Origin of the sequence: Myroides sp. C15-4 (genome assembly GCF_050522745.1) — a bacterium.
Classification (GTDB): Bacteria; Bacteroidota; Bacteroidia; order Flavobacteriales; family Flavobacteriaceae; genus Flavobacterium.
Window position 1 is genome coordinate 1 of record NZ_JBMVQX010000005.1, and the last position, 57,671, is coordinate 57,671.

At 37.5% G+C, this 57,671-nt stretch carries 52 protein-coding genes, 3 tRNA genes, 1 pseudogene and 1 riboswitch (1 of these 57 running past the window's edge); of the genes and pseudogenes, 29 read left to right on the forward strand and 27 right to left on the reverse strand.

Translation table 11 applies throughout. The features are described 5' to 3' along the window. Positions 1–483: pseudogene (locus ACPDHL_RS03420) on the reverse strand (IS1595-like element ISBbi1 family transposase); the annotation flags it as partial. 285 nt (positions 484–768) lie between these two features. On the opposite strand from ACPDHL_RS03420, the gene ACPDHL_RS03425 reads away from it, so the two are divergent. The 3 genes from ACPDHL_RS03425 to ACPDHL_RS03435 all read left to right on the forward strand — a co-directional run bounded on the left by ACPDHL_RS03425 (position 769) and on the right by ACPDHL_RS03435 (position 4,774). Continuing rightward, positions 769–1,746, forward strand: coding sequence for a hypothetical protein (locus ACPDHL_RS03425; protein WP_430531406.1), 978 nt, complete (start codon positions 769–771; stop codon positions 1,744–1,746). A 119-nt stretch (positions 1,747–1,865) separates the two neighbouring features. Beyond that, a complete protein-coding gene (locus ACPDHL_RS03430; RefSeq protein ID WP_430531407.1) occupies positions 1,866–3,617 on the forward strand; it encodes a hypothetical protein in 1,752 nt (583 codons plus the stop codon). A gap of 179 nt (positions 3,618–3,796) precedes the next feature. Beyond that, positions 3,797–4,774 (forward strand): hypothetical protein, encoded by a 978-nt coding sequence (locus tag ACPDHL_RS03435; protein WP_430531408.1) that lies wholly within the window; start codon positions 3,797–3,799, stop codon positions 4,772–4,774. Between the two features lie 158 nt (positions 4,775–4,932). On the opposite strand, the gene ACPDHL_RS03440 is transcribed toward ACPDHL_RS03435, so the two are convergent. The 4 genes from ACPDHL_RS03440 to ACPDHL_RS03455 form a co-directional block, all read right to left on the reverse strand. Then, positions 4,933–5,017 (reverse strand) — tRNA-Ser (locus tag ACPDHL_RS03440). Positions 5,018–5,025: 8 nt separating this feature from the next. Next, a complete protein-coding gene (locus ACPDHL_RS03445) occupies positions 5,026–6,054 on the reverse strand; it encodes an asparaginase (protein WP_430531409.1) in 1,029 nt (342 codons plus the stop codon). Next, positions 6,047–7,180: a 1-acyl-sn-glycerol-3-phosphate acyltransferase gene (locus tag ACPDHL_RS03450; RefSeq protein ID WP_430531410.1), complete on the reverse strand. Its 1,134-nt coding sequence runs from the start codon at positions 7,178–7,180 to the stop codon at positions 6,047–6,049. Before ACPDHL_RS03450 ends, ACPDHL_RS03445 begins: the two co-directional genes overlap by 8 nt. A gap of 53 nt (positions 7,181–7,233) precedes the next feature. Next, a complete protein-coding gene (locus ACPDHL_RS03455; RefSeq protein ID WP_430531411.1) occupies positions 7,234–8,004 on the reverse strand; it encodes a TatD family hydrolase in 771 nt (256 codons plus the stop codon). Between the two features lie 80 nt (positions 8,005–8,084). On the opposite strand from ACPDHL_RS03455, the gene ACPDHL_RS03460 reads away from it, so the two are divergent. Further along, the gene (locus tag ACPDHL_RS03460; protein ID WP_430531412.1) at positions 8,085–8,522 is read left to right on the forward strand and encodes a retropepsin-like aspartic protease; all 438 of its coding nucleotides are present in this window, start codon (positions 8,085–8,087) and stop codon (positions 8,520–8,522) included. Between the two features lie 2 nt (positions 8,523–8,524). Here ACPDHL_RS03460 and ACPDHL_RS03465 read toward each other — a convergent pair whose 3' ends face one another. After that, complete coding sequence (locus tag ACPDHL_RS03465) at positions 8,525–9,094, reverse strand: DUF3109 family protein (RefSeq protein WP_430531413.1); 570 nt, start codon at positions 9,092–9,094, stop codon at positions 8,525–8,527. Positions 9,095–9,464: 370 nt separating this feature from the next. Here ACPDHL_RS03465 and ACPDHL_RS03470 point away from each other — a divergent pair, with 370 nt between their 5' ends. The 3 genes from ACPDHL_RS03470 (at position 9,465) to ACPDHL_RS03480 (ending at position 10,893) form a co-directional block, all read left to right on the forward strand. Further along, on the forward strand, positions 9,465–9,659 hold the full coding sequence (locus tag ACPDHL_RS03470; RefSeq protein WP_430531414.1) for a hypothetical protein: 195 nt from the start codon (positions 9,465–9,467) through the stop codon (positions 9,657–9,659). 7 nt (positions 9,660–9,666) lie between these two features. Next, positions 9,667–10,281 (forward strand): FAD-dependent oxidoreductase, encoded by a 615-nt coding sequence (locus tag ACPDHL_RS03475; RefSeq protein ID WP_430531415.1) that lies wholly within the window; start codon positions 9,667–9,669, stop codon positions 10,279–10,281. A gap of 234 nt (positions 10,282–10,515) precedes the next feature. Further along, the gene (locus tag ACPDHL_RS03480) at positions 10,516–10,893 is read left to right on the forward strand and encodes a DUF805 domain-containing protein (protein WP_430531416.1); all 378 of its coding nucleotides are present in this window, start codon (positions 10,516–10,518) and stop codon (positions 10,891–10,893) included. A 77-nt stretch (positions 10,894–10,970) separates the two neighbouring features. Here the strand turns inward: ACPDHL_RS03480 and ACPDHL_RS03485 are convergent, their stop codons facing one another. From ACPDHL_RS03485 to ACPDHL_RS03500, 4 genes are read right to left on the reverse strand one after another with little or no spacing between them, the layout of a single operon-like run. Continuing rightward, a complete protein-coding gene (locus tag ACPDHL_RS03485; RefSeq protein WP_430531417.1) occupies positions 10,971–11,936 on the reverse strand; it encodes a PCMD domain-containing protein in 966 nt (321 codons plus the stop codon). A gap of 5 nt (positions 11,937–11,941) precedes the next feature. Further along, the gene (locus ACPDHL_RS03490; protein ID WP_430531418.1) at positions 11,942–13,663 is read right to left on the reverse strand and encodes a sulfatase-like hydrolase/transferase; all 1,722 of its coding nucleotides are present in this window, start codon (positions 13,661–13,663) and stop codon (positions 11,942–11,944) included. A 10-nt stretch (positions 13,664–13,673) separates the two neighbouring features. Beyond that, positions 13,674–14,822 carry a BamA/TamA family outer membrane protein gene (locus ACPDHL_RS03495; RefSeq protein WP_430531419.1) on the reverse strand — a complete coding sequence of 383 codons (1,149 nt, stop codon included), beginning with the start codon at positions 14,820–14,822 and terminating at the stop codon, positions 13,674–13,676. Between the two features lie 36 nt (positions 14,823–14,858). Continuing rightward, on the reverse strand, positions 14,859–16,049 hold the full coding sequence (locus tag ACPDHL_RS03500; RefSeq protein WP_430531420.1) for an aromatic amino acid transport family protein: 1,191 nt from the start codon (positions 16,047–16,049) through the stop codon (positions 14,859–14,861). 524 nt (positions 16,050–16,573) lie between these two features. Here ACPDHL_RS03500 and ACPDHL_RS03505 point away from each other — a divergent pair. The 5 genes from ACPDHL_RS03505 (at position 16,574) to ACPDHL_RS03525 (ending at position 22,545) form a co-directional block, all read left to right on the forward strand. Then, positions 16,574–16,930, forward strand: a complete 357-nt coding sequence (locus ACPDHL_RS03505) for a DUF2946 family protein (protein ID WP_430531421.1) — start codon at positions 16,574–16,576, stop codon at positions 16,928–16,930. A gap of 71 nt (positions 16,931–17,001) precedes the next feature. Then, positions 17,002–19,368: a TonB-dependent receptor gene (locus ACPDHL_RS03510; protein ID WP_430531422.1), complete on the forward strand. Its 2,367-nt coding sequence runs from the start codon at positions 17,002–17,004 to the stop codon at positions 19,366–19,368. Continuing rightward, positions 19,368–19,691, forward strand: a complete 324-nt coding sequence (locus ACPDHL_RS03515) for a hypothetical protein (protein ID WP_430531423.1) — start codon at positions 19,368–19,370, stop codon at positions 19,689–19,691. The genes ACPDHL_RS03510 and ACPDHL_RS03515 overlap by 1 nt, the downstream gene beginning before the upstream one ends. Before the next feature lie 67 nt (positions 19,692–19,758). Further along, a complete protein-coding gene (locus ACPDHL_RS03520; RefSeq protein ID WP_430531424.1) occupies positions 19,759–20,310 on the forward strand; it encodes a DUF4625 domain-containing protein in 552 nt (183 codons plus the stop codon). 129 nt (positions 20,311–20,439) lie between these two features. Further along, a complete protein-coding gene (locus ACPDHL_RS03525; protein WP_430531544.1) occupies positions 20,440–22,545 on the forward strand; it encodes a prolyl oligopeptidase family serine peptidase in 2,106 nt (701 codons plus the stop codon). A gap of 52 nt (positions 22,546–22,597) precedes the next feature. On the opposite strand, the gene ACPDHL_RS03530 is transcribed toward ACPDHL_RS03525, so the two are convergent. The 8 genes from ACPDHL_RS03530 to ACPDHL_RS03565 all read right to left on the reverse strand — a co-directional run bounded on the left by ACPDHL_RS03530 (position 22,598) and on the right by ACPDHL_RS03565 (position 29,294). Then, positions 22,598–23,206: a DUF1684 domain-containing protein gene (locus ACPDHL_RS03530; RefSeq protein ID WP_430531425.1), complete on the reverse strand. Its 609-nt coding sequence runs from the start codon at positions 23,204–23,206 to the stop codon at positions 22,598–22,600. Between the two features lie 92 nt (positions 23,207–23,298). Further along, the gene (locus ACPDHL_RS03535; RefSeq protein ID WP_430531426.1) at positions 23,299–23,772 is read right to left on the reverse strand and encodes a Dps family protein; all 474 of its coding nucleotides are present in this window, start codon (positions 23,770–23,772) and stop codon (positions 23,299–23,301) included. A 161-nt stretch (positions 23,773–23,933) separates the two neighbouring features. Next, positions 23,934–24,401, reverse strand: coding sequence for a hypothetical protein (locus ACPDHL_RS03540; RefSeq protein WP_430531427.1), 468 nt, complete (start codon positions 24,399–24,401; stop codon positions 23,934–23,936). A gap of 78 nt (positions 24,402–24,479) precedes the next feature. After that, the gene (gene mtgA / locus ACPDHL_RS03545; protein WP_430531428.1) at positions 24,480–25,175 is read right to left on the reverse strand and encodes a monofunctional biosynthetic peptidoglycan transglycosylase; all 696 of its coding nucleotides are present in this window, start codon (positions 25,173–25,175) and stop codon (positions 24,480–24,482) included. A gap of 120 nt (positions 25,176–25,295) precedes the next feature. Then, complete coding sequence (locus ACPDHL_RS03550; RefSeq protein ID WP_430531429.1) at positions 25,296–26,015, reverse strand: 3-ketoacyl-ACP reductase; 720 nt, start codon at positions 26,013–26,015, stop codon at positions 25,296–25,298. A 28-nt stretch (positions 26,016–26,043) separates the two neighbouring features. Beyond that, the gene (locus ACPDHL_RS03555; RefSeq protein ID WP_430531430.1) at positions 26,044–26,814 is read right to left on the reverse strand and encodes a DUF3050 domain-containing protein; all 771 of its coding nucleotides are present in this window, start codon (positions 26,812–26,814) and stop codon (positions 26,044–26,046) included. A 90-nt stretch (positions 26,815–26,904) separates the two neighbouring features. Beyond that, on the reverse strand, positions 26,905–28,083 hold the full coding sequence (locus ACPDHL_RS03560) for an acyl-CoA dehydrogenase family protein (protein WP_430531431.1): 1,179 nt from the start codon (positions 28,081–28,083) through the stop codon (positions 26,905–26,907). A 386-nt stretch (positions 28,084–28,469) separates the two neighbouring features. Continuing rightward, a complete protein-coding gene (locus ACPDHL_RS03565; protein ID WP_430531432.1) occupies positions 28,470–29,294 on the reverse strand; it encodes a DUF4349 domain-containing protein in 825 nt (274 codons plus the stop codon). Positions 29,295–29,493: 199 nt separating this feature from the next. Here ACPDHL_RS03565 and ACPDHL_RS03570 point away from each other — a divergent pair, with 199 nt between their 5' ends. After that, positions 29,494–30,612, forward strand: coding sequence for a TlpA family protein disulfide reductase (locus ACPDHL_RS03570; RefSeq protein WP_430531433.1), 1,119 nt, complete (start codon positions 29,494–29,496; stop codon positions 30,610–30,612). Between the two features lie 118 nt (positions 30,613–30,730). Here ACPDHL_RS03570 and ACPDHL_RS03575 read toward each other — a convergent pair whose 3' ends face one another. From ACPDHL_RS03575 to ACPDHL_RS03590, 4 genes are all read right to left on the reverse strand, one after another. Beyond that, on the reverse strand, positions 30,731–33,133 hold the full coding sequence (locus ACPDHL_RS03575) for an aspartate kinase (protein WP_430531434.1): 2,403 nt from the start codon (positions 33,131–33,133) through the stop codon (positions 30,731–30,733). A 12-nt stretch (positions 33,134–33,145) separates the two neighbouring features. Next, entirely contained in the window at positions 33,146–34,105 is a 960-nt protein-coding gene (locus tag ACPDHL_RS03580; protein WP_430531435.1) for an alpha/beta fold hydrolase, read from the reverse strand. A 37-nt stretch (positions 34,106–34,142) separates the two neighbouring features. Next, on the reverse strand, positions 34,143–35,420 hold the full coding sequence (locus ACPDHL_RS03585) for an O-acetylhomoserine aminocarboxypropyltransferase/cysteine synthase family protein (protein WP_430531436.1): 1,278 nt from the start codon (positions 35,418–35,420) through the stop codon (positions 34,143–34,145). A gap of 310 nt (positions 35,421–35,730) precedes the next feature. Beyond that, on the reverse strand, positions 35,731–36,438 hold the full coding sequence (locus tag ACPDHL_RS03590) for a tRNA1(Val) (adenine(37)-N6)-methyltransferase (RefSeq protein ID WP_430531437.1): 708 nt from the start codon (positions 36,436–36,438) through the stop codon (positions 35,731–35,733). A 475-nt stretch (positions 36,439–36,913) separates the two neighbouring features. Between ACPDHL_RS03590 and ACPDHL_RS03595 the strand changes: the two genes are divergently transcribed. Both ACPDHL_RS03595 and ACPDHL_RS03600 read left to right on the forward strand, forming a co-directional pair. Next, positions 36,914–37,378 (forward strand): hypothetical protein, encoded by a 465-nt coding sequence (locus ACPDHL_RS03595; RefSeq protein ID WP_430531438.1) that lies wholly within the window; start codon positions 36,914–36,916, stop codon positions 37,376–37,378. A 4-nt stretch (positions 37,379–37,382) separates the two neighbouring features. Further along, positions 37,383–37,583, forward strand: a complete 201-nt coding sequence (locus tag ACPDHL_RS03600) for a helix-turn-helix transcriptional regulator (RefSeq protein WP_430531439.1) — start codon at positions 37,383–37,385, stop codon at positions 37,581–37,583. A 203-nt stretch (positions 37,584–37,786) separates the two neighbouring features. Here ACPDHL_RS03600 and rimM read toward each other — a convergent pair whose 3' ends face one another. Together rimM and ACPDHL_RS03610 are read right to left on the reverse strand one after the other, a co-directional pair. Then, positions 37,787–38,317, reverse strand: coding sequence for a ribosome maturation factor RimM (gene rimM, locus ACPDHL_RS03605; RefSeq protein WP_430531440.1), 531 nt, complete (start codon positions 38,315–38,317; stop codon positions 37,787–37,789). Positions 38,318–38,329: 12 nt separating this feature from the next. After that, positions 38,330–38,854: a 30S ribosomal protein S16 gene (locus ACPDHL_RS03610; protein WP_430531545.1), complete on the reverse strand. Its 525-nt coding sequence runs from the start codon at positions 38,852–38,854 to the stop codon at positions 38,330–38,332. A gap of 480 nt (positions 38,855–39,334) precedes the next feature. On the opposite strand from ACPDHL_RS03610, the gene ACPDHL_RS03615 reads away from it, so the two are divergent. Together ACPDHL_RS03615 and dnaE are read left to right on the forward strand one after the other, a co-directional pair. Next, positions 39,335–39,931 (forward strand): DUF6252 family protein, encoded by a 597-nt coding sequence (locus ACPDHL_RS03615; protein WP_430531441.1) that lies wholly within the window; start codon positions 39,335–39,337, stop codon positions 39,929–39,931. A 117-nt stretch (positions 39,932–40,048) separates the two neighbouring features. Further along, positions 40,049–44,584 carry a DNA polymerase III subunit alpha gene (gene dnaE / locus ACPDHL_RS03620; protein ID WP_430531442.1) on the forward strand — a complete coding sequence of 1,512 codons (4,536 nt, stop codon included), beginning with the start codon at positions 40,049–40,051 and terminating at the stop codon, positions 44,582–44,584. 65 nt (positions 44,585–44,649) lie between these two features. Here the strand turns inward: dnaE and ACPDHL_RS03625 are convergent, their stop codons facing one another. After that, positions 44,650–45,150, reverse strand: coding sequence for a MepB family protein (locus tag ACPDHL_RS03625; protein WP_430531443.1), 501 nt, complete (start codon positions 45,148–45,150; stop codon positions 44,650–44,652). A gap of 254 nt (positions 45,151–45,404) precedes the next feature. Between ACPDHL_RS03625 and trxA the strand changes: the two genes are divergently transcribed. The 8 genes from trxA to ACPDHL_RS03665 all read left to right on the forward strand — a co-directional run bounded on the left by trxA (position 45,405) and on the right by ACPDHL_RS03665 (position 53,256). After that, positions 45,405–45,722 carry a thioredoxin gene (trxA, locus tag ACPDHL_RS03630; protein WP_430531444.1) on the forward strand — a complete coding sequence of 106 codons (318 nt, stop codon included), beginning with the start codon at positions 45,405–45,407 and terminating at the stop codon, positions 45,720–45,722. 387 nt (positions 45,723–46,109) lie between these two features. Further along, a tRNA-Asp gene (locus ACPDHL_RS03635) sits at positions 46,110–46,183 on the forward strand. Between the two features lie 114 nt (positions 46,184–46,297). Continuing rightward, a tRNA-Asp gene (locus tag ACPDHL_RS03640) sits at positions 46,298–46,374 on the forward strand. Between the two features lie 272 nt (positions 46,375–46,646). Further along, a riboswitch (cobalamin riboswitch) is annotated at positions 46,647–46,827 on the forward strand. Positions 46,828–46,929: 102 nt separating this feature from the next. Next, entirely contained in the window at positions 46,930–49,002 is a 2,073-nt protein-coding gene (locus ACPDHL_RS03645; protein WP_430531445.1) for a TonB-dependent receptor, read from the forward strand. Between the two features lie 4 nt (positions 49,003–49,006). Further along, on the forward strand, positions 49,007–50,194 hold the full coding sequence (locus tag ACPDHL_RS03650) for a YncE family protein (RefSeq protein WP_430531446.1): 1,188 nt from the start codon (positions 49,007–49,009) through the stop codon (positions 50,192–50,194). Beyond that, positions 50,191–51,126, forward strand: coding sequence for a PKD domain-containing protein (locus tag ACPDHL_RS03655; protein ID WP_430531447.1), 936 nt, complete (start codon positions 50,191–50,193; stop codon positions 51,124–51,126). Before ACPDHL_RS03650 ends, ACPDHL_RS03655 begins: the two co-directional genes overlap by 4 nt. 19 nt (positions 51,127–51,145) lie before the next feature. Then, the gene (locus ACPDHL_RS03660; protein WP_430531448.1) at positions 51,146–52,237 is read left to right on the forward strand and encodes a DUF4465 domain-containing protein; all 1,092 of its coding nucleotides are present in this window, start codon (positions 51,146–51,148) and stop codon (positions 52,235–52,237) included. A 146-nt stretch (positions 52,238–52,383) separates the two neighbouring features. Further along, on the forward strand, positions 52,384–53,256 hold the full coding sequence (locus ACPDHL_RS03665; RefSeq protein ID WP_430531449.1) for a DMT family transporter: 873 nt from the start codon (positions 52,384–52,386) through the stop codon (positions 53,254–53,256). Here the strand turns inward: ACPDHL_RS03665 and ACPDHL_RS03670 are convergent. Next, a complete protein-coding gene (locus ACPDHL_RS03670) occupies positions 53,248–53,754 on the reverse strand; it encodes a DUF456 domain-containing protein (RefSeq protein ID WP_430531450.1) in 507 nt (168 codons plus the stop codon). The two genes, ACPDHL_RS03665 and ACPDHL_RS03670, sit on opposite strands and share 9 nt — an antisense overlap. A 50-nt stretch (positions 53,755–53,804) precedes the next feature. Between ACPDHL_RS03670 and ACPDHL_RS03675 the strand changes: the two genes are divergently transcribed. After that, the gene (locus tag ACPDHL_RS03675; protein WP_430531451.1) at positions 53,805–54,284 is read left to right on the forward strand and encodes a hypothetical protein; all 480 of its coding nucleotides are present in this window, start codon (positions 53,805–53,807) and stop codon (positions 54,282–54,284) included. Between the two features lie 119 nt (positions 54,285–54,403). Here the strand turns inward: ACPDHL_RS03675 and ACPDHL_RS03680 are convergent, their stop codons facing one another. Continuing rightward, positions 54,404–55,342 (reverse strand): hypothetical protein, encoded by a 939-nt coding sequence (locus tag ACPDHL_RS03680; protein WP_430531546.1) that lies wholly within the window; start codon positions 55,340–55,342, stop codon positions 54,404–54,406. A 58-nt stretch (positions 55,343–55,400) separates the two neighbouring features. Between ACPDHL_RS03680 and ruvC the strand changes: the two genes are divergently transcribed. The 3 genes in view from ruvC to ACPDHL_RS03695 are tightly spaced (at most 4 nt apart) and all read left to right on the forward strand, a layout consistent with a single transcriptional unit that may run on beyond the window. After that, positions 55,401–55,955 carry a crossover junction endodeoxyribonuclease RuvC gene (gene ruvC / locus ACPDHL_RS03685; protein ID WP_430531547.1) on the forward strand — a complete coding sequence of 185 codons (555 nt, stop codon included), beginning with the start codon at positions 55,401–55,403 and terminating at the stop codon, positions 55,953–55,955. Beyond that, positions 55,955–57,088 (forward strand): radical SAM family heme chaperone HemW, encoded by a 1,134-nt coding sequence (gene hemW / locus ACPDHL_RS03690; RefSeq protein WP_430531452.1) that lies wholly within the window; start codon positions 55,955–55,957, stop codon positions 57,086–57,088. Before ruvC ends, hemW begins: the two co-directional genes overlap by 1 nt. 4 nt (positions 57,089–57,092) lie before the next feature. Beyond that, on the forward strand, positions 57,093–57,671 hold the 5' portion of the coding sequence (locus ACPDHL_RS03695; protein ID WP_430531453.1) for a cyclase family protein. The gene runs 192 nt beyond the window's last position; 579 of the gene's 771 nt are visible here — the first part of the coding sequence; it begins with the start codon at positions 57,093–57,095; its stop codon lies beyond the right edge, outside the window.

Sequence of the window (57,671 nt, forward strand, 5' to 3'; positions counted from 1 at the left end):
AACGTTCTGCTTTCCCTCGGCTCCCCGGCCACGTGTACCCTTGCCTCGCTCGATTTCCTTACTGGCCACCGAAAAGTAACCCTCATCCAGTTCTATCATCCCTTCCAGTGTATACCTTGCATCCCGGTTGCCCATCGCCCTGCGGAGTTTGTGTACCATCGCCCATACCGGTTCGTAACGCTTCAATCCTAATTGCTTCTGGAGTTCGTTGGTGGAGAATCCCTTTTTTGTGCAACTCATCAGGAACATCGTTTTGTACCACACCAGAAACGGCAGCTTGGAGCTCTCCATGATCGTACCGCTGCGCAACGAGGTGCGGAAACGGCAACCTTTGCATTCATAACTCCATTTACCCTGTAACCAATAATGGGAAGTGCCCCCGCATCGCTTGCAGACAACCCCTTCCTTATCACGCTGCTCCTTGAAATGCAAACGACAATCTTCCTCCGAACCGAAATGAGCCGTAAAACTGAATATGTTCATAATCCCTGCTTTTTGAGCGCTAATATACTAAAAATATTAGGTATGTTTGCGGAGAATCAGATAAAATAATGATAAAGCGTTAGCTTTTACTTGTCCCTTTAAAACCGCCAATTTTATTATTCCGACAAAAGTAAATAGTGATAACGCTCACGCTTTGGCGTGGGCTATTCCTATTTGTCGGATGAGTGCTTGGCGGTACTTTAAGGGCGTAGGCTTTAGTCCCACGCTTTTTTTGTTTAAGTATTTTGTGGGACATAAAATAAGAAATTAATTAAAAGACAATTTATGAAAACATTTAAGTACATTCTAGGCATTTTTTTTGCACTTGGAGGGATTGGTATGCTAGGTCAGTTTCAAGTTATATCAGGACTGTTGATATTCATTCTCGGAATTATATTACTCCCGCCTATTTCGGAGCAGTTGAATGATAAATTTAGTTTTTGGAAGAATAAAGGAATTAGATACATTGTGTATATCCTTTTATTTGGGATAGCAGGAATATTTAATATTCAGAATACTGTAAAGAAAAGTGAAAAAAAAGGAATTCATTCTGATAAAACTATCGTTGAGTATATTAAAAAAGATACATTAGATAAATCACTTAGAAATCTTCGAGAACTTGTTACTATAGGAGAATATTTTGGTATTAAAAATTCATCGTTTCGCAATATAAAAAAGCATATTACTCAGAGATATGATAGTATTGAAAATCAGGTTGTATTTGAATTTAACCCAAAGTTGGTTTTTGAGAATAAGGAAGAAAATTATTTGAAGAAAGATCAGAAAAAGGGGCTGTTAAAAGACTACAGGATAGAGTTTTTAGTAAATGATTTAGATGAGATTATAGCTAAGAAAACAATAATTACCTATTCTAAAGTTGGGAGTATAGAATATGAGAATGACGATGTCCCTTCATTAGATCATTTGGTTACTATGAAGGTAGTAGAAAGTCAAAAAGAATACATGACTATAAAACAAGAAGGAGAAAGGCAGGTAGAAGCTCGTAAAAAGAGAAAAGAAGAATTTGAGAGTAAATGTATTAGCTCATGGGATGGAGCTCATTCAGAGCTTCTAGTTTATGTTAAAAGACATATGAATGATAGAAAGAGTTTTGAACACGTTGAAACGAAATATACGCTTTATGATGATTATGTTCTCGTTATGATGAAATTCAGAGGTAAAAACGGTTTAGGTGCAATGGTGTTGAATCAAATAAGAGCTAAGGTTGGTTATAATTGTGAGGTTTTGGAGATTGTTGATTGATTTGAGATATAAATAATGCAGACTACTATGTCTGCATTATTTATATCTGATAAAATGTTAATTTTACTTCCTTTTATATAGATTACGAATTGTAAGATTTTTTTATTAAATAAGTAGACATGATTATACCAGTATGCCCTAATGATTTTTACGATAAATTAATGAATGATGAATTCTCTAAAGGAGGTGAATATGGAGTATATGCTCCATTATTTTTAGAGAAAAAAAAATTCACTTGGGAGACTAGGTCTATTCACAATGTTATTTTTAATGAATTAGTAACAATTCAAAATATTGATATCAAATTTGGGATACACTTTGTGAATTGTCAATTTAAAAAAGGGATTCATTTTATCAATGTTACAAATACTACTGAGAATTCTAGTTTATTAAATTTGGATGATAATGAAAGAGGAATTATTTTAAGTAACTGTGAATTGGATGAGGATGTGTTGGTTAATAGTTGTAATATTCGGCGAGGACTATTAATTCAATCAGAGTCTATATTGAAGAAAATAACTATTGAAAGTTCAAAAATTCAATATGATGGTTTAAAAATAGATAACTGCACTATTTCTATCATTGATATTGTTGATTGTGTTCTAAAATTAGATGTACGAAGCTCGACTATTGGTTTTCTAAGGGTTCAATCGAATGTAGGAAACGTTTCCATGGTTAATTCAAAATTTACAAATTGGACTAAATTTTGGAATATTGAATGCGCAGAAAGTATCACTTTAAATAATAATGTTTTTGAGGGAACATTTAGTATTGAAGGCAGTCGAATTAACAAAATTAATATACATGGAGATGAATTCTATCGTGAATCAAAATTAATAAATAATGATACTTCACTAAAAGAAACGAAAACCTATCTTAATCAACTCTATATCACTGATGCAAATTTTATAGAAGGTTTTGAATTTGATGGGAAAGGGTTATGTATCAATAAAATTAGTTTGCCTATTACATCTAGTTTTAAAGGGATTTTGAAATTCTATAATTGGAGTATTAAGGAAGCTTTTATCTCTGGGATTAATCAAAATCTGAATTTAATTTTTGATAAAATCAGTTTAAGACTTATCATTTTCGAAAGTTTTTCGAATTTTGGAATAGTTAGCTTTAATAGTTGTTGCGCGGATAATAAAATATTTAAGACTGATGAAGGACTACATAAAGAGAGTTCATTAATTGTATTTGACACTAGTTTTGGTAATACAAAATTTTATGAATTTGATTTTAATAGTTTTGATTTTATAAATATGCGAAATACATCTTTTGAAGGCATTGAAGTTTCAAATACTATATGGTTTTCAGATGATAAATTAAGAATAGCAGGCAAGTTTCCTGTAGATGCTGAAAATTTCAGGAGAAAAAGAGAATTATATCGCCAAATTAAACAAGCGTTAAGATCCAAAGGGAATCAAATAGAGAGTTTAGAATTTCAAGCTAGAGAAATGAGAGCTTATAGAGACGAATTAAGAGCGTCAAAAAAGTATTCCGTAGGAGATAAAGTAATAATGATTGTACAACAAACAAATAATTATGGTTTAAGTTGGTTGAAGGCTTTGAAATTGATTATTATTATAACATTTATTACTTATAGTTTCTGTTTGCCTCTTTTTTCAGTAAAGATGCATTATGATATAGATTCAGAATTTATTTCTTGTAAAGTGCTGTTAGGTGAATTTATAGATAACTTACCTACATTCATTCAAATGTTGAATCCTGCAAGAAGTTTTTCTAATACGTATGGAAATAATGTAAATAATCTGAATTTACTTCATTTTGTGGATTTATTACATAGAGTTGTCTTGGGAGTATTGATCTTTCAGTTAATTAGTTCTTTTAGAAGGCTTTCTAATAAATGAAAGAATTGTTAGTTAAATAGTAAATACTTATTTAAATAGCAGACTTTAATTTTTATTAAGATGCTATAAGTGCTTTTATAAGGATGTAAGGTGTAAAGCAAATCAAAATCTAAATTTTAATATGTTGCTTTTGAGATATAGAGTTATTCTTTTAGATTTGTTAAAAAGATACCTAACTAATGAATAAAATAATTGACTTTATAATTGATTCAATAAATGCTAGCAGAGAGCGTTTAAAAATGTCTATTGTTACTTTTTATATTGCACTTCTTGTTCTGTACCATTGGCGTGTTTTTGCTATACTCCTTTTTGGAGGAATTCCAATGGTAGATAAAATTGAGAAAATTGACCTTTTGTATAAAGACTATACGCTTTGGCATTATTTGCTAAACCCAATTTTCGTATTAATACTTGCTGTAAGTACTATGTTGTTATTTCCATGGATTACATTAAAAACAGATATTGTTGTAAATAAGATTTTGATAAAAAGAAAGAATGATAAGGAAGATGTTCTGATTAATGATAGAACAAAAGAAATTGCAAAAGCAGAACATGAGTATTTTTTACTTCAAATTTCTTCTGGATATAAGAGTACAACGGAATTTGTACAAGAAATAGGTCATCTTGAGACCGCTAATGAATCTTTGAAGAAGGAATTGGCTAATCAAAAAGAAGAATTTGAATCAGAGCTTAGAAAGGAACAAGAAAATAGCAGAAAGTCTATTGAAAATTTAAAACTAGGTTTTAAACAAGTGGAAGAAAATTTTGAATTGCAAATTGACGAATTAAAAAGACAAAATACTAGAGCAGTTCCTGATTTTATTTACTTCGATTTACCTGATAGTTATGAGATAAATGGAAATAAAATAAAGGAATTGTCTGATCAAATAAATTTAATTTTGTTACCGTTTACAGTAGAGGAGAGGGCAGAAATATTTAATGCTATATTAAGATTAAAGATTAGTAATTCAAATAATAAATCTGAAATTGATAAATATAGTTTTCATTTTCAGGGAAAAGAATGTACCGCTACTATATCTGATTTCTTTAGTCAGTTAAATGATTTAGGTGTCGTGGAATTATCAGTCTACTTGACTAATGAATTAAAAGGGACTATTAATGGTGATTTTATATCTAATGTATTTATAAAAATGTAATATGTTTTAAAGTTGATTAATAAACTCAAGAAAGATGTAGGGTTATTAATTTTAATAATTTAGTTTAGATAAAAAGATTAAGTGTCCCCTGCTATGTCCCCTGAAAAACAAAACCCTTTGTAATATATTGAATTACAAAGGGTTTTGTTTTTTAATTGCAGAGAGGAAGGGATTCGAACCCTCGATACGTTGCCGTATACACACTTTCCAGGCGTGCGCCTTCGACCACTCGGCCACCTCTCTTTGTATTCTTAGGCTTCCATTTCGCCGCAAATAGGCGTTTCAAAAGCGGTTTTAAAATCTTGTATATTCGGTTGAGCTAACAAATACATCAACTTGGTTATCGCTGCTTCTGTAGTGATATCTTTACCAGAAATAACGCCAATCTCTTTTAATGCTGTACTGGTTTCGTATTTTCCCATCATCACACTACCACTCGAACATTGAGTTACATTGATAATTTTTAATCCCTTTTGAGTAGCACAACGCAAGGTTTCTAAAAACCAAGGTTCTGTCGGTGCATTTCCTGAACCATACGTCTCCAAGATAATGCCCTCTAAGCTCGGAATGGCTAAAACAGCTTCCAGTACTTGTTGTTGTATTCCTGGAAATAAGCGTAAAATCATAACATTACGCGACATCTCCTTGTGAACCGAAAGCGGCAAAGATAAGGGTTTTTGCAATAATAACGAATGGTTAATGCGCAAATTTACACCTGATTCTGCTAAATGTGGAACATTCGGAGAGGTAAACGCATTAAATAGCTCTGCGCTGACCTTGGACGTGCGGTTTCCACGGTATAATTTGTATTCGAAGTACAAACACACTTCTTGAATGACAGGAATATTATTTTCTTGTAAAGCAGCAAGTTGGATGGCTGTAATTAAATTTTCTTTTGCATCAGTACGCAAATCGCCAATAGGCAATTGAGATCCTGTTAGGACCACAGGTTTATGTAGGTTCTCCAACATAAAACTCAAAGCGGAAGCTGAATACGACATTGTATCAGAGCCGTGTAGAATAACAAAACCATCAAAGTGATTGTAATTTTCCTCCACAATACTAGCCATTTGTACCCATAAATCGGGTTGCATGTCCGAAGAATCTATCGGCACATCAAAGGAATAGGTTTCGATAGCACAATCCAACAAATGTAGTTCTGGAATGCGTTCCACTAGCTGATCAAAATTAAACGCACGCAAAGCACCCGTTTTAAAATCTTTCACCATACCAATGGTTCCTCCTGTATAAATGAGTAAGATTGAAGGTTTGTTATTCATCTTGTAATTTCAATTTATTCGCTACTGGATTTGCATACATCGCCAAAAAGTTATCAACCACTTTTTGCTCCTGTTTGTTGACTCTTAGTTCCAAACGACGCTCAAATAATTGTTTTTCCTTTTCGCTATAGTGAGCAGCGAATTTATTGGTGTTGTTTAAAATATCGTAAGCGATATAATTCGTTGGCCACAAGTGATAATTGGTAATGATAGAGTGGTCAATAACCTGAGCTAACGCTTGTAGCTGTTTATTTGGTTTCTCTGCAATGGCTTTGATCTGGTCTAATTCGGTGTCAATCACATCGCCTATGTGGATGTGAATTCCTTTCTTCTGACCAATAATCCCACTGTATAAGTTGATGAAATCCTCATTTTTTTCCTTGATGTAGGTTTCATTGTTTGCAATAGCCAACAACTGAGGCATTTTTAACGCATCGGTTGGATCGTATTCATACGAAATTGATACTGGAACAATCTTCAATTGCTTGAAGTAATCCATCAAGTTTTCTTCGCCGGCATCCATACCGATCATTTTTAAAACTCCCGTGTTCGTGGCGTCATTTCCATCTTTGGTACGTCCTTCGCGTTGGGCAATCCAAACCGAACGATTTTCCTCCACAATTAAGCTATGGATGTACTCTGACATTAAACGAGAGCTCTCTAATAACTCGCGCGGTGTTAATTTTCTACGCACCAAAAAATTGCGATTTACTTTAGCTAAGGCTAATAGAAATGATTTCTGTACCAAGTTGTCCCCAATAGCAGAAGCCGTCATCGTTAAACCGTTATCTTTTAAGGTTACGTTCAATAATGACGTATCCATAATAATGTCACGGTGATTCGATATATATAAGTAAGCAGTATCTTTTTGTAATTTCTCAAAACCAGACGTGGATAGTCCATTTGAGCTTTTCTCTAAGATTCGACGAATAGAGTGGTAGGCAAATTCTTCTTGAAATTGCTGAATTGAGGTTACTTTACTCAAATCTTCCATCCATTCCTGTTCGGTTTTAGTAGGGAAAGTAAACCCCATTAACGCTTTAACCATAGGGTGCTTAGAGATTTTTTGTAAAACCTCATTGACCTCATGATCGTGGTAATGGCGTATTGAATCAAACTTAGACATTAGTGTTTTAAATATTTATGTAAACTTAAATGTTATGTTTCTATCTTTTGCAATTAAATGCCAAAAACAGCTTTTGAATTGGCTGTCGTTTGGTCAGCAATTGTTTGTAAAGGCAGTGCGTACAGTTCAGCTAGCTTTTCAGCAATGTTCAAAATATAAGCACTTTCATTCCTTTTGCCCCGAAAAGGGACTGGTGCAAGATACGGAGAATCAGTTTCTAATACGATATGCTCTAACGGTATTTTATGTAAAAACTGATCAATCTTTCCGTTTTTAAAGGTCGCTACTCCTCCGATTCCCAATTTCATGTTGTAACTTATCGCTTGTTGAGCTTGCTCCTCTGTACCCGTAAAGCAGTGAAAAATACCCCGGAGCATCTGTCCTTTCTCAAGCTCTAGCACTTCAAATACTTCATCAAAGGCATCTCTACAGTGAATATTAATGGGCAATTGATACTTCTTTGCCAGTTGAATTTGCTGTTGAAATGCTTCTTGCTGAATGGACAGTGTCGTCTTATCCCAATACAAATCTACTCCAATTTCTCCAACTGCATAGTACTTGCGTCGAGCTAATTCTCGTTCTACAAAAGCAAGTTCTTCTTTATATGTCTCTGGTTTGACATCTGTTGGATGCAACCCCATCATTAAAAAAATATGCGCAGGAAACGCCGCTTCCAAATCAAACATCGCCTGAGCATAGCTTGAATCAATAGCAGGTATAAAAAAACGCGTAACTCCATTTGATATTGCGCGATTTATTGTTTCTTTGCGATCCTCCGCAAATGCATCTGAGTAAAGATGGGTATGAGTGTCAGTAAAAATCATGCTTTGGTAATGTTCTACAAAGTAGTATCTTTCAAACTACAAAAGTACCTTATAAAAAGTATTAAAACTAAACTTAATTGATGGAAAACTATAAAGATTGGTTAAAAAAAGAACGCTATAAACAAATTCGCTTCAAGATAGCGCGAACCAACCACCTTTTTGTACGGGTAAAAGTAAATGGAATCTGGGGAGATTTTATTCTCGACACAGGTGCTTCAAATAGTTGTATCGACTTTCAATACACAACTTATTTTGGATTAATAACATCAGAATCAGAAACAAGAGCATCTGGAGCAGGAGCCAATGGGATGATGACACAGGTATCCTTTACCAATGAAATCCAAATGGGAAGATGGAAAAAAGGAGATTTTAACTTTGTTTTATTGGATTTGAGCCACGTGAATACCGCCTTAACAGAGTATAAAACAAAAAATGTACACGGTATTATTGGGTCTGATGTTTTTGGATTAGGCCAAGCAATTCTCGACTATGGACAACAGACCCTCTATTTAAAATAACCTTATTTCTTATAATATTCTTGAGCTACTAGTTCCAACTCTTCATACCAAGCTGGACCGTATTTGCGCGTCAACGGATCTTTTAAGAACTTATAAACAGGTACTTCTAATTCTTTACCTAAAGCACAAGCATCGCTACAAATGTGCCATTTGTGATAGTTTACCGCTGAAAATGAAGAGTATTCTTTAATGCGGATCGGATATAAGTGACAAGAGATCGGTTTTTTCCAATCTATTTTCTTTTCGATATACGCTTTTTCAATTCCACATAGCGCCATGCCATTGTCATAAATAACATATGCACATTCGCCTCCGTGAATCAAGGGCGTTTCGTATTCACCATCCTCTCCAATAATATACGTACCTTGTTGCTCAATAGCAGCAATACCCTCTGGACGTAAATAAGGTTTAACCGTTTCAAATATCTCATCTAAAATGGCCGTTTCTTCCTTCTCTACGGGAGCACCCGCATCTCCATCAATGCAACACTGCCCTTTACAAGCTGTGAGGTTGCATACAAATTCTTTTTCTAAAATATCCTCCGAAACCAAGGCCTGACCAATCTGAAACATGTTGATTTAATTTTGAGCCCACAAAATTACAAATCTTTCTCGGATGTTGACTTCTTCATTACGAGCAACTTCTATTTTATAATGATCCTAAATTGGTCGTATGCCCATTCTTTTGCTAAAACAGAAACGCAACGTTAAATGCCTAGAAAAAAAAATGAAAAGACAAGGTTAAAGAGGGGGATGTACGCGCTCTAAAAGACAGCAGCTGAATGGGACTAATTACGATACTTTTGAGCAAGAAATGCACATTTAGCGATTTTAGGAAGGCGTTTTCACCCTGTTAAAATATGTGGGGGTAATGTTAAAGCAGTCAGGGAGTGGTTTTTATTTTGTACTTTCGGACAATAGAATTAAAATCTTTTAAGAAATAATGAAAATATTCAGTTACATTATTATTGCATTTGTTGTTGCCTTAATTGTATTAAATATCACGATGCTTGATTTTAATAACTTATTTCAAGGGGACAGTTTAGTAGCTATAATTGGTATTGTAGCACTCTTGTGTGCGGTTTGTATTCTGTTGATTTACAGAACTTCAAAGTTGATTGACGATAAAACAAAATAGATCAAATATGTTGGTTTATGATGTTTTAATTATTGGCGGAGGTGTTTCTGGTGTTTCTTGTGCTCAAGTCTTAGGTAGTGCTGCAAAGAAGACTTTCATGGAAGGAAAGTCTATCGGAATTGTTATGCATCAAAAAGCAAGTATGCTGCAAGATGCAGTATTTAATAATGCTTTTGGAATTGAACCAGGAACGCTAGGAAGTGATTTACTTGCGCAAGCGAAAGAAAATTTGCGAATCTATTCCAATATAACCCAAATAGAAGGAGAGAAGGTAAGCAAAGTAAGCCGAAATCATGAAGGCTTGTTTACAGTCGAAACGAATAAATCAATCTATTTGGCACGTATGGTCGTTGTAGCAGTGAATTCAAGTGCTACTTTTGCCATCGAAGGGTTGATGGACTACGTGGAACCCCATAAAAAGTCAATCCCAACAAAGAATAGAATTCAATTGAAAAATATAGATCACTTTGTAGCCGAGGGGATTTATGTAGCAGGTACGCTAGCGGGACACCGCAGTCAACTTGCTATTGCAGCTGGAAGTGGTGCTGCTGTTGCAACAGACATCTTAACCTTGTGGAATGATGGCATTGAAACACACAGCCATGACAGTATTAGAAAATAATAATATTAGATCATTTTAGTGTAAAAAAGACATCCGTAGTGATGTCTTTTTTTGGTTTACAGTTAATCAGACTGAATGGTTAACGAGTCTGTAACTTTCCCTTCACCCTTCACCCATTTCCAATAACTCATCTCTATTTCCCTCCCTATTTATAGTGAACTTTGTTCTAATTTTGTGAATTTTTAAAGAAAGAACTTTACATTCGTTCTCTGAAAACATAAATACAAAGAAAAAATGGAATTGAATTTTACTACATTAAAAGAAAATTTTATCAACATTTTAAAAAATCACTATGCTGATTTTAATGGACGTGTAAGACGTAAAGAATATTGGTCTTTTACCTTGGTCAGCTTGATTATTTCTATCATTTTAGGAATTGTAGATAAAATCTTGGGTCCATTAGGTTTCATCGGATATATATATAGCTTAGCGGTATTAGTGCCTTCATTAGGACTTTTAGCTCGTCGTTTACACGATACAGGAAAAAGTGGCTGGTTAATCTTGATTGGATTAACAGGTATTGGTGGTTTAGTATTGCTTTACTTTGCTTGTTTGGATAGTACACCTGGTCAAAATGAATACGGTGCTGATCCAAAAGCAGGTGAAAGATAGGGATTAGTTAACGGTTAACAGTTTACAGTTAACGGTGAACCGAAACGGTGACCTGTAAGCTGTAAACTGTGAACCGTTTACTCATAAACTAGCCCAATATTATCCACCCACAATCGACTATTTTCATTTCCGATATAAGCACCTCCATTGCTTGAAGAGAATTGAACGATAAGATGGGTTACGGGATCATCGGCTGTTCCCCAACCTTCTTCTATTATTTCAGTCATTTGCCCTTTGCTATTGCGGGTATAATCCGTAAATTCTCCTGTGCGAAGTGCCATTTCTTTTTGGTAAACTGCTTGATTTCGAATATCGCCATAATTAATTTTGAGTTGGAACTTGTTCTTCCACTCTTTTTGTGTTTGGGTTAAATTGAGCCAAGCTGTTCCTATTCGTTTGGCGTGTACTTTCCCCTCTTTATCTTCCCAGCGATTTTGCAGTAAAATGCGAATCTCTGCCTTGTCGTTTTGATTGAGCACAGTACCTTTACCTACACCGTTAATTCGACTCGATTTGCCTCCTGTAATTACTTTGTAATCAAACTGTAGCGCTTTTGGTTTTTTGGTAAAAGGAATTCCAGTGACTAATTTACTTTGTGGGTTTTTAGTGTCTGTTATCGGTTCAATCATCTCGCCAAGAAAAATTGTTCCGCTGGCCAAAACGTTGATGTTCAAGATGCCTAACACTTTGACGCGCTCTACTTTTGTTTCCAAACGCGCAGCAAAACCACTGCCTCGTTTCTCAGGGAACACGGTTACACTTCCTTTTGTAATGCCGCTCACAACAGCTAAAACGGATGAAGTTGCCCAGGGGGAACGCGTGTTTTTATAAGGGGTATTGTCTTTTAAGGTATCCTTTGAATCATTGATAGAATAAAGGTATCTCATATTTCCTCCAATGAGAAGCGATTCTTTTATCTCTCTAACTTGCCATTGATTCATATTGCCAAAAGGCAATAATTCAAATCGCTCTTTTTGAGCCCATAGGCTGGTAGACAATAGCAAGCAAATCACAAAGGAAAATAGTTGTAAATAAGACTTCATATCGTTTAATTTTTTAGATTCAATTTTTTAATTTGTTCAAAGTCTTCCTCTTTCAAGTTCATTTTCTGATAAGGAACAGCCAAATCGTGATCGTTTAAATACAAGCGAGGCAAGACTGTAAACTGAGGATTGACAAGTGAATATTCAGGCTTGAAATGTGGCGTTTGTATCGCTGCCACATCGAGTAAGGTGTGAAAGATCACATGTGTACTGATGGGGTGTGTTTGTCGCGATTGAGCAAGTTGATACTGTTCAGGATGTGCGTCAATGAACGAATTCGAAAACCACATGAAGAACGGAATATGCAATTGGTAGTATGACGGTGTTGGGGAGGAATGCAAAAATAAACCGCGATCATCATCAAATAGATCTTCACCGTGATCTGAGGTGTATAACAGTATACTAGTCGCATCGATTTTCTTTAAGGCATCTAAGGTCGATGACAAGAAATAATCGGTATAGCGGATGCTGTTGTCATAGGTATTGACTAATTGTTCTTTTTGTCTGCGACTCACTGCGGTGAGGTTATCTGGGGTAAACTGTCTATACGCTTGTGGATAGCGCTCTTTGTAATTAAAATGTGAACCATAGCTGTGTAGGATAATAAATAAATTACCTGGTGTTTTTTCAATTAACTCCGTCATGAGGGGGATGAGCTCCTCATCTGGACGATTTACTGTTAAATGAGTTTTACTATCCGTTGTGCGAATGGTTTGGTAGATGTCCGCTTCCTTAGTGAAATATTCTATAAACGAATTATTCTCCGATTGATTCGAAAGACAGATGGTGGTAAATCCCCCTTCTTTAAATGCCTGTGCAATTCCTTTTCGGTAGTAAATATCTTGATAGTTCGCTGCATTGACATCGGATAGAATCATGGATACACTTTTGTGTGTAGTATTGGATTGGGTCAATACATCTTGGTATAAGACTAGATGCTCTTGTTGAGCTAAAAGCGGATTGGTCGGACGGTCATAGCCATAGAGTTGCCAATTGTGTGCTCGTCCTGTTTCTCCTACAACTAGGACTACAATTTCGCGTAAACTATCTGTTCTCGTACGCTTGGCTTCAAAGCTAAAGTTCTTAGACGTATGTGGATATGCTTTGACTTTTCCCCATTTTTTGATTGCGAAATTCAAGTTATAATAAGCATTGATAGGATAAACATCTACCGTAAAGGCAAAGGCCTCTCTATTTGTATTTTGAGACCCCATTGAGAGTAAAAATGAAGCGACAAAAAGCAGAATTCCACTGTTGAAGGCGCGATGTCTAACCACTTTAGGAAGGTATAATTTTCTTTTCCACTGAAGGATTGCCCATACGAGTGTGGGAATATACAACAAACACACAAAACCAATCGATGGGAGCAAGCTTCCCAATAATTCCGTGATCTCTGTCGTATTCGTTGTTGCCACATTTAAATACATATCCACGGCAATTACATCTTCACCAAAAAGGTAGAATAACACAATCTGAAAAGCGTGAATAAATAAAACGGGAAATAAAATAATTTGCGTTCGCCCTATGTTTTTAAATAGTGAAAATACAAGGAGGTACAAACTCAAAGGAAAAAGAAATACAGTAGCTCTTCCCAAAAAATTCAGGGGTTGAAAAAGGGTAAAGTAAAAAGTAGGAACCATATTTACTAGTAAGTAAATATAGAATAAGGCTACTGGATTATGGCTTAGTCTTTCTAAGAGACTTCTTTTTTGTGATGTTTCACGCATAGGCATGTACTTAGAATGCTTCGTTAATATTAAAATAAAAACCACTTTGACCTCGTGCAATTCCGTAGTCAAAGCGAATATTTACTCGATTTTTAAATTCCCATCGATAGCCAACCCCATAAGTAGGTAAGGTTTGGGACCAAGCGAAATGATCAAATTTGTCAAATACATTTCCCATACCACCCCAAAGGACTAATCCATGTCGATTGTATATTTTTTGACGTAATTCTACCTGAGTATTCAATTCTTTGCGATCGCGGTATTGTCCAGTGAGGTATCCTCGCATTTGTCGGGGGCCTCCAATTTGTGCCATCATATTCCAAGGTACATCTCCATTGTTGAAAATTCCGTTGAAATCAAAAGCTAATATCGTCTTAGGTGCTACTCGTTTATAGTATCGCGCAGTGGTTTCAATTTGGCTGAAGTGAATATTACTGCCTAGAGTACGTGAAAAAAAGGTTTGCTGGTACTGTAAAAAGAGCCCTTTTTCGGGATTGGGAATAAAATCGCGTGTATCATAGGAAAAGATTAAACCACCCCCTACCAAAGTAGTCGTTAAATTCTCGTCAGGCTGAAATTCTTCTTTTTCAAAACCACTACCACGGAGGTTTTTTGCTGCAAAAGTGACCCCTACGTATGCATCTTGAACGACCTCTGCAAGAAAATCAGCTTTTAGAGACAAGCGATATTCGTTGTATTTGGAATAATTACCCGCATCGCCCGCAGCATATCCAATGCCATAGTATTTACTAGGCATATAGGTAAATGACATGTCCGCATTGATTCTAAACTTATCATCAGGGAAGATGGTGTTGTTTTCCACGCCAATAGCAAAGAAACCACTCGTCGTGATATTGGTGTAGATGGAAACGTTAGAAGGTGACAATTCCAAGTTTTCACGATCTAAGCGATACAAGCCTGAAGCAACAAGTCCCAAACCCAATTTTGTATCAACCGAGTAGCTGGGGCCTCCAATAAAGGAAATATCAAATTCACTTTGTGATTTATCTTTTTTTGCTTCTTCAAAATAGTGAATGATCTGCTCAAGAAACGTCTTCTTTTCTAGTGTATCATTCGTTTGATTGAACTGTTCTTGCGCATAAGAAAACAAGGGGCCCAAAAAAACGAGTAGTAAGATTAGAGCATGTATATTTCTCATGATTGATGTGTCGTGTTTTTATTGTGTTTTGTTTTATTACCCTAGGGCTATTTTGATCTGCGCAAAAATGATGAGTGCTGCTAGAACAAAAATGAAAGCCATAAGAGAGCGTTGCCCTATGCTTATGTTTTTGTTGTGATAAGCCATGGCTTTGATGTATAAGTACTGCGGGATGAACAAAGCTAGTATAACTCCAGCAATTGCAGCATAACCTAGAGCAAGAATGAATCCCTCTGGGTAGAATAAGGCAAATAGCAAGGGAGGAATAAACGTTAATAAACCCGCTACACTCGTTATGATAGCTGGATTGTTTTTGACTTTGAAAACGTCTTTATAGTAATCAAAAAGACCAATACTAACCCCTAAGAATGATGTTCCTAAGCCTGTTGCAGCAAATAAGCTAAACAGCGTTTCTACATGAGCTGAATGAGACATCTCCCGAATACTCAAAATAAGTCCTTTTAAACCTGAGTTTTCTTGTAGTATTTGCATGAAACGCATCTGGTCCAAACTACCTAAAACGACAACTTGCCAAATGAGATACACGACTAGTGGCAGTAAACTACCAAGAACAAAGGCTCGTTTGAGGCGCTTTTTATCTCCGTCGAGGTATTGAACAATACTGGGAATGCTACCGTGAAAACCAAAAGAGGTGAAAATGGCGGGAATCGCAGTAAGGGTTATACCAACCGATAAAGGACTGTGCAGTAAATTCGCTTGTTTGACAAAAGGAAACAGCAAGAAAACCAACAAGACTAGAAAAATTAGTTTAGCCATAAAAATACCACGTGTCAACCAATCTACCCATTGAGTACCAATAACGACAATACCCCCAAATACAAGGGCAAAGAGTAAGATGGCAGCGTAGGTGTTAAAGTTGATGTCAAACAGCAGGTCGATATTTGTTTTGATAATGGTTCCCCCTCCAGAAATATAAGCCGCTGTTAAACCGTAAATTAAAAACATCAAGCTAAAACCTGCGAGCTTATTGATAAATGGACCTGCATATTTCTTTGTTAGGGTATTAAACCCAGCTGAAGGATCGTTATAGTCGTATAAGTCAACCATGAGTAAAGCGGTATAGCACATGGCAAACCAAATAACGCCTAGTAGTAAAGTGGTTCCCCAAAAACCAACACCCGCAGATGTGATGGGCATAGCAAGCATTCCACCTCCTATAGATGACCCTGCAATGATTAAAATACTACCTAGTAACTTACTCTTCATTCATTTAAATTTTAGACGAAACACAAAGATAAAGAAGCTTTATGTCTTATTGTTTTAATGTTAAGATAATTTTGTTTTGTAAAAAGGTATTAATTGTTAAATACACAATATTTACATAGCCTAAATGCAATCTTTTTGCAAATGAGTTTTTTATATTGCGTTTGAATATCTTGTATTTATTTGAGAATAATTTACGACTTTTTATTTTTATTCGCAGATCTAATATTTCTTTTGATTAGCCAAGGTGTTTTTTTTGATAAAATCGAAAGGGAGTGTGGCTGAGCCCTTGTTTGATCTATGTTAGCTTTAATTTAATAAATCGTTAGGAAATGGTGAAGTATTAGAGAAGTTGGGGAAACAAAGCGAAAAAATTAATTAAATTAGCTGTAGAAAACGCAATAGGCGCCTTTTGGTGTTGACTTTTTCAAAACCTAGGTTAAAGTAGAAAGAGCAATAAAAAAGGCATAAAAAAATTTCTAACTAAATAATCTGTACTATATTTGCCTGAGATGAGTAGAAAAAAAATGATAGCAAGGATATTGTTAGTGGTAGCTTTTTTGTTTACCACAGTATTTCAATTGTTCCATAGCTATCAACACATTTCTACGGCGATTGCTTATGAAAATGAGCATCGCACACACGCGCATTTCTCCGAAAGCCGTGGCGATTATGGCGGTGTTCAGCTAACCGAAGATCACAGTCATGCAGATCATTGTTTCGTCTGTGATAGTATTCCGACTTCCGGATTAGAGCCTATCCAAGTAGAGTGGCAATGTTTAACCTACCAAACCATCCAAGAAGTTCAAGAGGAAGTTGTTTTTCGATTTACTCCCCTTGCTCATGTTTATTATTCCCTTCGCGCACCGCCCGTGTTGGCTTAATTATCCAATTTTAGTTCGTTCACTTTGTTGAATAGGACTGTTATTTTATTAATTAAAACTTACACGATACAATGAGAAATCTATGTACATGGATGATGCTGTTGTGCTCTTTAGGTGTGCTTGCACAGTCGTATACTGTCAAGGGAAGAGTATCAGATTATCATGGAGAAGCCTTAATTGGCGCAACAATTACCTTAGGAGATCAAGCTTTTATGACCGATGTCAAAGGGCGATTCCAAACCAAATCCCTGGAAAAGGGAACCTATCAATTGACGGTTTCTTACTTGGGCTATGAAACATTACATATTCCCGTAAACCTAGTGGCAGATCAAGAATTGGATCTGCACCTAAAAGAAAGTACTACCGTACTAGAGCAAGTAGTGGTATCTAGTGAGGCTAAGCATACAGTTCAACATGTCGATAAAGTTTCTAACCAACAGCTCGTTGAGAAATTTGCAGGTTCATTGGCTAAAACACTCGAATCGGTTGCTGGTGTAAACTCCATGGATATTGGTGCAGGAGCTTCTAAACCTGTTATTCGCGGCTTGGGATTTAACCGTGTGGCCGTGGCCGAAAATGGCGCCAAACAAGAAGGACAACAATGGGGAGCAGATCACGGATTGGAAATCGATGCCTTGAGTACAGAAGAAGTAGAAGTAATAAAAGGAGTTGGGGCCATCGAATATGGAAGTGATGCTATTGGAGGAGTTATTAAAATCAACAACGAAAAAGTACCGCAAGTGCATTCTTTTGACGGAAAAGCTATCGTTTATGGTAAATCGGTTAATGATGCCATTGGCGCTTCGGTTCAAATTAAACAACGAAGTGATCGCTTTTTCTATAAGTTCAAAGCCACAGCACAGGATTACGCCGATTATCGCGTGCCAATCAAACAAATCGACTACCTCAATACAATCATTCCGATTGAAGGTGGACGCATGAAAAACACTGCTGGAAATAATATAGCGCTGTATGGACAAGTGGGCTATGTAGAAGAAAACTTTAAAAATATATTGAGTGTTAGCAATGTATATGATAAAAGTGGATTCTTTCCTGGAGCACATGGAATTCCTAATATTGCTGCCGTACAAGATGATGGGCATCACCGAAATGTAGAGCTGCCCAACCAATCGGTTAACCATTTTAAGGTGACTAATACCGCTACATGGGAGCTATCAGCGAACGATAAATTAAGTGTTTTACTCGCATTTCAAAATAATAAAAGACAAGAAAGTAGCCTCTTTCATTCCCATTTCTCCAATCAAACACCTCCAACAAAGAATCCAAATTTGGAGTTGGAATTCGTATTGAATACGTTTGATGCGGCTGTAAAATATGAGCATTTGTTTTCAAATGAACATAAACTAACAGTGGGGATTCAACAGAATTATCAAAACAATACGATTGGAGGATATGGGTTTTTGTTGCCAAAATTTAATAAATTAGGAGTAGGTGCTTTTGGGATGTACGAGTATTTCGTCAATGATCGCCTTACTTGGGAGGCGGGAATCCGCGCAGACTACGCCAGTGTTCACGTTAAACCTTTTTACGACCCAATCCTCTATGATTATTTGATCGATAGAGGGCAATCTGTCGAAACAGCAGCAAATTATGCACAGCGTAGTGATAAACAAGATCGTGATTTTAGTAGTTTCAACGCCATGATCGGAGCTAAATACGACTGGACACCTCATTTCAATATAGCGGCAACTGTTGGAACGAATTTTCGCTTTCCCACCGCGATTGAATTGGCGTCAAATGGGGTACACCACGGTGCTTTTCGCCATGAAAAAGGAAATCCAAACTTAGATCCTGAAAAGGGAATTGCCCTTGACTTGAGAGCGACAGTACAAACGGAAACGTTTAGTACGACCATCAGTCCTTATGCCTATTATTTTACCAACTATATTTTCTTAAAACCTACAGGTACCTTTTCAATCCTACCTGATAGTGGACAAATTTACGAATACACCCAATCCAAAGCGCTGATTACTGGATTTGAATGGAAAGCAGAAAAACGCTTTTGGGATCGCTTAACGGTTGAGGGAATCTTTGAATTTATTTACAATAAGCAGGTAGACAATGGTAAAAATGGAAATTATCCATTGCCATTTTCAACACCAGCCAATTTTTTTGGTCAGGTAAGCTATGCTTTTAATGACTGGAAAGTATTTAAAAATTCGGAAGTTTTTGTCAACGGTAAATGGTATGCAGAACAAGAGCGAATTGCACAAGGGGAAGATAGTACACCCAGTTCACAAAGCTACGGGTTTGGAATTTCTTCAACGATTCACTTAGGTAAAGTACAAGCAAAAACAAGTTTGACGGCAACCAATATTTTTGATGAAAAAATCTTAAATCACATGAGTTTCTATCGACCACTGGGAATTCCAGAACTAGGTAGATCCATTCAATTAATGATCCAAATACCGTTTTAATGAAACAAACTAACAGTTGTGTTAGTAAGTACTTTTTTTTAGTTGTTGTATTTTTTATTCCACTAACGAGTAACTTACTACACTATGTTATTATTGAACATGAATTTGGAGCGCGAAATCACGCATTAGAATGGATCGATGGGAGTAAAGTGCACTATTGTGACCAATACCTGTTTAAGATTCATCCCGCTATTGAAGTTCCTAGTTATACTATTGCTATTGTCCCCTTAGTAATAGACGAAATAGTTCTTGTAGAAACAAGAGCACGCATTGAACAACGAAGAAGTTGTTTTTATTTTAATCGCGGTCCACCGTGGGTGTAAAGTTCAAAAGGAAACAACAAAACAACAGAAACAACAACAATACACCATCATTTTAAAATTTAAAACAATGAGAAAATTACAATATATAGCAATAGCATCAATAGCGAGTGTATTCGCTTTTACTTCATGTTCGAGTGATAATAACACGGACACAGAAAAACCTGTAGTGGATTTAATTGCACCAAAAGAAGGAGCAAAATTAGAAGCAGGAAAAGATATTCACTTTGATATGGTGGTATCGGATAACGACGGATTAGCTTCTTATAATGTGGATATTCACAATAATTTCGATGGACATAACCATTCAGGAGGGGATAATCACACCCATGCAATTAAAACAGTAAACCCTACAGCCACAGAAGGAAAACCGTTTGCGTTTAATAAGACATGGAGCTTAGGTGGAGTGAAAAACGATAAGATTCACCACCATGAAATTATCATTGACGCCAATGCAAAACCGGGAAATTATCACTTTGTGGTAAAAGTATTGGATAAGTCAGGGAATCAAACGATGGAATTTAGAAATATTGAAATTGTACCTACAGGTGAAGGCGATGGAGGACATGATCACGACCACGATCACGACCATGACGGAGATGATCACGATCATGCACATTAATATTTACTTGTTAATTGGTTTATAATTGGATAAAAGCAAGGCTTCAGGCCTTGCTTTTGCATTATTTATTAATATATTTACTAGCAAAGAAATTTAAAAATAGAATTATTTATTATGAGAAAATCGTTAATGACTCTTCTTGTAGCAACTTTGATTATTTCATGTAAAAATGAAGGGGCAAAAGAACAGGTAGCGGATATCCAATATCCAGAAACGAAAAAAGGTGATGTAGTTGATACGTACTTTGAGGTTGAAGTAGCAGACCCTTACCGTTGGCTAGAAGACGACCGTTCTGAAGAAACTGCAGCTTGGGTAAAAGCACAGAATGAAGTAACGTATGGTTACTTAGCTCAAATTCCATTTAGAGATCAGCTGAAAAAACAAATGGAAGAAGCATGGAACTACGAAAAAATTGGCGCTCCATTTAAAGAAGGAAAATACACGTATTTTTTCAAAAATGATGGGTTACAAAATCAGTCGATTTTATACCGCAAAGATGAAGCAGGAAAAGAAGAAGTATTCTTAGATCCTAATAAATTCTCTACAGATGGTACAACATCACTAGGTAGTATTGATTTTTCTGAAGACGGAAGCAAAGCAGCTTATGCCATTTCAGAAGGAGGAAGTGATTGGAGAAAGGTGATTGTGATCGATACAGAAACGAAAGAAGTGATTGGCGATACCTTAGTAGATGTTAAATTTAGTGGTGTTTCTTGGTTTAAAAACGAAGGATTTTACTATTCAAGCTACGAGAAACCAGAAGGAAGCGAATTGTCTGCCAAAACAGATCAGCACAAATTATACTACCACAAGTTAGGTACAGCTCAAAAAGAGGATGCTTTAATCTTTGGTAAAGACCAGAAGAGAAGATATGTTGGTGGATATGTAACAGGAGACAACCAATATTTGGTTATTTCTGCGGCAAATTCAACTTATGGGAATGAGTTGTATATCAAAGACTTAACAAAGGTAAATAGTCCTATTGTAACCTTGGTGAACAACTTCGATAGCAGTAGTAGTGTATTAGATAGTAAAGACGGTAAATTGTTTATCGAAACCGATTTCAATGCACCGAATTCACGTCTAGTAACAGTTGATGCAACAAAACCACAACAAGCAAACTGGGTAGATTTCATCGCAGAAACAGAACATGTATTGTCACCAACAAAAGGGGGAGGATATATTTTTGCCAGCTATTTGAAAGATGCCGTTTCTATGGTGAAACAATACGATTATACAGGAAAAGAAATCAGAACAATCGAACTACCTGGTATCGGAACAGCAAGCGGATTTGGAGGTAAAAAAGAAGATACAACCCTGTATTACTCATTTACTAACTACATTACACCAGGAACAATCTATGCTTTAGATGTACAAGAGGGTACCTCTAAAGTTTACGAGCAGCCTAAAGTGAAGTTTGATTCTACGCAGTACGAGTCTAAACAAGTATTCTATACTTCGAAAGATGGAACAAAAGTACCAATGATCATTACGTACAAAAAAGGAATTGAATTAAACGGTAAAAATCCGACAATGCTATATGCTTATGGAGGATTCAACGTTAGTTTAACGCCTTCTTTCAGTATTGCTAATGCTATTTGGTTAGAAAATGGTGGAGTATATGCGGTACCTAACCTAAGAGGGGGTGGTGAGTATGGAAAAGCTTGGCACGTAGCGGGAACAAAAATGCAAAAACAAAATGTATTTGACGATTTCATTGCTGCTGCTCAATACTTAATTGACAATAAATACACCTCTTCTGATTTCTTAGCAATCAAAGGGGGATCAAACGGAGGATTATTAGTTGGAGCAACAATGACACAACGTCCTGATTTAATGAAGGTAGCTCTACCTGCTGTAGGTGTATTAGATATGTTGCGTTACCATACCTTTACAGCTGGCGCTGGATGGGCGTATGACTACGGAACAGCTGAAGATAGCAAAGAAATGTTCAACTACTTGAAAGGATATTCTCCTCTACACAATGTGAAAGAAGAATCTTATCCTGCTACAATGGTAACAACAGGAGATCACGATGACCGCGTTGTACCTGCACACAGCTTTAAATTTGCAGCTGAATTACAAGCACACAACAAAGGAAATAACCCGATGTTAATCCGCATTGAAACTAATGCAGGACATGGTGCTGGTAAATCAATTGCACAGCAAGTTCAAGAAAATGTTGATTTACAAGCTTTTACTTTATACAATATGGGTGTAAAGAAATTGAAGTAAATTATACCAATACAAATAAAAAAAAACCTCAATCGGAAGATTGAGGTTTTTTTTATTTGTATTTATAGTCCTTGATCCCTGCATTAATTTCGGCATTAATGTAATTCTGTTCTGGTGGAATAGGACAAGAAAATTTGGGATTATACACACAATATGGATTATAAGCCAAATTGAAATTCAAGATGATCGCCTCTCCTTCTGGAATCTCTAAATCAATATAACGACCTCCACCATAGGTGCTAACACCGGAGGTTAAATCTGTAAAAGGAAGGAATAAATGTTTTTCGTATTCTTTTTGATTGCGTAGGTTGATATCTTGAAACAGATCTAACTTTTGTTCTTTGCCATTCAATAGAAAAGTAGCTTCGCCATACTTGACATAGATGGGTTTGCGTTCAGTTGTTGTAGGCATCTCAAAGGGAACTTCGTCCGGCGTACGGGTAAATTGCGCTTCGATAATAAAACGTTCGTTCACAGGGAAGAAATCCAGCTCTTTGAAGTTCTTCAATGCATCGGGTACTAAGGGAGAGGTATCTTTGTTAGCAAATTCTTTATTTAAGGTCTTTTGAAATAAAAGCGCCTTTTCTGACTCTGTTTGGGGAGAGGACGTACAAGCATACTGCAATAAAGCTGCAGCCACAAGTATAATTAATCGTTTCATTATTTTTGGAATTGTTCTGGGTTGACCGTAAAAATAACAAAAAAGGTTTGCCTTTTAAAGACAAACCTCTATAATAAATAAGGAGTTGAATATTACTTAATATGTGCGCGTAACATCCAAGCTGCTTCTTCGTGTTTTTCTAATAAACTCGTCAAGAAATCAGCGGTACCTTGATCGTGCATTTCGTCAATGGGATCGATGTTTTCTCTTAAGAAAACAATAATTGCTTCGTGATCTTTACACAAGTCTTTAATCCAAGAAGCACTGTCATTGCCTTCATTGTCTCTAGACTCTGTTAATTGTGTCAAAGCAAGGTATTCTTTCAAGCTACTAGGAGCATAGTGACCTAGGTGACGAATTCGCTCTGCGATATCATCAACATCTACAATCGTTGCTTCATATTGGGATTGGAAAAATAAGTGCATGGAGTGGAAGTCTATTCCCTCTACGTTATAATGCGCTTTTCTTGTTTTGGTATACAGTACAAATTCATCTGCTAATAATCGAGAGAGTACATCCGTTACTTTTTGTCTTACATCGTCTTTTAGACCAATATTTGTTTTCATAGTGTTTAATTTTTAGTTGTTTACAAATTACGAAAAAAAGAAGAAAGAACCATGGATTAGTCTGGTAAATAAAAGATAAAATACTTCTTTTTTTGATAAATGACAGAAAAACTATTGATGTGTAAAAAAATAAAGGACCTGTTTCCAGGTCCTCATTTTAATTATTTTTTCAATTTATCTGCGGCATTTTCCAACCCTTTTTGAGTTTCTTTTGCTGCTTCTTTTACGCTTTCTTTTGCTTTTTCAGCTTTCTCTTTTGCTTCGTCTTTTAATTCATCCGCTTTGTCTTTTGCCTCATCTAAGGATTTTTGAGCGTCTTCTTTTAATTCATTCGCTTTTTCTTCCATGTGATTTACGGCATCTTCCGTTTTTTGTTTAGTTGTTTCCCAAGCTTTTTGAGCGTCATCTAGTGTTTTTCTAGCCGCTTCTTCTGCTGCTTTATCTCCACTTTTTATAGCCTCATCTAAAGCTTGTTTTGCTTGATCAAATTTAATCTCCGCTTCTGATTTCGCTTCATTTAGTTCAGTTGCTGGCGTAGTATCTGCCTCAGTAGGCTCCGCCTTGTTGTCTTTACATGATGTAGCGAAAAGTAATCCGCCAAGTGCTAATGTTAATACGAGTTTTTTCATAACAAATAATTTTAAGTTTGACTACAAGTTAGGAAAAATCTAGTTTAGATGAAAATATTTAACGAAAAAAGGAATATTTTATTTGTTTTTCTTCTTTAAATCTAGTGGGCCATAGCCTTTGATATACTTCGAAATGGTCTGTTTACGCTTGCTTACATAAGGACCAGATTGTACGGGATTGTAGCGTCTTGGACTGGGTAAAATAACAGCGAGTCCTGCAGCTTCCTGAACGGAAAGTTTAGCAGCACTTTTCTTATACCAATGTTGGGCTGCGGCTTCTGCACCATAGACGCCATTTCCCATTTCAATGCTGTTGAGGTAGACTTCTAAAATGCGTTCTTTGGACCACAGCAGCTCAATAAGCACCGTAAAGTAAGCCTCAAATCCCTTGCGGATATAACTTCGCCCAGGCCATAGAAAAACGTTTTTGGCTGTTTGTTGGGAGATGGTACTCCCCCCTTTGATGCGTTTGCCCTTTTCATTGTGCTTCATCGCCTTTTCGATCGCTTTGAAATCAAAGCCATTGTGGGATAAGAAATGCCCATCTTCGCTGACAATAACTGCTTTCTGTAAATTTGGACTGATTTGATCTATAGAAACCCAATCGTGTTTTAGTGTAAAGGGTTGACCTTCTTTCTTTTGCTCATATAGCCGAATAAACATCAAGGGAGTATAGGGAATCGGAACAAAACGAAAGAAAATAACAGAGAGAATGCTCAGTGCAAAGAACCACAAGACAAGCTTTAAGATAAAGCGTAAAAGTTTGCGAACCATAGATTTATACGATATAAAAACCGGTACAAATGTAGTAACATCTTATGAAATCTGATTCGCCACTGCAAAAAAAATGCAATAAAAAAAGCTACCCGTGCACGGTAGCTTTTTTTTTACTATTTATACCGGGTTTGTTGTCCAAAGCGAAGCTGTTTTCAACATCGCTCTACGCGGTAATTTAAGCGTTGCAACAACTAATTCTGCAAAGTCTTCGGGTTGTAAAATGTGATCGGGGTTTCCGTCTGTTAGCCCCAATTCAATTGACATATCAGAAGCAATTGTACTCGGTGTTAAGGTACACACACGGATATTGTTTTTGCGCACTTCTTTCATTAGGGATTCGGACAGGCCAATTACAGCAAATTTAGAAGCGGAATAAGCAGAAGTTGTAGGGTTTCCATTTAATCCAGCTGTAGAAGCTACGTTGAAAATATCACCTTCATTTTGCTTAATCAAATGCGGAAGTACCTCACGTGTTACATTGTACACGCCCATTACATTGGTTATTAAGATTTCTTCCCAACGCGCTGCAGGCATATCAGTGAATTTGCCAAATTCAGAAATACCCGCGTTGTTCACTAGTATATCAATACCGCCTAAGAAGGCGATAACTTTAGCAATTTCACGTTGAACTGCTTCTTTGTCTACTACATCAAACACAGCGTAGGTTGCTTTAACTCCCATAGCCGTAAGTTCTGTTACCGTTTGTTGGAGGCGTTCTTCATTTCTACCAGTGATTGCCACGTTTATTCCTTCTTTAGCAAAAGCAAAAGCAGTAGCTTTCCCTAGTCCTCTTCCTCCTCCTGTAATAATTGCGTTTTTTCCTTTTAATGGATTCATAGCGTCGTGTTTTTATAAATAGATTTAATTAATTTGTTTCAATGCTGCGTTCAATTGCATTCCACAAGCCATATCTTTTTTCAAGAGCGGCTTTAGAGATGCGAATAACATCCTGCCATTTTTGTTCATCTGAACCACATAGCTCGGTAATCATCTGCATGGCCATCGGTCCGTGCTCATCACCATCCAGCTCAATATGTCGCTCAAAGTAATAAATTAATTTCGACAAATCTGTTTCGGGAAAGTTAAGTTGAAATCCTTTTAAGATAGCAGTGAACATATCAGGGATCAAATCTTCACGACCAAAAGTAAAGGCTGCCGCTATTTCATGTGGTTTTCCTTGTGCAATTACATCAAAGGTAAACGTGAGAAATGCCTTGATATCTGGATCTACTGCTAGAGAAGCAATGGCTTGTTCGATGGTTTTTCCTTGCTGTAATTGGTCCAAAAAGGCTGTTATAATTCGGGTGTTCGCTTGCGCACCTTCCATGGCATCAAGGTACATCTCAAAATGACTCAAACGCTGTCCGTCTATTGCTAGATCGGATTCTTCTGCTAAGACAATTTCATTGATTAAATAGCGTGTTTGCGGATAAGGCGAAGCAAACCAAGGCGTTGTAGTACAGGTGAGTTTTTGCTGTAGCGCCTTGAGTAAAGACATAAAGTCCCATACAGCATAAACATGGCCTTCCATGAATTTTTGCAAATGGGCGATGGTCGTTATTTTTTGATATAAAGGATGCTCTAATAAAGCGTTGCGTTCAGGCGTAATGAGCTGATTAACGGATTGTATATTCATGGTGTTTATAAGATTTATACAAAAGTAAAAAAGCTTCTCGGTTAGGAGAAGCTCTTTATATAAAGTTTATCTATTTTGTTATAAGCTAGACTACTTGAATGCAGGGAAACCTGTAACATCCATACCTGTAATCAACAAGTGGATATCGTGTGTTCCTTCGTAAGTAACCACAGACTCAAGGTTCATCATGTGACGCATAATAGAATACTCGCCTGTGATCCCCATTCCACCTAACATTTGACGTGCATCACGAGCAATTTCTAATGCCATAGCTACGTTGTTGCGTTTTGCCATTGAAATCTGAGCAGTTGTTGCTCTTCCTTCGTTTCTCAATACACCTAAACGCCAAGTTAACATTTGTGCCTTTGTGATCTCTGTGATCATTTCAGCCAATTTCTTTTGTTGTAATTGAGTAGCTCCAATTGGTTTGTCAAATTGGATACGCTCTTTAGAGTAGCGCAATGCTGTATCATAACAATCCATTGCTGCTCCGATTGCTCCCCAAGCAATTCCATAACGCGCAGAATCTAAACATCCTAGTGGTGCACCTAATCCTGATTTGTTTGGTAATAAGTTTTCTTTTGGAACTTTTACATTGTCAAAAATAAGCTCTCCAGTTGAAGATGCTCTTAATGACCATTTATTATGTGTTTCTGGTGTAGAGAAACCTTCCATGCCTCTTTCAACGATTAAGCCGTGAATTCTACCTTCTTCGTTTTTTGCCCAAACTACTGCAATATCAGCAAATGGCGCATTCGAAATCCACATTTTTGCTCCATTTAATAGGTAATGATCCCCCATATCTTTGAAGTTGGTAATCATTCCTCCTGGGTTTGACCCATGGTCAGGCTCTGTTAAACCAAAACAACCGATCATTTCTCCAGTTGCTAATTTTGGTAAATATTTATTGCGTTGTTCTTCGTTACCGTATTTCCAAATTGGATACATGACTAAAGAAGACTGAACAGATGAAGTTGAACGTACACCTGAATCTCCTCTTTCAATCTCCTGCATAATTAAACCATAGGAAATTTGGTCTAATCCTGCTCCGCCGTATTCTGTTGGAATATAAGGACCAAATCCTCCAATTTCAGCTAATCCACTGATAATTTGTTTTGGGAATTCCGCTTTTTGAGCGTATTCTTCAATAATTGGAGATACCTCTCTTTTCACCCATGCTCTCGCTGCATCGCGAATCAATTTGTGCTCTTCTGTAAGCAAATCATCTAAAAGATAGTAATCTGGCGCCTGAAATAAATCTGGTTTCATAATATTCTTAAGTTTATCAGTTGTGACAACAAAAATAAGTAATATTTAGATATGTGCAATTTTTGGGCGTGAAAGTATATTTAAATTGCCGTTATTTTAGGTGTTAATAGAAAGATAGATCGAAATTAGAGGTTTAGCGAGTAATGGATAGAAGAGCCTGATCGGGATGAAATACGTATGTTTTCGACCACTCCATCTTGTAAATTACTGGTAGCGGTTGCTACTTTTTAGCAGATATTCCTCCTTCAAAAACCAGCAAGAGGAAAGTCAACGAGCTTGAGAATTCCCTTGAACTGACATTTATTGAGTTGGGATGTATAGGGCCAATTGTAATTCATGAGCCAATTAAAACAGTTAATCGGCTCATTTTTTTGTAATCTATTACTTTACAGTGATTCGTTTGTCTTTCTTTTTTTGCGTTTGATTCCTCTTCTAATCAAGAAAAATATACCTATACTAATGAGGATAAACGGCCAGATGTAGAAAAGCCCTAAGGTAAATGAAACTAAATTGTCCCATCCTGTTTTAAAAGCACCCGTAAAATCAGAACCAACCGAAGTGGTTGAAGGTTGTGTTTCGTAAAAAACGACAGTCAGTGTGCTGTACGCAATGCTACTTTTTAAATAGTTCAATCGCCCTTCATAAGATTCGATATCAGAACGCAGGATTTCGATTTCTTTTTCAATGGACAAGATTTCCTCTATTTTAGTAGCTTTACCCAAGAGCGCCTTATAGCGACTTTCCAGCTCTTTTTTTGTTTGGATACGCGATGCTACGTCTATAAATTCTTCCGTAACATCTAGGGCTTTGATGTCTTGTTGCTCTATGTTTTTGGCTGTGGTAGTAATATCTGTTAACAGGTTTTCAAAATGTGCTGCAGGAATACGCAAGGTTAGGGTATAAACGGAGCGATTTCCGTAGGATTCTGTATTGTCTTGAGATACATACCCTTGGTATTTTGCAATAACAGTAGTAAGTTGTTGACGCGTATCTTTTGCATTTTCAGTTTCAAAGCGAATACTTCCCTCTTTGATAATTTTGCGTTGTATAGCCTGTTGGTCCTCGAGGTTTTTAGCAGGAACAGGATTTGCCTCAGCATGCGCCAAACCTACCGTTGTATCAGCAGCTGAATGCTCATAGTTTTGGTTGCATGCCATAGCAGTAAAAAGAGAAAATCCCCCCAATGCGATAAGTAAAAATCTTTTTTTCATAGCTTCTTTTTTGTGCTTCAAGAACCTCCTTTGTGGATTGTTTTCTTCGGCCTTTAGAGTGATTAAAAATATTAAAAATGAATGAAAGTCAGTTCGTTTTTTTGTAGGAGATACAATTTTTCGTTTAACAAAAATTAAATTGCAGATAGTACAAAAAAGAGTAAATTGCACGACAACCAATGAAATACAGCAGTAAATAATGAAAAAAGCAAGCATTTTATTTTTAACAATCGCCTTTTCCACGCTGAGTTTGGCACAGGAAAAATTACATATTAAAGGAAAACTAAAAGGACTAACAGAAGAAGCTTCCTTGATACTAATAAGTGGAGAGCAACAAATAGAAGTACCCAAAAAAGGAGAAGAATTCGAAGTTGAAATGAAGCTATCAGAAGCGCCAGCGCCTGTGTATTTGGTAGTTAAAGAGGGGCAAGGAGTTAAAAATACACGTTTTTTTCTAGGACATGAAACGGTTGTGATTGAAGGATCTATGGATAATTTTTCTCAAGATATTCAAGCAGTGCCCTCGGAAAACGACAAACTTCGCTACGAGAATTATTTGGCCAGTAAAAGTTTGCGTTTTGAAATCACACAGTTACAACAAGATATGATGGAGCTTTTGCGTCGGGGAGAACAACAAGATCTCGTTTCTGCTTTTTATTATAGCGAGAAAGCGCCTGTAGGAAAAATAACAAAAGTTCTTCGAGAGGTAGATAAAATCGACTATGTATTTATAGAGCAACACATCAATACGGCTTATGGGCGTTCGATGCTTCAGTTTGTGATGAATCGATTTACAGATGAAGAATTACAACACCTATTTGACCTAGTGGATCCTCAGTATAAGGACACAAAAGAAGTGAAATATCTCGATGCCTTGATTCACTATAAAAAACTAGAAGTTGGTGATTCATTTTACGATTTTACCGCTTTGGATCAAGAGGGAAACACGGTTCATTTTCGCGATTTATTTCAAGGAAAACCAGTCTTGTTAGATTTCTCTACGATGAATTGTAGGACTTGTCAAGAAGTCGCTCCTCAAACTGCTCAATTGGCAGAAGAATTAAAAGATCAACTGACTTATGTTACCTATTATGTCGATAATAAAGAGGATATTATGGAGATGTACTATGAGTTAAAAAATAAGAAAGGACTGATGCTTTGGAATAAAGCAGGGCGTTTGGATATTGCCTATGCAAAATATAAAAACTATGGAACACCGAGTTATATTCTGTTCGATGCTCAAGGGATCGTAAGACAGGTTGAGTCTGGCTATGTCGAAGACTTTGAGCAAGAGGTCAAAGCTTGGTTAAAAAAATAAAAAATGTCCAGCAATTGCTGGACATTTTTCGTTGAAATTTAGAATAAACAACAACCAGGATAGACAAATAAAGCAAAGTCACACCTTGGTTAACTATAGAATAAGAATAATTATTTTTTTATTTATCGGCCAAGCGCAGTATATCACCAAACACGCCTCTTGCGGTTACGGATGCACCAGCGCCAGCGCCTTGAATAATAATGGGGTTTTCTCCATAACTCTCGGTATAGATCTCAAAAAGACTATCGGATCCTTGTAACTGTCCTAAAGCAGAATGGCTAGGTACAGCAATCAACTTGGTCTCTAATAGACCTTTATCTTGTTGTAAATCACCAGAGAGTTCGCCTACATAGCGCAATACTGTATGAGGTTGAAGTTCTTTTTTAAGGACTTCGAAGGGTGAGTCTAAGGACGTAAGGTTAGCAAGAAAGTCTGATGTATGTAAAGCTTGTAAGGCAGTTGGAACTAAATTTTGAATTTGGATTTCTTCAAATTCATTTTCTAAATCTAGTTCACGAGCGAGAATTAAAAGCTTTCTCCCTACATCATTGCCTGATAGATCTTCTCTTGGGTCAGGTTCTGTAAATCCTTTGGTAATAGCCTCTTGTAATACTGTACTAAAGGGTTTGTCTTGGACAGAATACTGATTGAAAATATAGCTTAAACTACCTGAAAAAACACCCTTTATTTTGGTAATGTTCTCCCCAGATAAATGCAAGAGTTTGATGGTGTCAATAAGTGGTAATCCAGCGCCAACATTTGTTTCATATAAATATTCTTTGTGGTTGTTTTTTAAGGTTGTACGTAGCTTTTGATAGAAATCATACGAAATTGTATTGGCAATTTTATTGGAGGATATTAGATCAAAACCACCTTCAACCAGGGGAATATAGTTTTGTATAAATCCCTCAGCAGCTGTGTTGTCTATGGCAATAAGATTTTCCAAGTGATGCTGTTCTGCAAAGGCAATTACATCTTGTATGGTGTACGAAACGCCGTGATCTTCGATTGTTTGACGCCAATCTGTCGTAATTTCACCTTCTGTAAGGTATACTTTTTTAGAATTACCGATGGCAAATAGGTGAAGCTCGATGTTTTTCTTTGCCGTAATAGTTGCCGCTGAAGCTAAGATTTGATCAATTAAGGTACCTCCAACCAACCCATGACCAAAGATGGCAAGATTGATTTTTTTGGCAATACCAAAGATCTGTCCATGAATGACGTTTACCGCTTTTTTGGCGTCCTCTTTGCGCACAACCAAGCTGACATTTTTGCCCGTAATCGTATTGTGAAAGAGAATAGGGGTTATTTTATTTTTGACTAAGGCTGCATAAGGTTTGTCAAAGGTACTGAGATCTTGTCCGATGATAGAAATAATGGCGATGTCGGGAACTAGTGCAATTTGATCGACATCTTTGGTGTAAAAATCGGGTTGAAATTCTTTTTTTAAGACTTCAATAGCCTGTGACGCATCTTTTGCATCTACTGTAAAACCCAATCCGCGTTCGGATGAACCTTGAGCAATCACCCCAATACTGATGCCTACATTAGCCAAGGCAGTAAAAATACGGGCATCCACGCCTACAATACCCAACAATCCACGTCCTTCGAGTTGGATTAAGGCTACATCAGACTGTACAGATAAGGATTTGATGCCCTGCTTACTCGGGGTAGAAGAGATCAACGTTCCCTTATTCGTTGGATTTAAGGTGTTTAAGATTCGCAGGGGAATCTTGTTTTCCACCAAAGGTAAAATGGTTTTGGCATGCAAAATAGAAGCACCAAAATGAGCGAGTTCATTGGCCTCATCAAAGTGAAGTTCCTCTATTTTTTGAGCGTTTTTTACCCAGTCGGGATTGGCTGTATAAATACCATCCACATGGGTGTAATTTTGCAATTCAGTAGCGCCCGTAAAATTGGCGAGTAAAGCGGCAGAATAATTACTGCCATTTCTACCCAATGTAGTTGTTTCTCCTCGTTCCGTTACACCGATAAAACCCGTCACCACAGCAAGAACTTCGGGATCTAAACTTTTAAAGTACAACGTTGTTTTGGCTTTGGAAACTTCCTCTTTTACTTGTGCCTGACCGAAAGACGTATCGGTAACAAAAAAATGACGACTGTCAATGGCTACCGCTGGAATGCCTTGCTGTGTTAAGTGATGGGTTAATACTTTACTCGATATTATTTCACCCTGTGCTAGTACGCTATCTTTGATTTTTAAGCTGTAGTCTTCCAAAAGGGATACGCCTTCATATACTTTTTGTAGTAAGGTAAATTCTTCTTCTAAATCAATTCCTACATGATACGATCTTTTCTGAAAGGCGAGAAAAGGTGTGAGATAATCTTCTTGGTTTTTAGCAAGATTTAGTAGAGATTCTAGCGTATCTGTTGTGTCGCCAATGGCAGAAACCACCACAGCAATTTTTCCTTGCGTAGCCTTGTCTTTGATGATGGAAATGACGTTGTCAAATGCTTGCCCTGATGCAAGTGATTTTCCTCCGAACTTTACTATTTTCATTGTATTGTTGATTTAGAATAGGGTTTGTATTCGGTCGTTTAATTGCTCATACTCTAGGAGAAAAGCATCGTGACCGTGTATAGATTGTATTTCTTTGTAGGTGATAGTCGCACCATATTGTGCTAGTTTTTCTACCGTTCGCACCTGTTCCTGTTGGGTAAACATATAGTCCGAATCAATGGCAATAACGGTGATTTGGATGGATGTTTGTCCAGCAAATGTTTGGAGCTGTTTTTCTGTTCGCTCTTGTCCAATCGTTTTTAAAAGATGGGTCATCAGTTGATACGCTTGAAGGTGAAAGCGATTCTTGAGCGATTCTCCGTGGTAATTCAACCAGCATTCAACAGCGTATTTTTCTTGTTCCCGTTGTCTGTTGAATTTTTGAACCATGGATGCGGGTGTGCGATACAATAACATCGCGTGTTTACGCGCATCTTCTAAGGGATGGCTCGAGTGAGCGAGAATGGTTTCTTGTACGTGTACTTGACCAATTAACCAATCCGAAGCCTGTATATTAGTGGCAATTGGAATTAAGTGGGTGATGGCCTTTGGACGTTGTATGGCCATGTCCCAAGCAATGCTTCCGCCCAAGCTTCCGCCAATAACAGCATACAATTGTTTGATTTGCAGTGCATCCAGTCCTTTCCAGAATAAGTCAGCAATGACTGCTGTAGTGAATACGCGATAATTTGACAGCAAATGAGCTGTAGATCCCTCGTATCCATTACCCGGAATATTAAAGGCAATAACGGTATAACGGTTTAAATCAATGACTTGTCCCGATCCAATAAGTGGTTTCCACCATCCGCGATCCCCTGCTACGGTGCTATTTCCTGTCAAGGCGTGATTAACCAAGACAATAGGAGCTTGATGCAAGGGTTGACCAAACACTTCATAACTCAGCCGTAGCGTTTGTTGGGTTTGGTCAGGTAGCTTATAGTCCAATAAAAAAAGGTAGTTCAAGTCGTTCATACAGTATGATTATCCCTTTTTTGAGGGGATAAAGGAATTAGTTTAATGTTTTAAATACGCGTGCTAAATCGTGTTTCAAATCTTCCAATGATTCGATTCCAACAGATAGACGCACCAAATCTGGCGTTACGCCCGTAGCTTTTTGCTCCTCTACTGTGAGTTGTTGATGGGTAGTAGATGCTGGGTGAATCACTAGCGATTTGGTATCACCAATATTAGCTACTAAAGAAAAAAGCTGGGTCTCATCCGCTACTTTTTTCGCTGCTTCGAACCCTTGTTTTAAGCCAAATGTAATGACACCACTCTGCCCTTCAGGAAGGTATTGCTTCGCTAAATTGTGATAAGGACTAGAAGCCAAACCAGGGTAATTGACCCAAGCTACAGCGTCTTGGGTTTCTAGCCATTGAGCTAACCCCAAGGCATTTTCGCTGTGTTTTTTCAGTCGAATAGGTAGCGTTTCTAACCCTTGAATAATTTGAAATGCATTGAATGGACTTAATGCGCCACCCAAATCGCGCAACCCTTCTAAGCGTATTTTTGCAATAAAAGCTGCTTTTCCCAAGGCTTCGTGGTAAATTAAACCGTGATAACCTGCAGCTGGTTCTGTAAATTCTGGGAATTTCCCACTGCTCCAATCAAAAGTTCCCGCATCGATAATCGCTCCACCCAATGCTGTTCCATTACCTGAAATGTATTTAGTCAAGGAGTGAATAACGATATCAGCACCGTGTTCAATTGGACGCAATAACGCTGGAGAAGGCACGGTGTTATCAACGATTAAAGGGATCTTATTCGCTTTAGTAATCCCAGCAAGTTGTTGTAAATCGATGAGGTCCAATTTGGGATTTCCCAAACTCTCTACAAAAATAGCTTTAGTATTTTGTTGTATGTTTTTGCTGAAGTTACTCAAATCAGAAGGGTCTACAAAAGTAGTGTGAATACCCAAACGCGGTAAGGTCACATTAAGTAGGTTGTACGTACCTCCGTATAAGCTGTTGGAAGCCACAAGATGGTCGCCCGCTTTTAATAGGGTTAAAAGGGTTGTACTAATAGCCGAAGCGCCTGATGCGGTTACTACGGCACCAATCCCCCCTTCTAATGCTGCGAGGCGTTGTTCTAAAATATCGTTGGTTGGATTGTTTAATCGCGTATAAATATAAGCGGGTATAGAGAGGTTAAACGCTCCTGCTGCGTGTGCTGCGTTTTCAAAAACATAAGAGGAGGTTTGGTAAATAGGAACAGCTCTAGATCCTGCGGTTTGTGTCACTTGATGCCCAGCGTGTAATGCTTGGGTTGAAAATTTAAAATTGCTCATAACTATAGATTTAATGGGTTGGAAAAAGACATAAAAAAAAGCCCCACCGACTGACCGGTGAGACTCCAACTAATTTATCCTGCTTTATATCAGATTAATTCGTTGACTTCCGGCCATAACAAGGAGCGAACATCATGGTGTTCGTTGTCATACACATCATCATTGAATTAGAATTGAAAATCATGGTTCTTTTTTTTATCTGTGAAAACCAAAACGAAAAATAGAAGTGAACTATCTTCATTTTGATTGTTTTGTTGTAGAGCAAATTTCTGCAAAATAATTCAAATGGCAGTTATAAAAACTTGAAATACTATAATTTTAGATAAAAATTCTGCAATAGGGTGGTGAATTCGGGGGTGTAACAGTGTCTTTTTTCTTCAATTGTCAGTTCATTTAGAGGAATTTTCTCTATGCGCTTTCTTGAAAATGCAAGTAAACTGCGTTTTATCTCACTGCTAGGCGTTCCTTTTACGCGCGTGACCTGCATAGGGTAGATATCAAACTCCGCAGCGAGGTACATGATGCGCTCTTCTTCTTTGGAAGGAATGATCAAACTAAATACGCCATCTTCAGCTAAAAAGTACTCCACTGCTTCGATGAGTAACTCAAAGGGAAGTGCTTCTTGAAAACGCGCTTGATCTCTTTTTTCATCCGGAGTATGGTAATCTTCGCTATAAAAAGGAGGATTGGAGACAATCAGGTCATAGGTTTCATCCATGCCATTTGCAAAATCCTCTAATCCTGCGTGATAGCAGAATAAACGATCCCCCCACGGACTATTCTCAAAGTTTTCGATGGCTTGTTCATGGGCATCGGCATCAATTTCTACCCCATCAATTTGTTCCGCATCGGTGCGTTGGGCAAGCATTAAGGCAATTAATCCTGTACCTGTACCAATATCTAATATTTTAGTTGGGTTGTGGTCTATGGGAGTCCAAGCACCTAAAAGTACACCATCCGTACCTACTTTCATGGCGCATTTGTCTTGGTGTATCGTGAATTGTTTGAATTGAAACATAAGAATACGTGTAATTTTGAAGGTCAAAAGTACAAAAAATACAAAGGTTGATGAGGTAATGTGAATACAGTATAGGTTATTTTTCGATAGAATCACGTGATTTCTATATAGGAATCCTTCGAGTCTTCTTCAAGTCTTCTTCGAGTCTTCTTCGACAAAAAGGCCTTTTTTCCTTGTAATCTCCTAGCATGGTCCAAGTATTGTCGAAGGAAGGTATACGGATACTAGAGAAACAGTAGTATGTAGCCTTTTATTTCGATAAAGAATAACAGGAGGAAAGAACTGAAACTTTGGGAAAGAAGCTGATTAGATGAGTTACTTTAATTTTATTTCAAGAATATCCCAAAGCGTTTACGACACGTATGATCCGAATGAATGCAATCTAAATGTAAAAAATACCGCCCTAAATGTAAAGTATTTCATACATAATGAAAAGTTTTTATTACATTTGAATTCACTTTATAATCAAAAAACGATGGAGACAAAATTTTTATTACCTCACGCTTGTAAGAAGTTTGGTTGGATCTTATTGATCCTGAGTACGCTTGTTTGGTTCTATTTACAACTAACGGGACAAGAGGAACTTCCTTTTTTAGAAACTTCGGTATTTAGTATAGCGGGAAGTTATTTTTTAACGGATAATACGGCTTTTTTCACTGTAATCAAGGCGAATATCACCACTACCTTGATTGGAAGTTTATTTTTAATTGGCGGGTTGGGCGTTGCTTTTTCAAAGGAAAAAATAGAAGATGAATTTATTGCTACATTGCGATTGGAATCGTTTCAATGGTCTTTTTTGATCAACTATATTTTGTTGTTCTTGGCCTTTGTCTTGATCTACGGTTTTGACTTTTTTTATGTCATGATCTACAATATGTTTACCATGTTGATTTTATTTATTTTCCGTTTTCACTATTTAGTAGTGCGCCATAAAAAATAATGCGATGAAGAATACGTTAAAGGTACAACGTGCCATTAAAAATATAACACAAGAAGAATTAGCCACTATTATTTCAGTTACTAGACAAACGATCAATGCCATGGAGAAGAATAAATACGTTCCTTCTACGGTGCTGGCGTTAAAGTTGGCGCGTTACTTTGAGGTAGCTGTGGAGGATTTATTTATGTTAGAGGAAACAGATTAGTCTAGCGCAAATTTGATGAGGTGATAAGAAGATGAGTGGGTGAGAAATCCTACCTCAAACAAATCGAAATTCGAAACGCAGTGTAGATTCATTGATTTTGGTGTTCGATGAATCTTCGATTTGTTTGTTCGAAAACCGCATAAAAAAACACCTTTAAAGAAAAAACGTTCTCTAAAGGTGTTTGATACTATTAACGATAAAAATTAATTACCTAAATACAAGTCCACTAAACCAGCGGGGATATTAAGTATTAATTTTTTGTTTTCTCGATCTACTTCTTCGATAAGTTGATCAATCATGGGCACTAAGATTTCTGTACCTTGGTGATCAATTTCGAATAGGGCTTGGTAATTGCTGTCGTTAATACGCACTAAAGTTCCAACAGAACCCAAGGTGATATCCACTACTTCAAAACCTTCCACTTCGTGATAATAGAACTTATTTCCTTCTAGTTTGGGCAATAAGTTCAGGGGCAAATACAATTCCGATCCAATGAGGCGATCTGCTTCTTCTTCCGAATTACAGTCTTCAAATTTGACTCTTAGGAAATCGTTTTTGTGCAAAAAAGCATCTTCAATAAAAAAAGGAACCAGTTGTCCGTTAAAGTCAACGAACACTGATTCCAAATTTTCGTATAACTCAGGTTCATCTGTGTCTAAATAGACCAAGAGTTCCCCCTTGAAGCTAAATTTTTTTGCGACTTTGCCTAAATAGAAACAATCTGTTTTACGCATATCGCCAAGAAATTATGCTTGAGTTTCTTCGTTGTTTTCTTCAGTTGCTTCTTCAGTTTCTACAGCAGGTGTAGACTCAGCAGCAGCTTTAGCTACGTTAGCAGCAGCGCGTTTAGCGTTAGCTTCTTTTTCAGCAGCGATTTTTTGTGCTTTATCAGCCGCTTTAGAAGATGTTAAACCATCTTTTTTCGCGTTGATTTTGTTTGCTTTCTCTTCTAACCAAGCTGCAAATTTAGCATCTGCTTGCTCTTGAGTTAAAGCACCTTTTTTCACTCCACCTTGTAAGTGGTGTTTCAATAAAGCACCTTTGTAAGAAAGTAATGTTCTAGCAGTATCCGTTGGTTGCGCACCATTGAATAACCATTTAACAGCTGAATCTACATCTAGCTCAACAGTTGCAGGGTTTGTGTTTGGATTGTACGTACCGATTTTCTCTAAGTATTTACCATCTCTTTTAGCGCGTGAATCAGCAGCTACTACCCAGTAAAAAGGTTTTCCTTTTTTACCGTGTCTTTGTAATCTAATTTTTACAGACATAATAATGTGTTTTGTTTGAGGTACCCGACCTCGGTTAAAAATTTGCGCAAAGATACTAACTTTTTTAATTAGTTGAATGAATAAAATAGAAAAAAATAAAATCAAAGCTCCTTGATTATAAAGAAGTTACTGAATGAAAAATAGAAGTAAGGGAGGGTAGGGCTAGGGGGTACTGTGAAAGACAAAGGGTAATTGCTGTATTTGATTCTCAATGTTAGATGCCTTTTAGGTGAATTTTATTGCTTTAAAAAAAGTGATCCCAATAAAGGGAATAGTATATGGGTTGTACAGTTAAAAATTGTATTTTTCTCAAAAGATTCAAGAGAGTGCTACTGCTTACAAAGTCAATGAATTGTAATTATAAGGAAACATAAAAATTAGTTTGTTGTCTAAGTTAAAGTTTTATTAAAAAAATTTTTTTATGAACAATAAAAAATATATTTTTGCGATGTATATATATCACTAATAGGTTAGTATAATATGAGAAAGATAATAGGAATATTTGCTTTGGCTCTAGGATTTATGGCGTGTGAAAATGATGTTAAATTTTCAGATCCTGGTATGCACGCTACGATGACGTTAGAGGCGATAACGGATACAGCTAGAATAAACGGGAATCCTTATAGTCATTTTGCTGAATATAAGCCACAAAGCTTTAAGGCATACGTGGTAAATGATAAGACGTTGATCATTGATGCTAAAACGGATTCTACTCAGTTGAGAATTTATTTGCCAGATTATGAATTTGGTGCAAAATACGAGTTTAACGCAACAGATAATATCAAAGCGGATTATCTGGTATTCAATGACTTTGAGAAGATCAAAGCTTCCTATGCTACTGATGCCTTGTCATTAGTAGGAGAGAAACCAGTAAATCGCCCAGGCTATGTTATCCTTGATTCAGCAGATAAACAAGTTCCAGGAACAATTTCAGGAACGTTTGTGATCAATATGAATGCAAATAAATTACCTGAAAATGAAATAGGACCTGATGGGACCTTAGTGAAGCGCTATGTAGATAGAAAAGCATTCGACGGAGGAGTATTCTATAGAATCCCCTTAGAAAAAGGAAAATAAAGATTTGTAAATTTATTTATATTGAGAAAAGTCGCTTACGAAGTAAGCGGCTTTTTTTGTACCTTTGAAATTGGTACAAATCTTCCCTTTTTTGGGTTAATAAGCTATAAATCAAGTATGTATTTAATTTTTGATACGGAAACCACTGGGCTTCCGAAGAGTTGGTCTGCTCCTTTAACGGATACTGATAACTGGCCGCGTTGTGTGCAAATCGCATGGCAGTTACACGATGATATGGGGCGCCTTGTTGAACATCAAGATTATCTGATTAAACCAAAAGGATACAATATTCCTTATGATTCTGAACGTATTCACGGAATTTCTACAGAATTAGCAGAAGAGCAAGGTATCGATCTGGAAGAAGCCTTGGCTAAATTCAATATTGCCTTGTCTAAAGCTCGTTTTATAGTTGGACAAAATATTGGCTTCGACGTCAATATTATGGGATGTGAGTTCTATCGTATGGGCGTGGATAGTATCCTAACCAAGATGTCTGTATTAGATACGTGTACCGAAGTTACAGCGGAAATGCTGAAACTACCTGGAGGACGTGGAGGACGCTATAAATTGCCTACACTTACAGAATTGCATACCTATTTGTTTGGAGACGCTTTTGCAGAGGCACACAATGCAACCGCTGACGTAGAGGCAACCACGCGTTGTTTTCTAGAGTTGATTAAACGTGGAACTTTCTCTAAAGAAGAACTGCAATGTGATGATACCTACGTTCAACGCTATACGGATTTTAATCCACAGCCCTTTCAACCGGTTGGGTTAAAACACATCAACCTAAAGAAAGCTTCGGATGAAATCAGAGCACGTCTAGCGAAATTACAAGGTAGTGCAACGGAAAAAATATCTTCCGAAGAGCGCTTGAAATTTCAACAAGCAAAATTTGCCCATTTACACGTACATACCCAGTTTTCTGTCTTACAATCCACCATTGGAATTCCCAATTTAGTTAAAAAAGCGGGTGAGATGAATCTCTCAGCTATTGCGATGACGGATCACGGAAATATGATGGGAGCCTTCCACTTTGTAATGGCAGTCAATAACCACAACAAGGGAATCGAAGCGCAAAATAAAGAGCGTTTGACAAATGGAGAGCAACCCTTGCCTTTGCTTACACCTATTGTAGGTTGTGAGTTTTTTGTCAACGAAAATCACCTCGATCGCACCAAAAAAGACAATGGATACCAAGTGGTACTCTTGGCAAAAAATAAAAATGGCTACCACAATTTAGCGAAGATGGCTTCGATCGCTTATACAAATGGATTTTATTATGTGCCCCGTATCGATAAAAGTGTGGTGGAGCAGTATAAAGAAGATGTTATGGTGTTGACTGGAAACTTATTTGGTGAGATTCCAGGTAAGATCCTAAATGTGGGGGAACGTCAAGCAGAAGAAGCCTTGATTTGGTGGAAAGAGCAGTTTGGTGAAGATCTATATGTTGAGCTCATGCGTCACGGTCAAGAAGACGAGAATCGCGTCAATCAAGTGTTGATTGAATTGGCTCGCAAGCACAACATCAAAATGGTAGCCACCAATAACGCTTACTATCTTGATAAAAAAGACGCCAATGCGCACGATATTTTACTGTGCGTAAAGGATGGAGAAAAACAAAGTACACCGATTGGTAGAGGTAGAGGATATCGCTATGGATTACCCAATCAAGAGTACTATTTCAAGTCAGAAGAAGAAATGAAAAAATTGTTTGAGGATGTACCTGAAGCAATTTACAACATACAAGAGATCGTCGATAAAGTAGAACCATTTGTTTTACATCGCGATGTACTACTTCCTAAATTCGACATTCCAGAAGAGTTTCAAGATGCACGTGATTTAGAAGGGGATGGCTCTGGGAAACGAGGGGAAAATAACTATTTAAAATACCTGACCTATGAAGGGGCAAAACGCAGATATCCAGAGGTAACCGAAGCAATACGCGAACGCTTGGATTTTGAGTTGGCTACTATTGAGCGTACGGGATATCCAGGATATTTCTTAATTGTACAAGACTTCATCGCAGCTGCTCGTCAAATGGGAGTCTCTGTAGGACCTGGTCGTGGATCCGCTGCAGGATCTGCTGTAGCGTACTGCTTGGGAATTACCAATTTAGATCCGATTGAGTACGACTTGCTTTTTGAGCGGTTCTTGAACCCAGATCGTGTATCCATGCCCGATATTGATATTGACTTCGATGATGAAGGACGCAGTAAGGTAATGGATTATGTAATCGATAAATACGGATCCAATCAAGTGGCTCAAATTATTACGTATGGTAAGATGGCGACGAAATCAGCTATTCGAGATACAGCTCGTGTATTAGATTTACCGCTTTTTGAAGCCGATCGAATTGCAAAACTCATTCCGGGTATGATGCCTTCTAAATGGAACTTAGCTCGTTTCTTATCTGAAGGAGAAGATGCAATTAAAGGCGTATTGCGCAGTGAGGAATTTGATAAGGTAAAAGAATTGATTGCCTTGGCTAAAGAAGATTCACTAGCAGCTGAGACGATTCAACAGGCCAAAATATTAGAAGGTTCCATGCGAAATACGGGAATTCACGCCTGTGGGGTTATTATTACCCCAGACGATATTACCAAATTCGTTCCTGTAACTGTTGCAAAAGACTCGGACTTATACGTGACCCAGTTTGACAACTCCGTTGCGGAGAGTGCAGGTTTGCTGAAGATGGACTTCTTAGGGTTAAAGACCTTGACCTTGATTAAAGACACCATTAAGTTGGTTAAATATAGAACGGGAATTGATATCGACCCAGATTTAATTCCAATTGATGACGAAAAGACATACGAACTCTTCCAACGAGGGGAAACCATCGGGGTGTTCCAATATGAGTCGGCGGGAATGCAGAAATACATGCGAGAACTAAGACCTACTGTTTTTGCGGATTTGATCGCGATGAATGCCTTGTATCGTCCTGGACCATTGGAGTATATACCATCATTTATTCGCCGTAAAAATGGAGAGGAACCGATTGTTTACGATTTAGATGCTTGTGAGGAATACCTACAAGAAACCTATGGAATTACAGTATACCAAGAGCAGGTGATGTTGTTGTCACAAAAACTAGCGGGATTCACCAAGGGGGAAGCCGACGTTTTGCGTAAGGCTATGGGTAAAAAACAAAAGGATGTCTTGGATAAGATGAAACCTAAGTTTGTGGATCAAGCCGCACAAAAAGGGCATGATCCAGTGGTGTTAGAAAAGATTTGGAAAGACTGGGAAGCGTTTGCATCCTATGCCTTTAATAAATCACACTCGACTTGTTATGCGTGGATTGCCTATCAAACGGCCTATCTGAAAGCGCATTATCCTGCGGAGTATATGGCAGCTGTACTCTCTAATAATATGAATGACATCAAACAAGTGACCTTCTTTATGGAGGAGTGTAAGCGCATGGGATTACACGTATTAGGACCTGATGTCAATGAGTCGTTTTACAAATTTACGGTAAATGATGAATATGCGATTCGATTTGGAATGGGAGCTGTAAAAGGTGTTGGACAAGGAGCTGTAAAGACCATTGTCGATAACCGCGCCACTAGTCGTTATCGCTCGATTTTCGATTTAGCGAAGAAAATTGACCTGCGTGCTGCAAATAAAAAAGCTTTTGAAAACTTGGCTTTAGCTGGCGGTTTCGACTGTTTTGAAAATACACATCGTGCGCAATATTTTTATACCGATCCTACGGATCCCAATACCTTCTTGGAAAAGGCGATTAAATATGGAGCGAAAACACAAGAAAGCGAAAATTCAGCTCAAGTAAGTTTGTTTGGAGATAGCAGTGAAGTACAAATACCAGAACCGTTATTACCTGCTTGTGAAGAATGGAGTACAATGGAAAAACTAGCCAAAGAGAAAGAAGTCGTAGGAATCTATATTTCAGGACACCCACTGGATGATTTCCGCTTTGAATTGAAGAGTTTTTGCAATGTACGCGTAGAGGAACTGGCGCGTCTAGAAAACTTTACTGGTCGTGTTGTGAGTTTTGGAGGGATGATTAGCGATGTACAGTTTAGAACCTCGGCAAAGGGAAAAGATTGGGCTGCTTTTACCATTGAAGGTTATGATGAATCATTTGAGTTTCGCTTGTTCAATGAAGACTTCTTGAAATTTAGGCATTTTCTGTTGACCAATACCTTTGTATTTGTACGCGTACAAGTAAACGAAGGTTGGATCAGAAAAGACACAGGAGAACGAGGCGAGCCGCGCTTGCAGTTCATGGAAATGAAACTATTGCACGAAGTCATTCCTTCTTTTGCCAAACAGCTAGTCGTGCAATTGAATGTGAAAGATTTGAGTGAGAGTAAATTGAATGAAATCAAGGCAACATTAGATAAATACAATGGAGATAAACAGGTTTTCTTTGATATTTATGAGTTGGAAAAAGTGGAGCTAGAAGATGAAATAAAACCAAGACCTATGCTCAATATGCCAATAAATGATGATGGGGAGTTAGGAGAAGAGATGATGGGAGAGGATGCATTGTCATTTGATCTCGAAGAGAAGAAAGAAGAATACAGAATCGTCAATCGCATTGAGATGTCGAGTCGAAATAGTCGCATTACAATTAGTGCGGATCTTCTAGAAGAATTAGAACGTCAACAAGTCATGTTTAAATTGAATTAATTTGACTTGATTGCTTATAAAAAAACGCCTTGCTTCAATAAAGCAAGGCGTTTTTTTATTTTTTTTTATTTTAGGTGAAAGATAGATTGAGCAAGTGCCAAGGTTTGTTGATTCCAGTCATGAAGTGAGAGGAAATAAGGCCGTTGTTCTTGTTGTGTTTTTAACGCTTGTTTATTGGTTGGAGTAACCCAAGACGGATAGACGCGAAATCCTCGCTTACCATTCCTTTTTGGCGTTGAGATGATACCTTGTGCTACCAAAGCGGATTTAGGAAAAATAAAACATCCCAATTGATCTTGATCTTCGGTTAGGATAAGGTAAAAATCAAACGTGTCCGTGAGGTTAAATGGCGCTGTAATTCCCGCTTCATTGCGTTTCCAAACGGTTACAAATTGTCCAATTTTCTTTGGCGTTATTTTGGCTTTTCGGTAGATAACAACCCGCGAAGCTAGGGTGCAAGTATATCCCGTATATTCTTCACATTCGGGATCTTTTTCATAGTTGGTACATGTTACATCCAATCGCTGGAGCAGTAAGTCTTGCAGTATTTTTAAATCGTCAGGCATGTTTTTTTGTAAAAATAGGAAAAAACACATGCATACGTTGAACATCTTGTTGTTTATTATCTGTATATGACTTGTTCTTTATATATAAGGTGATCTATAGGGAAGCTAAATATCCTGTGCATTTAGAAAGGCAGAATATAGAAGGTACAGGAATTAGCTTTGTAAATGCTCAAATAGATAAAATTGATTAAAAAGGATGAGGTAAGTATAATTATTTTAGTAGTTTTGTCTTATAACGTAAAAAAAGTATTACCATGGCATTAGAAATAACAGACGCTACCTTTGAAGAAGTAGTATTAAAATCAGACAAACCCGTTTTAGTAGATTTTTGGGCAGTATGGTGTGGACCATGTAAGATGTTAGCTCCAGTTGTATCTGAATTAAGCTCAGATTTCGAAGGAAAAGCAGTAGTGGGAAAAGTTGATGTAGACAACAACCAAGAATTTGCATCAAAATACGGAATCCGCAACATTCCTACCGTATTAGTATTTAAAAACGGAGAAGTTGTAGGTCGTCAAGTAGGAGTAGCTCCTAAAAAAACATACGAAGATTTAATTAACGAGGCTTTATAAGGAGCAATCGAAGGATTAAAATGATAAAAAAACAGGGGTAAATCAACTTACCTCTGTTTTTTTTTTGATCTATTTCCAACTTTTTTCTTGATCTCAACCCAAAAAAAGAAGGAAAAAAGAATAAAATGGAGATGAGGAAGAGCAAAAAGAAGGAGTAAAAGGAGGTGTTTAGATAGAATTGTGGATCATTAAGAGGAAAGAAAGTAGATGTAAAATCAAAATGATGCTAAAAGGCGAAAAAAAAGTTGATTTTTTTTTACCTTTTAGATTACTGAAACTCAGGTGTGTGCTGGATTTGATGAAAAAAAGTTTATTTTTTTTTACCCGTAGATTTGGAAGTGTAGAAAATGGTCGTATATTTGCACCGCATTACAGCAATAAAGACAAGGTTTGGTAGTTCAGTTGGTTAGAATACATGCCTGTCACGCATGGGGTCGCGGGTTCGAGTCCCGTCCAGACCGCAAAACTTAAGAGTAATCTTGAGTCAGCGAAAAAGACGAAGAAAAGAATAAATTTCTTTGTAGTTTTTAAAAAAAGTCTATCTTTGTCGCTGTAATGATTTTATGGTTAATACTGGTTTGGTAGTTCAGTTGGTTAGAATACATGCCTGTCACGCATGGGGTCGCGGGTTCGAGTCCCGTCCAGACCGCCAGTAAAAAAGAAGCCTCTCATTTCGTGGGAGGCTTTTTTTGCCCTCTAATAATCACTGATTATTAGATTGTAAAATTTAGTTGTGTTGTTAAGTGCGCAAGCACTAGGTTTAGTAGTTAGACCAATGAAAAGCTTTCCTGAAATTTACGGAGAGCTTTTTTGTTTTTATATCGTATTGGAAATGGTAAGTGGTGAGTGGTAAGTGGTGAGTGGTAAGTGGTGAGTGGTAAGTGGTGAGTCTACTCACTGTTCACTGTCAACTTTTATCTATATTTGCACTAAGAATAAAATGGTTTATCTGAAGAGATAATCAAAAGGGAATGGAGTGAAAATCTCCAACAGGCCCGCTGCTGTAAGCTCATTGGTTTAACAAGCCTAGTTGTCCACTGTTGTATAATGGGAAGGACGCTTGTTAAGAGTAAGTCAGAATACCTGCCATTTTAGGATTTGTTTCATGTTTTCGATGCCAAAACAATAAACGCAGTAGAACCCTTTTGCTTGTTTGACAAGGAAAAGGGGATAGGCGTATAAGTAGGCTGGTAAAAGGGTTAGAAGTATGCATATATCACCGCTTTCTGTTCTACTCGGATGCTTAGGAAGTGTCTGTTTTTATTCGGGGTTTGCTCAACAACCCATGGATAGTATTACGGCATTGAAAGAAATTGTCGTCCAAAGAGAAATTCCCCTAGATATTATTCCTCCCAAAACCTTAGCTGGTGAATCTTTACAGCGTTTGCAACAGTATAATGTAGCGGATGCCCTGCGTTATTTTGCTGGAGTACAGGTTAAGGATTACGGTGGCATGGGTGGCATGAAAACCGTTGATGTTCGTCATATGGGAACCCATCATGTTGGGGTATATTACAACGGCATACAAATGGGCAATGCGCAAAATGGAATTGTCGATTTGGGTAAGTTTTCCCTAGATAATGTAGAGCAAATCACCTTGTATAACGGGCAGCGTACGACGGCACTTCAGTCAGCACGTGAATATGCATCGGCATCTGCGGTCTATATTCAAACCAAACGACCTGTATTTGCTGAAAAGAAAAAATCAAATGCCTATATAAAGTATACCTTAGGTTCCATTCAATGGGTAAATCCGTCTGCAGGAGTTGAGTTAAAAGTGAATGATAAGGTCAGTACAAGTATTCAGGCGGCTTATCTCTATTCAAATGGCGTGTATAAATTCAGACAAAAGCGATTGAATCTCGATGGGTCGGTAGCCTATGATTTAACAAGCTATCGAAAGAATAGCGGTATTGAATCCTATCGTATTGAAAACAATTGGTTCGGTAAAGATGAGATCAATACATGGCAGGCGATGATCTCTTACTACCAATCACAACGGGGACTTCCTAGTGCGGTTATCAAGAAAAGTGACATCACACTAGATACAGAACGCCCAAAGGAACAGCAAGGGGATAAAAACTTACTGATGCAAGGCGAGTGGACGCGGTGGGTATCACCAGCTTATCAGTTTGTTGTCAAAGGAAAATTCGCCTATGATCAATTGCACTATACCTCGAGGAAAACCGTTGATTTTGAAGGAGAAGAAGTAACCTATAATCCCCAATTTGACAATACGTTTCACCAACAAGATTGGTATTTGTCTGCTGTTCATGCTATTACACTCACGCCTTACTGGAAGGTAGCTTTGGCAACCGATGGTCAGTATACCAAATTAAGAGCCACTCGATTAGGGCAGGGATCTCCTTTTTCAGATCCCGAGCGCTATGCGGTTTATACTGCTTTATCCACAACGGTAACCCAAGGTGCTTTTAAAGCGCAGGCAACAGTACTCGGGAGTTTTACCAAAGAAAAAGTAAGATACAATGTGCAAGCGCCTGATCGTTCTTTCGTGACTCCCTCTATATTTATTAGCTATCAGCCTTGGCAGCATCGCGAATTCATCCTACATACCTTTTACAAACATACTTATCGACTTCCATCCTTTAACGATCTGTATTACACCCAATTGGGGGCGGCACATGTAAAACCAGAATACGTTCGTCAGGTCAATGTCGGCTTTTCTTATCAGCAGGTCCTCGCTTTTTCTTTTCTAAAAGAAGTGAATCTTGCAGTGGATGGGTATTACGCCAACGTAACAGATAAGATTATTGCTTCGCCTACATCGAGTATGATGCGTTGGATGATGTCTAATCTAGGTAAGGTAGAAAATTATGGGCTAGAAGCACAAGTCAAAACGATGTGGGAGCCTGTCTCTGGAGTGACTGCTCAGATTGGGCTGACATATGGATATACCATTGCGCGAGACCTCAGTGTACTACCAGGTGGTAAACCCTCCTACTATGGCGATCAAATTCCCTATGCCCCTTGGCATTCAGGATCGTCTATTGTTGGGATCGATTATCGTGATTGGAGTCTGAATTACAGTTTTATCTATGTAGGAAAACGCTATAATGGCAATAAGAATAACGACAAACGAAATGAATTACAACCGTGGTATACGCACGATTTAGGCCTACAAAAACAAATGAAGTGGCGGGATTGGCAGCTACTTTTTCGCGTAGAAGCAAATAATTTAGCCAATCAGTACTATGAGGTTGTGACTAATTTTCCCATGCCAGGAAGAAATTTTCGAGTATCCATGCGCGTAGCTATTTAATGAGATGAGAATATATATTTTTTTACTACTAGGACTTAGCTTGCTTTGTAGCAGTTGCCGAAAAGAGGAATTGATCTTTGTGTCGGATAGTTCAGTTGTGTCTATACCTGTTCAGTTAGAGGCGTATCAGGGTTTCTATTTGTTGAATGAAGGAAATATGGGAATGAATCGCGCAACGATTGATTGGTTTGATTATGAAACAGGAATCTATACCCGTGATATTTTTTCAGAACGCAATCCAACACTTCCAAAAGAACTAGGAGATGTAGGGAATGATCTTAAAATTTATGGTAAAAAAGCGTATGCTACAATTAATGCCTCGAATTTTGTAGAAGTTTTCGATGTAGAAACAGGGAAACACCTCAAGCAAATTCACGTTCCTAATTGTCGCTATTTGGCCTTTGATCAAGGTAAAGTATATGTGAGTTCTTTTTCGGGAAAGATAGAAATCAATCCCAATGCAGAAATTGGCTTTGTTGCCGAAATAGATACACTGTCGCTTGCGGTTACGCGAAAGGTTAATGTAGGCTATCAACCAGAGGAAATGGTAACCTATCGCAATAAATTATATGTAGCGAATTCGGGAGGTTATCGAGAGCCAAACTATGATACAACGGTGTCTGTAATTGATTTAACCACCTTTACTGAGCTAAAGAAAATAGAAGTCGCACCGAATTTACACCGCATGCAAGTGGATGCGAATGGAGATGTCTATGTCAGTGCAAGAGGTAATTACAAAGAGATTCTTCCTAGTTTGTATGTGATTGATTCAAAAGTGGATGAAGTAAAACAAAAACTAGCTATTCCTGTGTCTAATATGACGATTGACGAGGATGTTTTATACTATTATACTTCTAGCTATCAAACTGATACAGGAAATAGTACAATTTCTTATGGACTTTTAAATACCAATACAAAACAAATAATTCGAACTTCGATAAGCACAGATGGTACAGAAGAGCAGCTGTTAATGCCTTATGGAATTACGGTAAATCCTGAAACAAAAGAAATTTTCTTAACAGATGCACAAGATTATATTGGAAATGGTTATATTTACTGTTTATCTGCTAAAGGAGTGTTAAAATGGAAGGTAATGGCGGGTAATGTCCCAGCACACTTTGCATTTATTAAGAAAAATAATCTAAAAAGTGCAATAGAAATGAGAAGAGATAACAAGAGCAAGGGAAAATGAAACGTGTGAAAAGAAATAGTGGAATAGCGTTGCTAGTAAGTATTGCATTCAGTACCACGATTAGTTGTTCAAGCGATAATACAATAGAGGAGAAAGATCCGAAAGAGTATAAATCGAATGTAACCAAGGTATTGGAGTATGCACCAGCATTTGGACAGTTTGTTAATAAACTCCCGCTATATGAAGAAGGAGATACAGTTGAAAGCATGAGAATTAAAGCAGAAAAAGCTTTACAAAATAATACAGTCATTACATTAGGAGGGTTTGGAGGTTATGTGGTTTTTGGTTTTGATCATACCATTGCCAATGTTCCGGGAAAGCGAGATTTTAGAATATTGGGTAATGCATTTGCCAATAACGCAGAACCAGGCGTGATTTTAGTGGCGTATGACGCAAATAAAAATGGTATTCCCGATGTGGACGAATGGTTTGAAATTGCAGGAAGTGAGCATGAAAAAGGAAGGGTGAAAGCCAAGTATAAGATCGTATATTACAAGCCTGCTAAAGCACTGGACGATAGTCAAGAAGAGATTGAACAATACATTCGATGGGAGGATAACCTAGGGAATAACGGTTGGAAAAAGAAAAATAAATTCCACCATCAAAGTTATTATCCACAATGGGTCAAAACGGAGGTTTTGCGATTTGAAGGAACACTATTGCCAACTAATGCGATAAATGAAGATGAAACAGAGAGTGGATGGCAGTTAAAACCCTTTGCTTGGGGCTATGCAGATAACTATCCGAATCGACAAGAAGGATCGACCATTGATATCGATTGGGCTGTAGATCAGAATGGAAATAAAGTCAACCTTCCGGGAATAGATTTTATCAAAGTGTATACAGGACTAAATCAAGAAGCGGGTTGGTTAGGTGAAACATCAACCGAAGTAGGAGGAGCTATTGATTTACATATAGAGAACAAAAATTAGAACACTTAAATAAATAAATATGAAAAAAAAACTATTTAGACTTAGTGCCTTATTAGTTTTAGGACTAAGCGTATCAACCATTACACTAACGAGCTGTTCAAATGATGATAGTAGCGTATATAATGTAAATGTTGATAAAGGAAAGCTAACGGCAGTTACTTTTGAAGAAATTACAGTAGATTCAGGAATCACTGTTGAAGGAGCTAACTATACTTGGTTTGATTATAAAACAAATGCGCGAATTTCTAAAGAAGCGGTTTTAAAACATGCGTTTACTACACCAGGTGAGCACAAAATCTCATTGAAAATTGAGAAAGGAAGTAGAGTAGAATTATACACGTATTTGGTAGATGTTTCAAAGTCTTTTGACTATGATTATATCCGTTTAGATCTTTCTTCTTTTGATTTAAGTGAAGGAATCGAAACAGCAGGTGGTGCTATTTGGCAAGAAACCTTTACAAAAGATACGGTATTCCAATCCAAAGTGTACACATTCAACCACAATGCAGTAGACGGCAAGTATTGGTCTGGATTTACAGTGTCAAATAGTGAAGATAGTGAAAACCATGCTGCTACGGATGGTGGATGGGTTAAAAACCAATGGGGTTCTATGGCTGAAGGCGGAGTAGCAGGAAAAGGTACACCATTCTTAGTTGCTTATGCAGATCAACAACCAGTAGGTGGATTACAAGCTGGAACGGAGATAAAAATTGAAGACTACAGCGCTGTAGTAACGTTAGATAGCAAAGCGAAATACAAAGCGATCAGTACAGCTGTAGCCCTAAGCCCTTGGTCTTTCTACGGAATTACAGAAGGTGATGATTTTGCTACAAAATTTGAAACAGGAGATCATTTTGCACTTAAAGTATATGGTGTTGGTGCTGACAAGAAATTAACTGCTGCAGAGCCAGTAACGCATTATTTAGTTGATTTCAGAAGTGGTGTAAGTACTATTAGCAAAGAGTGGAATACTGTAGATTTATCTTCATTAGGTGAAGTGAAATACTTGTTGTTCTTCTTAGAGTCAACAGATAAAAATGACGCAGGATACGCGAATACGGCACTTTATTTTACCATGGATCAATTAACAGTTAATCCTATTTTAGAATAACAATCGTTATAAATAAAAAAAAGTCTCTACCCAACAGTAGGGACTTTTTTTATTGGTAGAAAGTGGTTAGCGGTTATTTTACTTGTAAAATAACCGCTAACCAAAAAAACGGCGTATTTTGCAGCGCAAATTAAAAGTAAAACATAATGGGGTCAAAACCGAGAATAGCCTTGTTTATCGGGATTTTGTGTATTTCTATTTTTCCAGTTTTGGTCAAGATGGCTCTTGTTCCGGGCTTAATTTCTGCCTTTTATCGCATGGCTATAGCGGCTCTGTTTATTGTTCCCTATGCGCTATTTACCAAACAGCTCAAATTATATGATCGCAAGACGATGGGCTTAATTGTTTTGTGTGGGATGTGCTTTGGATTGGATATTGGTGTTTGGAATATTGCTATCCAAGGATCAACTGCTACACAGGCTACCTTATTGGGAAATTTAGCTCCTGTATGGGTGGGAATAGGAAGCTATTTCTTCTTGCAAATCAAACCCTCTGTTAATTTTTGGATTGGAACTGTACTCGCCTTAATCGGTATGGTGACGCTCGTTGGTGTAGAAGTATTTGTTAAGCTATCTTTCGATATCCCCTTTCTATTTAGTATCCTATCTGGATTGCTTTATGCAACTTATATTTTGATGAGTAAGAAAGTTCTTGGGCAAGTAGGTGTGGTTCCCTTTATGTCGTATAGTATTCTCGTATCGACAATTTTTTTAGCCTTTTTGAATCTAGTGATGGGATCTGCCTTTACTGGTTTTTCTGCTGAAGGATGGATGACTTTGGTTGTACAGGGAATTGTTTGTCAGCTATTAGCTTGGTTGCTTATTAGCTATGCGACGCAACATATGCGTGCAACAAGAGTATCACTCAGCTTGTTGAGCCAAGCATTGGTTGCAGCCTTGTTAGCGTGGTATTTCTTGGATGAAGCTATTTCACCGCAAATGATTGTCGGTGGATGTATTATTTTGATCGGAATTGGGCTTACATTTGTCAATAAACCTTTAATTGGTAGATCAAATTAGGGCATAAGTAGAAAATTTCTGAACGATAAGGATAATGCCCCAAATCAGAAAAACAAAACCGAAAACTACTTTTAAAAAGGTAGAAGCTAAAAAGCCTATAAACGAACCAATAGCAGCTTTTAAGGCACGAGAAACATCGCGACTGTCAAAGATGAGTTCACCAATCAAAGCACCGAGAAAAGGGCCTATAATAAAACCTAAGGGGATAGGTGCAATTAGCCCGATGACCAGTCCAATATTCGTTCCCCAAACGCCGTATTTACTACCCCCAAATCGCTTGGTCCCTTGGGCAGGAATGACATAATCTAGTACCGAGATGATCACCGTAACCAGTAAACTACCCCAAAGGGCAAGACTACTTAGCTCAATACCATCGATAAAAGACAAACACAAGATGCCCAGCCAGCTGACAGGAGGTCCTGGTAGAGCAGGTAATACACTGCCAATTATCCCCCCAATTAATAGTAATATACCTAATATCAATAAGAAATACTCCATCTCTTTTTTTTTGTATTTTTGATTAACTAAATTTACAACAATATTGTTTCATGAAACCGAGCTGGATAGTTTTCTTTTTTCCCGTTTTATTCACTTCTTGTCAGTGGATGTCCGCTCGACTTCCCAATGAACAGCAATTGCTTGAGGAAGAGTTAAATAAAATTGATTGGACCAAGGTGGATCTCTATCCAAGTGTAGTAAGTTGTGATTCTATTTTTGATGAAGAATCGCGAAAAGAGTGCTTCTTTGCCTACATTAGAGAAGAACTCGAAGCCAATTTTCGTGTAGATACGCTTCGTGGAACATTTGCCCATATCGATACCCTCAATATACTCGTGACCATACAACCCGATGCACAAGTTTCTTTGGTTTTATATCAATTGAATGATAGCCTCAAACAACATTTGAAAAGTGTAGATAGTCTCCTACAAGAAAAGAGCAAGACACTTCGAAACCTTTCACCTGCGATGAAAAGAGGGGTTCCCGTAACGAGCCAATTCGTATTGCCTTTGGTTTTACACAAACAGTAAGTGGGAATGGAGATTGGAAAGGTGAGATGGGAAAAGGGTGTACATTCCTGCTATAGGTTGACTCTAACAATCCATTTTCTTTTACAAGTCAATGTGTAACAAATGTAAAAAACTATAACTTATTTTTTGACTTTGAAGGTCAAAACAAAGTAGCTACCAATCGAAATAGGTAAAACAATATTTAATAGCCAGATCAACGTTGCCACTAAAGCCACCACCCATTGATTGACATCCAAAGCCGTAAAGATAAACATAGCAATACTTCCTTTTACTGCAAATTCTAAGAACTGAAAATTAGGTAAAGACGAGGCTAAAAGGTAAATAGCGGATACGGCACATAGTAAATCAAAGTAAGGGATATCTACACCAAACAAATAGTATAGAATGACATACTGATGGGTAAAAGAAGCATAGCGCAATAGGGCGAGAAAAAGGTTTTTTCGGTGCTTATTTTTGGGAATCTCTTGAAGCATCTGAATTACAGTATGCATCGAATACCCCTTGATGCTCAAATGGCGTAATGAAAAGAGCAATAGAAGGATTGTCAAGGCTATGCCATAGAGTATCCACAGGTAGTAAGGGGGAATAAATTGATGGGTGTAGTTGAGAATTGTTAAGCCAAGTAAACCAAATAAAATGGCATAAATGACTTGTACTCCGTTGCACAACATATTGAGAAAAATTACCTTTCCTGTATCTTTCTTGGCAAAATACAGGGCTTTACCCGCATATTCTCCAATGCCATTCGGAGTGAAAATTCCCAGGGTTAACGCACTGAGTACTTGTTTGGTTGCCTGTCCTACACTGATGGGCTGAATCAACGAAGCTAAATTTTGCCACTTTAAAATCTCGATGAATCGATTGGAAAAAGTCAAAAAGAGTAAAGCAAGTAAGGACCACCTGTGTTGCGGATCAACAAAAACTGTCTTGAGTAAGACTAGATCTATAGTATTGTCAGTAGACAGTTTGTTATAGATATAATAAAATGCACTACTTACGACGATTATCTTAAGTAGAAGTACAAGGAATTGCTTAGTTTTGTCGGATACAATTTTCATCATCGCAAAGTAAATCATATTTTTCGGGTTGAGAATGACAAAAGAAAAAAAAGAGAATTTGACACTAGATAGAATTATATTAGGTATTGATCCAGGAACTACCATTATGGGGTTTGGACTTATTCGCGTGGTAAATAAGCAAATGGAATTTATTCAATTGAATGAATTACAGTTGAATAAGTATGACGATCACTATACTAAATTGCGTCGAATTTTTGAGCGTACCATGGAGTTAATTGAAACCCATTGTCCTGATGAAATTGCTATTGAAGCACCCTTTTTTGGAAAAAATGTACAGTCGATGCTAAAGCTAGGGCGCGCCCAAGGTGTTGCCATGGCAGCTGGACTTTCGCGCGGTATTCCCATTACAGAATATGAACCGAAGAAGATCAAAATGGCTATTACAGGTAATGGAAATGCAAGTAAAGAACAAGTAGCCAAAATGCTCCAGCAATTGTTGGGATTGAAAGAGTTGCCCAAAAACTTAGACAGTACCGATGGATTGGCAGCAGCTGTGTGCCACTTTTTTAATTCAGGGAAAACGGTTGTTGGTAAATCCTATAGCGGTTGGGATGCTTTTGTAAAACAGAATCAAGATCGAGTAAAGAAATAATGGCAGGTATTTACATTCACATTCCCTTTTGCAAACAAGCTTGTCATTACTGTGATTTTCACTTTTCAACCTCTTTGAAGAAAAAAGAGGACATGCTAGAGGCGCTCAAAACAGAGCTAACCTTGCGTAAGGAAGAGCTAAGGAATGAAACAATTGAAACCATTTACTTTGGTGGAGGAACGCCGAGTATTCTCGAAGTGGATGAAATTAATGCACTGATTGATAAGGTGTATGAGTTGTTTGTTGTGGTTCATCAACCTGAAATTACGTTAGAAGCGAATCCCGATGATTTAGATACTGTGACTATACAGCGGTTAGCACAATCCAAAGTCAATCGATTGAGTATTGGCATCCAATCCTTTGGTGAAGAAGATCTCAAAATGATGAACCGCGCACATAATGCACAGGAGGCTGTGACGTGTTTACAAGAAGCTATTCAGTATTTTGATAATATTTCCATCGATTTGATTTATGGTATTCCCAATTTATCCAATGCACGTTGGTTAGAAAACATACAGCGTATTTTAGATTTGGGAATCCCTCATATTTCGTGTTATGCCTTAACAGTAGAGGAACGCACCGCCTTGAATAAACTCATTCAGAAAGGCGTTGTTCCCAGCCCGAAGGAAGAAGTAGCCCATGCGCATTTTATGTTGTTGATCGCTAAATTAAAACAAGAAGGTTACATCCATTATGAATTGTCTAATTTTGCTAAACCAGGGTATTATTCTAAAAATAACTCTGCTTATTGGCTAGGCAAAAAATACTTGGGCATAGGACCTTCTGCCCATAGTTTCGACGGCCAATACCGCAGTTGGAATATTGCTAATAATCCGCTGTATATCAAAGCTATTGAAGCTGGAGAATTGCCTTCAGAGATTGAAGAACTTTCCCTTTCGGATCGCTATAATGAATATATTATGACGGGATTGCGCACGATTTGGGGCGTTGAGTTGGATCGTGTGTTACGGGAATTTGGATCGGAGTATCACCGCTATTTAATCCAAGAATCAGCCTCTTTTATCGCTGAGGGATTAATGAACGAACAGGATGGAATTTTAACCATAACGGATAAAGGAAAATTTTTAAGTGATGGTATTGCATCTGATTTATTTTGGTTAGATTTGAAATAAAACCTTGAAAGCAACCCTATCTATTCTCAATCAAACCCATACGGTTGATTTTGCACAGCCTATTGATATCTCTATTCCACTAACGAATACCGATGAAAATCCCATTGCATGGTATTTAGACAAACCGTCTATTGAGCCTGTTCGCATGGGGGATTGGATAGGAAAAGTCAGCGAGGGACAATCGTCAACTAATTTTAATACCATTGCTTTTAATCCTCACGGGCACGGTACGCATACGGAATGTCTGGGTCATATTACCCGCGATTTTTACAGCATTAACGACACGTTAAAAACCTTTGTTTTTTATGCTCAGCTTCTTACAATTGAACCTCAAAGACAAGCTAATGGCGATGCCGTGATAACAGTAGAACAGTTGCACGCGCTGTGGATCAACCAACAACAAACAGCAATTGTCATTCGTACCTTGCCCAATGCAACAGCGAAGAAACACAGCAAGTATTCCCACACCAATCCACCATATTTGGATGCCGCCGCTGCCTTATTTTTACGCGAACAAGGAATCAAGCATCTGTTGATCGATCTTCCTAGTGTGGACAAAGAAAAGGACGAAGGAAAGCTCCTG

Excerpts from the sequence above, each read along its gene's own strand:
- ACPDHL_RS03570 (WP_430531433.1), top strand. The coding sequence starts at position 29,494 with ATGAAAAAAGCAAGCATTTTATTTTTAACAATCGCCTTTTCCACGCTG.
- ACPDHL_RS03595 (WP_430531438.1), top strand. The coding sequence starts at position 36,914 with ATGGAGACAAAATTTTTATTACCTCACGCTTGTAAGAAGTTTGGTTGG.
- ACPDHL_RS03615 (WP_430531441.1), top strand. The coding sequence starts at position 39,335 with ATGAGAAAGATAATAGGAATATTTGCTTTGGCTCTAGGATTTATGGCG.
- ACPDHL_RS03525 (WP_430531544.1), top strand. The coding sequence starts at position 20,440 with ATGACTCTTCTTGTAGCAACTTTGATTATTTCATGTAAAAATGAAGGG.
- ACPDHL_RS03665 (WP_430531449.1), top strand. The coding sequence starts at position 52,384 with ATGGGGTCAAAACCGAGAATAGCCTTGTTTATCGGGATTTTGTGTATT.
- ACPDHL_RS03515 (WP_430531423.1), top strand. The coding sequence starts at position 19,368 with ATGAAACAAACTAACAGTTGTGTTAGTAAGTACTTTTTTTTAGTTGTT.
- ACPDHL_RS03435 (WP_430531408.1), top strand. The coding sequence starts at position 3,797 with ATGAATAAAATAATTGACTTTATAATTGATTCAATAAATGCTAGCAGA.
- ACPDHL_RS03455 (WP_430531411.1), bottom strand. The coding sequence starts at position 8,004 with ATGATTTTTACTGACACTCATACCCATCTTTACTCAGATGCATTTGCG.
- ACPDHL_RS03625 (WP_430531443.1), bottom strand. The coding sequence starts at position 45,150 with ATGCCTGACGATTTAAAAATACTGCAAGACTTACTGCTCCAGCGATTG.
- ACPDHL_RS03465 (WP_430531413.1), bottom strand. The coding sequence starts at position 9,094 with ATGTTTCAGATTGGTCAGGCCTTGGTTTCGGAGGATATTTTAGAAAAA.
- ACPDHL_RS03590 (WP_430531437.1), bottom strand. The coding sequence starts at position 36,438 with ATGTTTCAATTCAAACAATTCACGATACACCAAGACAAATGCGCCATG.
- ACPDHL_RS03450 (WP_430531410.1), bottom strand. The coding sequence starts at position 7,180 with ATGTCTAAGTTTGATTCAATACGCCATTACCACGATCATGAGGTCAAT.
- ACPDHL_RS03565 (WP_430531432.1), bottom strand. The coding sequence starts at position 29,294 with ATGAAAAAAAGATTTTTACTTATCGCATTGGGGGGATTTTCTCTTTTT.
- ACPDHL_RS03675 (WP_430531451.1), top strand. The coding sequence starts at position 53,805 with ATGAAACCGAGCTGGATAGTTTTCTTTTTTCCCGTTTTATTCACTTCT.
- ACPDHL_RS03650 (WP_430531446.1), top strand. The coding sequence starts at position 49,007 with ATGAGAATATATATTTTTTTACTACTAGGACTTAGCTTGCTTTGTAGC.
- ACPDHL_RS03495 (WP_430531419.1), bottom strand. The coding sequence starts at position 14,822 with ATGAGAAATATACATGCTCTAATCTTACTACTCGTTTTTTTGGGCCCC.
- ACPDHL_RS03680 (WP_430531546.1), bottom strand. The coding sequence starts at position 55,342 with ATGAAAATTGTATCCGACAAAACTAAGCAATTCCTTGTACTTCTACTT.
- mtgA (WP_430531428.1), bottom strand. The coding sequence starts at position 25,175 with ATGGTTCGCAAACTTTTACGCTTTATCTTAAAGCTTGTCTTGTGGTTC.
- ACPDHL_RS03490 (WP_430531418.1), bottom strand. The coding sequence starts at position 13,663 with ATGCGTGAAACATCACAAAAAAGAAGTCTCTTAGAAAGACTAAGCCAT.
- ACPDHL_RS03460 (WP_430531412.1), top strand. The coding sequence starts at position 8,085 with ATGGAAAACTATAAAGATTGGTTAAAAAAAGAACGCTATAAACAAATT.
- ACPDHL_RS03610 (WP_430531545.1), bottom strand. The coding sequence starts at position 38,854 with ATGTCTGTAAAAATTAGATTACAAAGACACGGTAAAAAAGGAAAACCT.
- rimM (WP_430531440.1), bottom strand. The coding sequence starts at position 38,317 with ATGCGTAAAACAGATTGTTTCTATTTAGGCAAAGTCGCAAAAAAATTT.
- hemW (WP_430531452.1), top strand. The coding sequence starts at position 55,955 with ATGGCAGGTATTTACATTCACATTCCCTTTTGCAAACAAGCTTGTCAT.
- ACPDHL_RS03445 (WP_430531409.1), bottom strand. The coding sequence starts at position 6,054 with ATGAATAACAAACCTTCAATCTTACTCATTTATACAGGAGGAACCATT.
- ACPDHL_RS03575 (WP_430531434.1), bottom strand. The coding sequence starts at position 33,133 with ATGAAAATAGTAAAGTTCGGAGGAAAATCACTTGCATCAGGGCAAGCA.
- ACPDHL_RS03470 (WP_430531414.1), top strand. The coding sequence starts at position 9,465 with ATGAAAATATTCAGTTACATTATTATTGCATTTGTTGTTGCCTTAATT.
- ACPDHL_RS03585 (WP_430531436.1), bottom strand. The coding sequence starts at position 35,420 with ATGAGCAATTTTAAATTTTCAACCCAAGCATTACACGCTGGGCATCAA.
- ACPDHL_RS03485 (WP_430531417.1), bottom strand. The coding sequence starts at position 11,936 with ATGAAGTCTTATTTACAACTATTTTCCTTTGTGATTTGCTTGCTATTG.
- ACPDHL_RS03655 (WP_430531447.1), top strand. The coding sequence starts at position 50,191 with ATGAAACGTGTGAAAAGAAATAGTGGAATAGCGTTGCTAGTAAGTATT.
- ACPDHL_RS03670 (WP_430531450.1), bottom strand. The coding sequence starts at position 53,754 with ATGGAGTATTTCTTATTGATATTAGGTATATTACTATTAATTGGGGGG.
- ACPDHL_RS03475 (WP_430531415.1), top strand. The coding sequence starts at position 9,667 with ATGTTGGTTTATGATGTTTTAATTATTGGCGGAGGTGTTTCTGGTGTT.
- ACPDHL_RS03560 (WP_430531431.1), bottom strand. The coding sequence starts at position 28,083 with ATGAAACCAGATTTATTTCAGGCGCCAGATTACTATCTTTTAGATGAT.
- ACPDHL_RS03535 (WP_430531426.1), bottom strand. The coding sequence starts at position 23,772 with ATGAAAACAAATATTGGTCTAAAAGACGATGTAAGACAAAAAGTAACG.
- ACPDHL_RS03500 (WP_430531420.1), bottom strand. The coding sequence starts at position 16,049 with ATGAAGAGTAAGTTACTAGGTAGTATTTTAATCATTGCAGGGTCATCT.
- ACPDHL_RS03550 (WP_430531429.1), bottom strand. The coding sequence starts at position 26,015 with ATGAATCCATTAAAAGGAAAAAACGCAATTATTACAGGAGGAGGAAGA.
- ACPDHL_RS03480 (WP_430531416.1), top strand. The coding sequence starts at position 10,516 with ATGGAATTGAATTTTACTACATTAAAAGAAAATTTTATCAACATTTTA.
- ACPDHL_RS03430 (WP_430531407.1), top strand. The coding sequence starts at position 1,866 with ATGATTATACCAGTATGCCCTAATGATTTTTACGATAAATTAATGAAT.
- ACPDHL_RS03425 (WP_430531406.1), top strand. The coding sequence starts at position 769 with ATGAAAACATTTAAGTACATTCTAGGCATTTTTTTTGCACTTGGAGGG.
- ACPDHL_RS03505 (WP_430531421.1), top strand. The coding sequence starts at position 16,574 with ATGATAGCAAGGATATTGTTAGTGGTAGCTTTTTTGTTTACCACAGTA.
- ACPDHL_RS03645 (WP_430531445.1), top strand. The coding sequence starts at position 46,930 with ATGCATATATCACCGCTTTCTGTTCTACTCGGATGCTTAGGAAGTGTC.
- ACPDHL_RS03530 (WP_430531425.1), bottom strand. The coding sequence starts at position 23,206 with ATGAAACGATTAATTATACTTGTGGCTGCAGCTTTATTGCAGTATGCT.
- dnaE (WP_430531442.1), top strand. The coding sequence starts at position 40,049 with ATGTATTTAATTTTTGATACGGAAACCACTGGGCTTCCGAAGAGTTGG.
- ACPDHL_RS03555 (WP_430531430.1), bottom strand. The coding sequence starts at position 26,814 with ATGAATATACAATCCGTTAATCAGCTCATTACGCCTGAACGCAACGCT.
- ACPDHL_RS03660 (WP_430531448.1), top strand. The coding sequence starts at position 51,146 with ATGAAAAAAAAACTATTTAGACTTAGTGCCTTATTAGTTTTAGGACTA.
- ACPDHL_RS03600 (WP_430531439.1), top strand. The coding sequence starts at position 37,383 with ATGAAGAATACGTTAAAGGTACAACGTGCCATTAAAAATATAACACAA.
- ACPDHL_RS03520 (WP_430531424.1), top strand. The coding sequence starts at position 19,759 with ATGAGAAAATTACAATATATAGCAATAGCATCAATAGCGAGTGTATTC.
- trxA (WP_430531444.1), top strand. The coding sequence starts at position 45,405 with ATGGCATTAGAAATAACAGACGCTACCTTTGAAGAAGTAGTATTAAAA.
- ACPDHL_RS03540 (WP_430531427.1), bottom strand. The coding sequence starts at position 24,401 with ATGAAAAAACTCGTATTAACATTAGCACTTGGCGGATTACTTTTCGCT.
- ACPDHL_RS03580 (WP_430531435.1), bottom strand. The coding sequence starts at position 34,105 with ATGAACGACTTGAACTACCTTTTTTTATTGGACTATAAGCTACCTGAC.
- ACPDHL_RS03510 (WP_430531422.1), top strand. The coding sequence starts at position 17,002 with ATGAGAAATCTATGTACATGGATGATGCTGTTGTGCTCTTTAGGTGTG.